The sequence below is a fragment of the Streptomyces niphimycinicus genome, from assembly GCF_018883605.1.
GTDB classification, from domain to species: domain Bacteria; phylum Actinomycetota; class Actinomycetes; order Streptomycetales; family Streptomycetaceae; genus Streptomyces; species Streptomyces niphimycinicus.
Map to the genome: position 1 here is coordinate 57,672 of NZ_JAHLEM010000015.1, position 42,252 is coordinate 99,923.

The window sequence follows — 42,252 nt, forward strand, 5'->3', positions numbered from 1 at the left end:
AAATGCCTTCGAGTAGTTGTGCGGCATCGACCTTGAGTGCACGCGCGAGGGCAATGATGTTGTCAAGGCTTACGTTGCGCTGACCTCGTTCCAGCGAAGAGACGTAGGTGCGGTGGATCCCCGCAGCTTCCGCGAGCTCTTCTTGCGAGAGGCCTGCCGAGAGACGGTGCTCCCGTACACGGTGGCCGAACGCCCCGCGCTGCCGCTGGAGGCGGAGCTTGTCGGAGGCATGCGTCATGATGTGTGGACGTTAGGACGGTGCAGACGATGGGTCTACAGACTATGAGTAACGTTGGGGGTACGGCTGAGGAGATCGTGGTGGGTCGTGGTGACCCTGCCTATCTCGCGCACGCCTACCTGACGAAGGTCCCTGTGCCCGCTATTACGCCGTTCGTCGAGGCTTACTGTCCGCCCAACGGCGTCGTGGCTGATCCGTTCGCCGGGTCTGGGATGACGGGGGTCGCGGCGCGGATCACCGGGCGCCAGGCACGCCTGTCGGACATCTCTGTGCTGGGGCGACATATTGGCTCCAACTACCTAAGCATGGTCGAAGGGTACGAGTTCACCAGGGCCGCGCAGGCCGTCATCAAGCGGGCCCGGGACGCTGTCGGCAAGATCTACGAGGTCCCCTGCCGTGGGTGCGGTGGAACCGGTCAGCTTGCGAAGACTGTCTGGAGCGTCCTGGTGAGGTGCGCGGGCTGTGAGAAGCCCGTGAGCTACTACCACTCGCTCGAGGCCGCGGAGTGGTCGAAGCCGAAGATGGTCTGTCCCCATTGTTCGGCCCACATTTCGAGCAAGCTCGAGCGCGTGGGTGAGCAGCCCGTGGTCGACTACGTCAACTGCGCGTGCTCCCCGAAGCAGCGTGAGCAGCCGGCGGTCGCCGCGCCGAGCATCGACGTCGACGGCCTGGACTTCCCCCGCGTTGAGATTACGCCTGACCGGGAGATGTACCGGGCGTCTGCGCTGGGCAAGAGCGGCTACACGACCGTGGCTTCGTTCTATTCGCCGCGTAACCTGCGCACTCTGGTGGCCCTGCGCGATGAGATCCACGGGATTGAGGACCGCGCTCTGAGTCAAAAGCTGCTGTTCGCGTTCACCGCGACGTTGACTCGGGCAAGCAAGCGGTATCAGTGGTCGCACAAACGCCCGCTGAACGCCGCGAACCAGAACTACTACATCGCGCCGGTCTTCTACGAGTGGAACGTCTTCGAGCTCTTCGAGCGTAAGACGACCGCCGTGCTGAAGGCTGATGACTGGATCCGGACGCAAGCGTTCACGCGCAATGTGGACGCGGACACGGTGCCCGCGGAGTACGTCACGGAGAGCGCTGCGGAGCTGTCCCTGCCGGACGCGAGCGTGGACTACGTGTTCACGGACCCCCCGTTCGGTTCGAACCTCTTTTACGCGGATATGGCTCTGTTCCAGGAGGGCTGGCTGGACGGCTTCACGGACGCCAGCAAGGAAGCGGTGATCGATCGCTCCACCGGCACGAAGCGCACGGCGGACCGCTACGAGACGCTGCTGACGGAGTCACTCAAGCACTGCTGCCGCATCTTGAAGCCTGGCGGGCGCATCTCGATGGTCTTCGGCAACTCCTCGGGCAAGATCTGGGCAGTAGTCCAGCGAGCAGTCGCAGCAGCCGGCCTGCGCATCGAGCCGGAGAAGATCGCCATCCTGAACAAGGGGCAGCGCTCCGTGAAGGGGCTGGCCTCGGGTTTTGAGCACGTCGCTACGCTCGACCTTGTCCTGACGATGGTTCCGCAGGACGGCGCCGAGGCTTCGTTCAAGCAGCCGACGGCTGAGGCCGTTGCTGCGGCGACGCGCGAGCTGGTTGGTGCTGCCGCCTCTGCGTCTCCTAGCCATCTGTATCTGGAGCTGCTCCGCCGCGCGCTTTGGGAGGGATGGAGCGTCGCGGACCTCAACTTGCAGACGGCGACGACAACGCTGCTGCACGACGGGTGGAGCATCGACCCGAAGACGGGTCTACTGGCCGAGCCCGAGTAGGCGCTTCGAGTAGCTAGAAGGGCGGCCGCCGCTTCAACAATGGATGGCCGCCCTGGTGCTGGAGTGGGGACTCGCCGTCGCTTCCGACAGGCCGGTGTGGGTGTCGGAGACGACGACTTGGACGCCGGACAGGCCGAAGGTGCGCGCTCGAACGCCGGATGCTCACGTTCCGCACTCATCCTGTTACTCATAGTCTGTAGACGTTGATCTAGGTGCGAGCGACTGTTCCTATGTGACTGATGATCAACTCATCCCGAGTCAGGGAGACCCGGAAGGTCAGGGCGCTCCACTTCACCCGCAAGGTGACATCCGCAAGATCGTTGAACTGGGTCATCAGCTTCAGAGGTACGCCTCGGAGCGGCGTATACATAACGTGTTCGACGATGGGGGCTACAAGGAACTATTGCTACTTGAACTTTTCAATCTCACTAAGGGGGGAGGGCGAGTCGGCAACGATGCAACAGATGCGCTGGGAGGTGAGTATGAAATCAAAACTGTCGCAAGAATGAATTTCAAGGGTGAGCGCAAGAAGAGTCTTAGCGTTACTACGGAACATACGCTCACTCTCGACAACATTGATCGCTACAGGTCGGTTCATCTCTGGATCGTTGCGGTTTTCGACCAATCGACTCCCGAAGCAATCTACGAGATCCATCCGAGAAAGCTGGAGCCGTATTTTTCCCAGTGGGAAGCAACGCTCCAGGAGCAGATCGAGATCGATTCTCGTCGAGGCGGAGGTGCGCGGCCCCACCTCAACAACCCCAAAATCCCCCTGAACTTCGTTGCGCAGCATGGTGTAAGGGTTTGGCCCCCAGGTGGTCCCGCTCAGGCCATGCTTCCGAACTACGTTCAAGAAGGACTCGAGGAAGCCCAAGGATTCACTGAGTGAGTCATTGGGCAGCCTCCCTTTCGGCTCCCGGTTCCAGCAACGCGGACAGCCAGAGGCTACGGACACGCTGCGCCACCACCCGCCGAGCCTGCCAGACACCTCCGTACCGCTCAATTTTGAAGACCCAATTTTCGTGGTGGCCCTGCTGCAAGAGCACTGATCGCCTCTGGCTGTACGGCACCACCAGGGGGTGCACTGAGGGGCCCTGCGTTTTCCGGACAGCAATCAAGCTGTCCGGAAAACGCAGGGCCCCTCACCGCTCGAGGCCTATCAGGGCACGGTCTCCGCCGAGAGCGTCGCCGAGTGGTACGAGGCGCACGGCACCGGCTTGTTCGAGCAGCAGCGGTACTCGCCGTCCGGGCTGGTGTCGAAGATGTGGGCGGATGCCGAATGGGATGAGCGGCCGGTGGCCAACCAGGGGACGGCTCGCTGGTTCCTTGCGGATGGCCCGAGCCTGTGGGGTTTGGCTCAGCGCATCCACAGCGAAGAGGGCGAGGGCGAGGCCTGACGGCACTGGCGGGACGTCAGGAGGGGCCCGGCCCCTCCGGGCGGCGCAGCCGGGCGAGGAGGTCGGCGATCTCGAGGGTCTCCTCGTGGTCCTCGCCGAGGACGACGCACATGTCCTCGTGGAGGGTGTCGAGGACGCCCTCGGCCTCGGTGCGGCGGCCCTCGGACAAGAGTAGGAGGCCGATGCTGCGGCGCAGGTCGAGAGCGGTCTCCGAGGCATCTGCACCCGTGTCGGACACGATCTCCAGGACTTCCTGGAACTCCCGCAGGGCGGCGGTGGCCTGGCCCAGGTTGGCCCGGCAGTGGGCGGCGTGCCGACGGCACTCCAGCGCGTCGTAGCCGGCCGGTCCCGCCGTACGGGCGTAGACGGCGGCCAGCGCGTCGAACTCCGGCAAGGCGCGCCGGAAGTCCTCACCGGCCATGAGGGCCGCCGCGCGCTGCCGCCGCAGGCCGAGCACCCGGGAGTTGTGTGCGCCGAGGGCGGTGGTCGCCGTGGCGATCGCCGCCTTGGGGGCGTCCGCGGCCTAGGCGAACCGCCCGGCTCTCCGCGAGGTCCGCGGACCGGGCGTAGGCGTCCCGGATCGCGTCCCGCAGCGTGGTGTCCACGCGCCGGGACCGGCCCTGGGGCCGGTGGCTCGGGCGAGGGCGCGGGTGGCCTGCCCCGCCGCAGTGGTGCGTTCGGCTGCCGGTAGACCACCGTCGGGTCGGGCACCGGGGGAGGGGAGCCGCCGTCGGTGAAGATCACGGGGTCGGCCGCTGAACCCGGTTGCGGCAGCTGCGGCGACAGGCGCTCGTACACCGCGTACGCGTCGGCCGGACGCTGCGCGTACGCGTCGGCCGGACGCTGCTCGGGCGCCTTGGCCAGCAGGTCGAGGGTCAGTGCCTCCAGGTCCTCCGGCACCTCGGGTCGCAGGGTGCGCAACGGCGTCGGCGGCACGTCCATGTGCTGGTGCATGAGCTGGTAGTCGTTGTCGCCGCTGAAGACCGGCTCACCGGCGATGAGTTCGTGCAGCACGCAGCCGAGCGCGTAGAGGTCGCTCAGCGGTGTGATCTGCGCGCCATCGATCTGCTCGGGCGGCATGTAGCGGCTGGTACCTATCAGGTTGCCGGTGGCCGTGAGCCGGGTGACGTCCGTGCGTAGCAGCTTCGCGATGCCGAAGTCCAGCAGGTTGACTGTGCCGTTGGCGGCGATCAGGACGTTGTCCGGCTTCAGGTCGCGGTGCACTACCGGGATCGCGTGGGCGTACGACAGGACCGTGCAGATCTGCGCGGCGATCGACGCGGCCCAGCTCACCGGGAGCAGCACTGCCGCTCCGTCCTCAGCGCCCGTGAGCACCCTGCGCAGGGAGACCCCGCGCACATACTCCATCACCAGGTACAGCCGGTCGTACGACGCCTCGTCCAAAACCGCGTCGAACACCTGCGGCACCCCGTGATGCCCGATCCGTGCGGTGACGCGCGCCTCGCGCTCGAAGCGGCGGGCGAACTCCTGCGCCTGCGCGGGCGTCGCGACGACATCGGGCCGAATGAGCTTGACCGCGATCTCCCGGTCCAGGACGGTGTCGTAGCCGCGCCAGACCGTGCCCATGCCGCCGGACTCGATCTCCTCGATCAGCTCATAACGGCCCTGCTCGCCGATTCGCCTTGCCTGCGCCACGCGTTGCGCCCCCGTCGCCGCCCTGATGCCACGTCAGTCGATCGCTGTACACGGTACCCACTGACGTCGGCGCGCGCTGCGGGGCCCTACAGCAGGTGGTCGGCTTTGCCGGCCTTGATGTCGGTGATGAGGGTGCGCAGGGCTTCGAGGGAGTCGGTGAGGTAGTGGTCCTCTCGGCCGGACACGGCTATGTAGCCGTTGCCGTCGGGGTCCGTACCGAGGCGGAAGCAGGAGCTGCCCTCGGCGCAGAAGGGGTTTTCCCAGGTGATGTCGGGCATTGCTGCTCCTCATAGTCGGCGTGCGATGTCACGGATGAAGTCTCGGGACTGCTCTGGCGGCAGAGCCAGGCTTTCCAACAGATCGAACTGCGCCCGGTATTTCGCCAACTGACCCTCGGCGTGGAGGAAGGTGGGTCCGTGGGAGCTGTCCACCTGCACCGTATCGAGCTGCGGTACGGGGCCCTCGATGTGGACGACCGTCTGCCCGGCCCCAGGGAAGGCGCCGTGGGCGAAGGGGATGACGAGCACGGTGACGTTGTCCCGCACAGAGGCTTCCAGCAGGTGCTCCAACTGGGCACGGGCCACGTCGGTACCGCCGAACTGCATCCGTAGTGCGGCCTCGTGGATGACAGCGACGTACGGGATCGCCGTGTCGCCGGTGATCACCTGCTGGCGTTCCGAGCGCAGCGCAAGTCGCAGGGCAACCTCGTGCTCGGGCAGGGCGGGGACTGCGGCTCGGAAGATGGCCATCGCCTGTTCCGATGTCTGGAGCATGCCCGGCACATGCACGGTGTTGGCGCCGCGCATGCGTACAGCGTTGCTTTCCGTTTCTGCGATGTCCAGCAGGCCTTGGGGCAGGATGCCTCGATAGCGCTCCCACCAGCCTGTACCCAGCTCGGCCATCTCGACGAGCGCCTCGACGTATGCCTCATCGGTCACATCGCAGTTGCAGGCCAGTGTGCGTAGGCGGTCGGCGCTGATGCCCCGGACTCCTGACTCGATGTTGGAGATCTTGCCTCGGTCCACACCCAGTAGGCCCGCCGCGGACTCTGCAGACATGCCTGCCGCAGTACGGATATGCCGAAGCTCACTCCCCAGTCGCTTCTGCCGTTCCGTAGGGGTCGTTCTCGGGGGCATGGGGTTCCTTCCATCCGGAGGGGCCGCTCGGTCGCACACGGAGGCCGTCGCACCCCCTCCGTGGTGAATTTCTCTTGATGCTGTGGAAAATTTACCACCACCTGCTCTACTGTCGGTATCGCGCACGCTACACACCGCAATGCCGGAAGCGCACCGCGTGAGTATGCCCGCCTGCCCTGGACGGGTGCGCTCGCGGCCAGGGCGGCAGGCCACCGGCGACCTCGAATCCCCCACTACAGCAATGGAGTTCGCCATGCCCGAGATCCCCCTCGTACCCGCCCACTGGCGCTTCCCCGCCCGCCCCACCTCCGTGCGGCGGGCCCGCCACGCCGTCGCCGAGTCGCTGCCGCAGGTCCTTCGTCCTCACCTCGGCGACGACCTCGGCCTGTTGGCCTCCGAACTGGTCACCAATGCGGTCTGTCACGGCGCCTGCTGGGCGGACGAGCACTGCATCGAACTCGTCCTGTGGCCCGCCGACGGACACTACTGGCTCGCCGTCTCCGACCCCGGCGCAGGCAAGCCCGCACTGGCCCACCCAGACTCGACGCCGAGAACGGCCGGGGTCTGATCCTTGTCGACAGCCTCGCCACCGCTTGGACCGTCCGGCCCCGCCCCACGCGCGGAACATCCGTGATCGCGGGCCTCCCTTTCCGCCAGGGCGGTTGACGGGGCGAAGCTGGCCGCTGGGAGGGGGCGGAGGCCGGGCGTGGGTGTCAAGCCGCTTCGTCGTCGATGTTCTCCTCCCGGCGGATCATCCGCCAAGCAGCCCGGCGCGCAGTCTGGTTGAGCGACTGCTTGAAGCTGTCGTCGTGGCTGAAGTACTGCCGTCCCATGTCGGCGATGGTGTCGATGTGCTCGGCCATCTTGTCCTCGAATACCTCATCGAAGACGAGCCCGAAGTTCTCCTCGTCGTTGACGGCGGCGGCGCGGACCTTCGGGTCGGCCTTCGCCTCCGAGAACGGCGTGATCACATCCTGATCGGTGAAGTCGGTGCCGAACTTGTCGTTGAACTTCTCGATCAGCTCCGACAGCAGCGACTTCTCCTGCTCCTTGGCGCCGCCCGAGCCCTCGCCGAAGCCGCGCAGCTCCGCCGCTCCCTCGGCGGTCAGGGCGAGGTCGTGCTGCGAGCACGTTGCGCTGAGTCGATGGAATCCGTCCGCCGTGGGATGTTCACCGAACTTTTTTCGATCACGGACGCCGAGATGCGTGAGCGATACCGAATATTGGTGCGCCTTGTCTACGACGCGGGGTGGCGTGGGGCCGGAGGCCAGAATCGTGAACGGTTGATCAGAGACGTGTGCAACTATTTGGGCTACGTGCAGGTGTCTCTCGGGTGCGTCATTGATGGCGAGCCTGTGCCTGGCAGAGAGGAGCCTCCAGTCCTGGAGCGAGAGTCCCCTGCTGTCTGGTCGACGTCCAACCCTTCGGCGATCTGGAGCGACCCTGCCGACGGTAGCTGAAGAAGGCGGCGCCGTAGACACCCCGCTTGAACCGCATGTGACGTGCGCATTGAGTCTTCAAGATATCCCGCGGGCATTGCGTGATCACATGAGACTGCCATTGGCGGCTCCGGTTGCGTGCATGCAAAAACCCCGCGCTCAGCGTCTCGGCTGATGGCGGGGTCTGCTGGCACCTTCTGCGAGGTGCCCCCGGCAGGATTCGAACCTGCGCACACGGCTCCGGAGGCCGTTGCTCTATCCCCTGAGCTACGGGGGCCTGTCGCTGCTGTCTCGCGGCGACAGGTAGAACACTATCAGCTCGCAGAGGGTGGTCATGAACGGTTATCGGGAGGTGGTGGGCGGGGGAGCGGAGGGGCGTATACCGCATGTGGAGGTGGGGGTGCAGGGGTCTTGGGGAAAGGTCCCTCGCACGGGGCGGAAGTGGGGAAAACCCGGACGCGGTCGTGGCTGCGCGCCTACTCTTCAGGGTGTGCCTGGCTTGTCCGGCCGGGTCCTTGTCGTCGACGACAACAAGGTCATCCGGCAGTTGATCAGGGTCAACCTCGAGCTGGAGGGCTTCGAGGTCGTGACCGCGGCCGATGGTGCCGAGTGCCTGGAGATCGTTCACCAGGTGCGGCCCGATGTGATCACTCTCGATGTCGTGATGCCCAGACTCGATGGGCTGCATACGGCGTCGAGGCTGCGTGCTGATGCTCGTACGTGTCATGTGCCCGTCGCGATCATCAGTGCGTGTACGCAGTACGAGATGGACAGCGGGAAGGCGCTGGGTGTCGATGCCTTCCTCGCGAAACCGTTCGAGCCCGTCGATCTTGTCGAGCTCGTGCGGAGGCTGATGCGGCAGGGGGCGGCCGGTGCGGCGGCTCCTGGTGATGCCGAGCCGGTTGTGGGGCCCACCGGGTAGTGGTGGGCCCCAGGGCCGACCCGTCGCCTGTGGGCTGGGGTCTCGGCTTTGGCTCGTGCCGGTGCGTCTCGTGCGCTCGTCCGAAGGGCGAAACCGGTTCGCGTTCGCACCCCCCTCCTCCCATACGCTGGTCCCGTGACTCCCGCCCAGCTCTCCCGCACTGTGCTGCACACCGTGCGTCGTGCCGTTGAGGACGACGAGCTGTGCGTTGCCGTGCCGGAGCGGGTGAAGGTGCGGACTCCTCCTCGGCCCGGGTGTGGGGATTACGCCACCAATGTCGCCCTGCTGCTGGCCAAGGGGGCCAGGGGGAGCAAGCGTGAGGGGGATGCGCTCGTTATCGCCGAGGTTTTGCGGCGGCGGCTTGTTCGCGCTCCTGGGATCGCTCGCGTTGATGTCGCCGCTCCTGGGTTTCTCAACATCACCCTTGAGGGCACCTCCCATGCTCAGCTCGTGCGGGACGTGCTGTCCCAGGGGCTCCGTTATGGGTACGGGGACTCGCTCGGCGGGGTGTCGGTTCCGCTCGGGGCCGGTGATGAGGTCCGGGCCGCGCTCGTCGGTCATGTGGTGCGGGGGCTTGTCGATGCCACCGGGGGAGTCGTTGTTCCTGGTGAGGGGCCCGTCGTACGGGGCGTTCCGGTCTCCGGGCGCGATCTGCTCACCCGCCTCGGGCCCGACGCCGCCCGCTGGGCGCTGCTCCGGCCCGCCGGGCATGATCTGCCCGATCTCGACCCTGACCATCTTCTGTCCCAGCGGGAGGACAACGCCCTCTTCCGGGTTCGGTACGCCCATGCCCGCACCCGGGCCCTCATCAGGAACGCTGGCCAGTTGGGCATCACGCCCCGGCCCGGCGCCTACGCCCACCCCGCCGAGGCCGCCCTTCTCGCGCTCCTCGCCGATCACCCCCGTACCCTCGAGGCCGCCGCCCGGCACCGTGCGCCCGATCGGCTCGCGCGGCAGCTCGTCGCCCTCGCCGATGGCTTCTTCCAGTTCCACGACGCCTGCCCGGCCCTCCCCGCAGGCGAGCTCAAACCCTCGGCCGTCCACCGTTCCCGGCTGGCCCTCGCCGATGCCACCGGAGCGGTGCTCGCCGGCGGCCTGCATCTGCTCGGCATCAGCGCACCCGAACATCTGTAAGACCTTGTGTAAGACCTTGAGAGAGACAGCGAAGACAGCATGAGCCGTTCCGCCCACCCCGCCGGGCCCCGCCACGCCGATGTCCTTCCCGAGGGGCACTACGCCGCGCCGCCCGCCGATCTCAATCAGCTCGACCCCCGCGTGTGGTCCCGCACCGTCGGCCGGAACGCCGACGGTGTCGCGACCGTCGGCGGGATCGACGTCAAGACGCTCGCGGAGGAGTTCGGGACCCCCGGCTACTTCCTCGACGAGGACGACTTCCGGGCCCGCTGCCGGGCCTGGCGGGAGGCGTTCAAGGGGGAGAAGGGGGAGAAGGGGGAGAAGGGAGAAGGGGAGGACGCCGACGTGTTCTACGCGGGGAAGGCGTTCCTCTCCCGCGCCGTCGTGCGCTGGCTGACCGAGGAGGGGCTCAACCTCGACGTGTGTTCCGCCGGGGAGCTGGCCACCGCGCTCGCCGCCGGGATGCCCGCCGAGCGGATCGCGCTGCACGGGAACAACAAGTCCACCGGTGAGATCGAGCGGGCCGTCGAGGCGGGTGTCGGGCGGATCGTGCTCGACTCGTTCCAGGAGATCGCGCGGGTCGCGCATATCGCCCAGCGGCTCGGCAGGCACCAGCGGGTGCAGATCCGGATCACCGTGGGTGTGGAGGCGCATACCCACGAGTTCATCGCGACCGCCCACGAGGACCAGAAGTTCGGCATTCCGCTCGCGGGCGGGCTGGCCGCCGAGGCCGTACGGCGGGCGCTCAAGCTGGACGGGCTGGAGCTGATCGGGATCCACTCGCACATCGGGTCGCAGATCTTCGACACGTCCGGGTTCGAGGTGGCCGCCCACCGCGTCGTCGGGCTGCTCAAGGAAATCCGGGACGAGCACGGCGTCGAGCTGCCCGAGATCGACCTCGGCGGCGGCCTCGGCATCGCGTACACCTCGGAGGACGACCCCCGCGAGCCGCATGAGATCGCCAAGGCGCTGCGCGACATCGTCCACCGGGAGTGCGACGCGGCCGGGCTCGCGGTGCCGCGGCTGTCGGTCGAGCCGGGGCGGGCGATCGTCGGGCCGACCGCCTTCACGCTGTACGAGGTGGGTACGGTCAAGGAGCTGCCGGGGCTGCGGACGTACGTCAGCGTCGACGGCGGGATGTCCGACAACATCCGTACCGCGCTCTACGACGCGGAGTACTCCGTGGCGCTGGTCTCCCGCTCCTCCACCGCCGAGCCGATGCTCTCCCGCGTCGTCGGCAAGCACTGCGAGTCCGGCGACATCGTCGTACGGGACGCCTTCCTGCCCGCCGATCTGGCGCCCGGCGACCTGATCGCCGTCCCCGCCACCGGCGCGTACTGCCGCTCGATGGCGAGCAACTACAACCACGCGCTCCGGCCGCCCGTCGTCGCCGTACGGGATGGTCGGGCGCGCGAGATCGTCCGGCGCGAGACGGAGGAAGATCTCCTGCGGCTCGATGTCGGCTAGCGAGAAAAGGATCTCGGATACTGGACCTGGGACAGGAAATCCCGTCCAGTGCCTGAGACTGGTGCACTAACGCGCTGATGCCTAACGCGATGGATGAGAAACGAGGTCGGATGATGCGTACGCGTCCGCTGAAAGTGGCGCTGCTGGGCTGTGGTGTGGTCGGCTCAGAGGTGGCGCGCATCATGACGACGCACGCGGACGATCTCGCGGCGCGCATCGGGGCCCCGGTCGAGCTGGCCGGGATCGCCGTGCGGCGCCCCGGCCGGGTCCGGGAAGGGGTGCCCGCGGAGCTGGTGACCACCGATGCCACGGCCCTGGTCAAGCGCGGGGACATCGATGTGGTGGTCGAGGTCATCGGCGGGATCGAGCCCGCCCGCACCCTCATCACCACCGCCTTCGACCACGGCGCGAGCGTGGTGTCCGCCAACAAGGCGCTGGTCGCCCAGGACGGCGCGGCGCTGCACGCCGCGGCCGAGCAGCGCCGTGCGGACCTCTACTACGAGGCCGCGGTCGCGGGGGCGATCCCGCTGGTGCGGCCGCTGCGCGAGTCGCTCGCGGGCGACAAGGTCAACCGGGTCCTCGGCATCGTCAACGGCACCACCAACTTCATCCTGGACCGGATGGACGGCAGCGGCGCCGGCTACAGCGAGGCGCTGGACGAGGCCACGGCCCTGGGCTACGCCGAGGCCGACCCGACGGCCGACGTCGAGGGCTTCGACGCCGCCGCCAAGGCCGCGATCCTCGCCGGGATCGCCTTCCACACCCGGGTCACCCTCGACGATGTGCACCGCGAGGGCATCACCGAGGTGACCGCCGCCGATATCGCCTCCGCCAAGCGCATGGGCTGCACCGTCAAGCTGCTCGCGATCTGCGAGCGGGCCGCCGACGGCCGCTCGGTCACCGCGCGGGTGCATCCGGCGATGATTCCGCTGAGCCACCCCCTCGCCTCCGTCCGCGAGGCGTACAACGCGGTCTTCGTGGAGGCCGACGCCGCGGGGCAGCTCATGTTCTACGGACCGGGCGCGGGCGGTTCGCCGACCGCCTCGGCCGTCCTCGGCGACCTCGTCGCCGCCTGCCGCAACAAGCTGGCGGAGGCCACCGGACCCGGGGAGTCCGCCTACAGCAGGCTCCCGGTGAGCCCGATGGGCGATGTGATCACTCGCTATCACATCAGCCTGGACGTCGCCGACAAACCGGGAGTTCTCGCACAGGTCGCCACAGTCTTCGCCGAGCATGGCGTGTCCATCGATACGGTCCGCCAGCAGGGGAAGGACGGCGAGGCGTCCCTCGTCGTCGTGACCCACCGCGCGAGCGACGCCGCGCTGTCGTCGACCGTGGAGGCGCTGCGCCGGCTCGACACCGTCCGCGATGTCGCGAGCATCATGCGGGTCGAGGGCGAGTAGAGGCCGGGTAGCGGCCGCTCTGAGGCCGAACAGAGGGTGAGCGGAGAGTAAGGGAAATCATGAACGCAATCGCCGACGCCGGGCCCCGAATGTCCGGCACCCGCCAGTGGCACGGCTGGCGGGGCATCATCGAGGAGTACCGCGACCGTCTCCCGGTGAGCGAGACGACGCCCGTCGTCACCCTGCGCGAGGGCGGTACGCCGCTGGTTCCCGCGCAGGTGCTCTCCGAGCGCACCGGCTGCGATGTGCACCTCAAGGTCGAGGGCGCCAACCCCACCGGGTCGTTCAAGGACCGTGGGATGACGATGGCCATCAGCGAGGCCAAGGAGGCCGGCGCCAAGGCCGTCATCTGCGCCTCCACCGGCAACACCTCGGCCTCCGCGGCGGCGTATGCCGTACGGGCCGGGATGGTCTGCGCGGTGCTGGTCCCGCAGGGCAAGATCGCGCTGGGCAAGATGGGCCAGGCGCTCGTCCACGGCGCGAAGATCCTCCAGGTCGACGGCAACTTCGACGACTGTCTGACGCTGGCGCGCGGGCTGTCGGAGAAGTACCCGGTGGCGCTGGTCAATTCGGTCAACCCGGCCCGGATCCAGGGGCAGAAGACCGCCGCCTTCGAGATCGTGGACATGCTCGGGGACGCCCCCGACGTCCATGTGCTGCCGGTGGGCAACGCGGGCAACATCACGGCCTACTGGAAGGGCTACCAGGAGTACGCGGCGCCGTTCGCCGACAGCGAGGCCCGCGCCTCCCGTACGCCCCGGATGTGGGGGTTCCAGGCGTCCGGCTCGGCGCCGATCGTGCGCGGTGAGCCGGTCAAGGAGCCGAGCACCATCGCCACCGCCATCCGCATCGGCAACCCGGCCTCCTGGACCTACGCCGAGCAGGCACGCGACGAGTCCGGCGGCTTCATCGACGAGGTGACCGACCGTCAGATCCTCGCCGCCTACCGGCTGCTCGCCGCTCAGGAGGGCGTCTTCGTGGAGCCGGCCTCCGCGGCGAGCGTGGCGGGTCTGCTGAAGGCGGCCGAGCAGGGGCTGGTCGACCCCGGCCAGCGGATCGTCTGCACGGTGACCGGAAACGGGCTCAAGGACCCGGACTGGGCGGTGGCGGGTGCGCCGCAGCCGGTCGTGGTCCCGGTGGACGCGGACGCCGCGGCCGTACGGCTCGGGCTGGCCTGATCCGGCCCCGCGAGGGACTCGGCACGGTATGTCCCGGCCCGGCTCCGCAGAGGGTCGTGACCTGGGGTGATGAGGGTTTCGGCGGGCCGCCGCTCGGCGGCTCGCCGGGCCCCCTCCGGGCCGTACCCTAAAGATCCACTCAAGTGGTGGCAGAGTAGCGCGAGGGCGCGCGGAGCGACCCAGTAGAGTGGTCGCGGATGGTTGCAGGGAGCGCGACACGCATCGTGCGCCTCCCGTGCGCCCTATGTCGCCACAGAACCTTCCTTCGATAGGCTGTACTGAATCCGCCCCGACGCAGAGCGCTCGCCTCTGCGCGGCGTCGCCGTACGTGTCGCGGCCCCCGCGGTGTTCCGTACCTCTTCGAGCAATCGCACGTAACCACAAGGAGAGTCATCGAGCGATGGCCGGTCCAGCGTTCCGCGCCGCCGCCGTCCGAGTGCGCGTCCCCGCATCGAGCGCCAATCTCGGTCCCGGCTTCGACGCCCTCGGCCTGGCCCTGGGCCTCTACGACGACGTGGTGGTCCGGGTGGCCGACTCCGGTCTGCACGTCGACATCGCGGGCGAGGGCGCCGAGACGCTGCCGCGCGACGAGAGTCATCTGCTCGTGCGCTCCTTGCGCACCACCTTCGACCTGCTGGGCGGGCAGCCCCGCGGCCTCGAAGTGGTCTGCGCCAACCGCATCCCGCACGGCCGGGGCCTGGGCTCCTCCTCCGCCGCCATCTGCGCCGGGATCGTCGCCGCGCGCGCGGTGACCATAGGCGGCGCCGAGCGGCTCGACAACGAGGCGGTGCTGGAGCTGGCCACCGAGATCGAGGGCCACCCCGACAATGTCGCCGCCTGTCTGCTCGGCGGCTTCACCCTCGCCTGGACGGACGCGGGATCCGCCCGCGCGATCAGGATGGACCCTGCGGATTCCATCGTTCCGGTGGTCTTCGTCCCTGGCCGGCCGGTGCTCACCGAGACCGCCCGCGGGCTGCTGCCGCGCACCGTCCCGCATGTGGACGCGGCGGTGAACGCGGGCCGGGCCGCACTGCTCGTCGAGGCCCTGACCAGGCGTCCCGAGCTGCTGCTCGCGGCGACGGAGGACCGGCTGCACCAGGAATACCGTGCTCCGGCGATGCCCGAGAGCGTGAGCCTGGTGAACCGACTGCGGACGGACGGCGTCCCCGCGGTCATCTCCGGTGCGGGCCCCACGGTGCTCGCGCTGGTCGAGGACGGTGCGGCCGACAAGGTCGCACGACTGGCGGGCGAGGGGTGGGCGGCCAACCGGCTGGCTCTCGACGCCGGGGGGGCGAGCGTCCTGCCGCTCACCTGACACCGGGGTCCGGGGCATCCCGGACCCGGGAAAACTCGATAGCCGGTCTTGGAAAGGGGGAATGTTTGTTGGATCCGGTAGTGTTAACCTCAAGTCAGCACTTGATGCCTCTTGGATCTCTTCGGAGGCGAGGTGCTCAGTGTCCCCATCCGGGACCACCCTTCTTCCGGGAGCCTCCCCCACTGCCTGAGCAGCCTGCCTGAGCAGTAGCGAGCACGCTCCGGAATCGGCGTGGCGGATCCCAGTGAACCCTCCACCGCGTCGGAACCATGAATTGATCTCTCCGCCGTACCCCGGCGGACCACCGCCCCGGCCCGGTCCATTACGGAAGGACCACAGCCGGACAGCACAACCGGTCGCCGAGCCAGACAGGCCGACGCCCGCTCCAGGGAAGGACCCTTCGTGAGCGACACCACCGATCTGATGGGCGTGAACGCCTCCGGCACCTCCGACAGCGGTGTCGGCAACAACGCGCCCGCCACGGACGCTTCCGCGCCCGCCACCGGTGCTGCCACTGGCGCTGCCCCGCGGCGACGCCGCTCGGGCACCGGCCTTGATGCCATGGTCCTGGCCGAGCTCCAGCAGCTCGCCTCGAGCCTTGGCATCAAGGGCACCGCACGGATGCGCAAAGGCCAGCTGATCGAGGTCATCAAGGAGAAGCAGGCCGGGGGCTCCGGCTCCGCCGAGGGCTCCGAGAGCAGCCCGTCCGCCGCGGAAGGCGCGACCAAGCCGAAGCGCCGCGCCACCTCGCGGACGCGTACGGGCGATGACGCCGAGGAGAAGGCCGGCAGCGCCAAGTCCTCGAAGTCCGCCGGGAAGGCGGAGAAGGCCGACAAGGCCGAAGCCGAGGAGAAGGCCGTCTCCCAGCAGCAGATCGAGATCCCGGGCCAGCCCGGTGAGCCCGCGGGCGATGAGCAGCCGGCCGGTGAGCGCCGCCGTCGCCGCGCCACCGCGCCCGCCACCACCCCCGACGCCGGGGGCACGGCCACCGCTGTCGAGACCAAGACGGAGACTCGTACGGACGCCTCCGCCAAGACCGAGACCAGGACCGAGCCCAAGGGCGACGGTAAGGCCGAGGCCGCCGTCGACACCGCCGAGGGCAAGGGCGCGCGGGGCGGTGACCGCCAGGAGCGCGGCCAGAAGGGCGACCGCCGGGAGCGTCAGCGCGACCGCGGGGACCGCGGTGAGCGCGGCGAGCGCGGTGACCGCCGGGGCAAGGGCGACGACGGCCAGCAGAGCGGCGGCCGTCAGCAGCGCGACGGGCGCGGCCAGGCCCAGCAGCGCCCCGACGAGAGCGACGACGACTTCGACGGTGGCCGCCGTGGCCGCCGCGGTCGCTACCGGGACCGCCGTGGCCGCCGTGGCCGCGACGACTTCGGCAACGAGCCGCAGGTGTCCGAGGACGATGTCCTGATCCCGGTCGCGGGCATCCTCGACATCCTCGACAACTACGCGTTCATCCGGACCTCCGGCTACCTCCCGGGCCCGAACGACGTCTATGTCTCGCTCGCCCAGGTCCGTAAGAACGGTCTGCGCAAGGGCGACCACGTCACCGGCGCGGTCCGGCAGCCGCGCGAGGGCGAGCGCCGCGAGAAGTTCAACGCGCTGGTGCGGCTGGACTCGGTCAACGGCATGGCGCCCGAAACCGGGCGCGGGCGGCCGGAGTTCGGCAAGCTGACGCCGCTTTACCCGCAGGACCGGCTGCGTCTGGAGACCGAGGCAGGCGGGCTGACGACCCGGATCATCGATCTGGTCGCGCCGATCGGCAAGGGGCAGCGCGGTCTGATCGTGGCCCCGCCGAAGACCGGTAAGACCATGATCATGCAGGCGATCGCCAACGCGATCACCCGCAACAGTCCCGAGTGCCATCTGATGGTCGTCCTCGTCGACGAGCGGCCGGAAGAGGTCACCGATATGCAGCGGTCGGTCAAGGGCGAGGTCATCTCCTCGACCTTCGACCGCCCGGCCGAGGACCACACCACCGTCGCGGAGCTGGCGATCGAGCGGGCCAAGCGCCTGGTCGAGCTGGGCCATGACGTGGTCGTCCTGCTGGACTCGATCACCCGCCTGGGCCGCGCCTACAACCTGGCGGCGCCCGCCTCCGGCCGCATCCTGTCCGGTGGTGTCGACTCGACCGCGCTCTACCCGCCGAAGAAGTTCTTCGGCGCCGCGCGCAACATCGAGGACGGCGGCTCGCTGACCATCCTGGCCACCGCGCTGGTCGAGACCGGCTCGCGGATGGACGAGGTGATCTTCGAGGAGTTCAAGGGCACCGGCAACATGGAGCTCAAGCTCGACCGGAAGCTCGCCGACAAGCGCATCTTCCCGGCGGTGGACGTCGACCCGTCCAGCACCCGTAAGGAAGAGATCCTGCTGGCGCCGGAGGAGCTGAACATCGTCTGGAAGCTGCGCCGGGTGCTGCACGCGCTCGACTCCCAGCAGGCGATCGAGCTGCTGCTGGACAAGATGAAGCAGACGAAGTCCAACGCCGAGTTCCTGATGCAGATCGCCAAGACCACGCCCACTCCGGGCAACAACGGCGACTGATCGGATACCCGCCGGAACGCTCCGTAGCCGAGGCCCCCCGCACCGCGGGGGGCCTCGCTGCGTTCGATGAGAGGTGAGCCACAGCGGCAAGCCGGGCCACGGACCGGTCCTGATCATGTTATCGCCCGCGAAAGTGCAGGTCAGAGCGGTAAGGCGGACGAAGGGGACGAACGGAACGCTCGGCGGCCCGGACGAAAACCGGCCATCGCGCATATGCAACCCTGGCGCACGGCCTTCCATCTGTCAGGTCGGAATACGGGGCCGGAACACAGGCAGACACCACTTGCGGAAACCGCGAAACCGCGACGCCACGCCTGACCGTGACGGCAGGGGGTACTCGGGCAGCACATAGAGGACTGAGGAGCACATGGCCGAGGACAGCAGCAACGCACCGGTGACGCCGGGCCGCCACCGCGCCCGCGGCGTGACATCGGGCCGCCGCCGCAAGCGGACCAGCACGCGCCGCAGGGCCGTGCTCTACACGGTGTGGACGCTGGCCGCCGTGCTGGTGCTGGGCGGTGCCGGACTGGGCTACCTCTATTACAAGCTGAACGGCAACCTCACCGGCGTCGACGTCAACGCCGCCCTCGGTGCCAACCGCCCCAAGAACGTCGACAACGGCTCGATGGACATCCTCGTCCTCGGCTCCGACTCCCGGGCCGGCAAGAACGCGAAGTACGGCACGGACGAGGGCACCTCGCGCTCCGACACGGCGATGATCGTCCACGTCTACAAGGGCCACAAGAAGGCCAGCGTCATCAGCATTCCGCGCGACACCCTCGTACAGCGGCCGTCCTGCACCACCAAGGGCGGGCAGCAGACGCCCGCCGTGCAGTCGGCGATGTTCAACAGCGCGTACGAGACCGGCGGCCCGGCCTGCACCATCAAGACCATCGAGTCCATGACGGGCATACGCATGGACCACTTCCTCGAAGTCGACTTCTCCGGCTTCAAGGACCTCATAAACGACCTCGGCGGCGTCAACCTCACCACCACCGCCCCGATTCACGACGCGAAGAGCCACCTCGACCTGGAGCCCGGCCCGCACACGCTGAACGGCGAGCAGTCCCTGGGCCTGGTGCGCACCCGGCACGGCGTGGGCGACGGCAGCGACCTCGGCCGGATCAAGCTCCAGCAGGCGTTCGTCAAGGCGCTGCTGGACCAGATCAAGCACGTCGATGTGTTCGGCAACCCGAAGAAGCTCTACGACCTCGCCGACACCTCCACCAAGGCGCTCACCACCGACTCCGAGCTGGCCTCGGTGAGCAAGCTGAAGGGCTTCGCCGAATCCCTCAAGGGCATCGGCTCGGGCGATATGAAGATGACCACGCTGCCCGTCGAGTACGACCCGCAGAACCCGGACCGGGTGCTGCCCATGGAGCGCAAGGCCAAGCTCATATGGACGGCGCTCCGCAACGACCAGCCCGTCCCCGCCTCGGCCACCAAGGGCTCCGCGGGCGACGCCACCGACGCGGGCAAGGTCGTCAAGTAGCGCCCCCGGGAGTCGGACGGCGCCCCCGGGAGGGGCCGGGAATACCCCGGCCCCGCCCCCGGTTTTGGGAGATGCGGCCAGTACTGGCAAACTGGATCGTCGGTCCCGGTTCACGACAGGCATCCCGCCCGTCGACCCGGTGCCCTCCCGAACCTAGGAGATTCCCTTGAAGCGCGAGATCCACCCGGAGTACGTCGAGACGCAGGTGAGCTGCACCTGTGGCGCGTCCTTCACCACCCGTAGCACCGTGAGCGGCGGCACCATCCGTGCCGACATCTGCTCCGAGTGCCACCCGTTCTACACGGGCAAGCAGAAGATCCTCGACACCGGTGGCCGCGTGGCGCGGTTCGAGGCCCGCTTCGGCAAGAATGCCGGGTCCGCCAAGAAGTAGCGACCCGCACGGCGCCGGTCTTCGGTCGCCCCTTCCCTGGGGCGACCGGACCGGCGTTTTGTCGTCACGGCCCTTCCGGCACCTCATCTCCGCACCACCACCACGCAGACCACCCAGGGAGCCCCCCGATGTTCGAGGCGGTCGAGGAACTGATCGGCGAACACGCCGACCTCGAAAAGCGGCTCGCCGACCCCGCGGTCCACGCAGACCAGCGGGAGGCGCGTCGGCTCAACAAGCGCTACGCCGAGCTGACCCCGGTGATCGCCGCCTACCGCGCCTGGAAGCAGGCCGGGGAGGACATCGAGACCGCCCGGGAGCTGGCCCAGGACGACCCCGACTTCGTGGATGAGGTCAAGGAGCTGGAGCAGTCCCGCGAGGGGCTGACCGACCGGCTGCGGCTGTTGCTCGTCCCCCGCGACCCGAGCGACGACAAGGACGTCATCCTGGAGGTCAAGGCCGGGGAGGGCGGCGAGGAGTCCGCGCTGTTCGCCGGCGATCTGCTGCGGATGTATCTGCGGTACGCCGAGCGCGTCGGCTGGAAGACCGAGATCCTCGACGCCAACGAGTCCGACCTCGGCGGCTACAAGGACGTCCAGGTCGCGGTGAAGACCAAGGGCGGGAACGGCGCCACCGAGCCCGGCCAGGGCGTCTGGGCCCGGCTGAAGTACGAGGGCGGGGTGCACCGGGTGCAGCGGGTGCCCGCCACCGAGTCCCAGGGCCGTATCCACACCTCCGCGGCCGGTGTGCTGGTCACGCCCGAGGCCGAGGAGGTCGAGGTCGAGATCGGCCCGAACGACCTGCGGATCGACGTCTACCGCTCCTCGGGACCCGGTGGCCAGTCGGTCAACACCACCGACTCCGCGGTGCGCATCACCCACCTGCCCACCGGCATCGTCGTCTCCTGCCAGAACGAGAAGAGCCAGCTCCAGAACAAGGAGCAGGCACTGCGCATCCTGCGCTCGCGGCTGCTGGCCGCGGCCCAGGAGGAGGCCGAGCGGGAGGCGTCGGACGCGCGCCGCAGCCAGGTGCGCACCGTCGACCGCTCCGAGCGCATTCGTACGTACAACTTTCCGGAAAACCGGATCTCGGACCATCGAGTCGGTTTCAAGGCGTACAACTTGGACCAGGTGCTCGACGGTGAACTCGAACCGGTCATCCAGGCGTGCGTCGACGCCGACGCGGCCGCCAAGCTGGCGGCCGCGGGCTGAGCCACCCACCGTCGTAGGCTTCGTGCTCTTGTCCGGACCGGCTGGAGGAATTCAGTGAACGTGCTGCTCGCCGAGGTGGCGCAGGCCACTCAGCGGCTGGCCGACGCGGGCGTGCCCTCACCGCGCTTCGACGCGGAGGAGCTCGCCGCCTTTGTGCACAGCGTCAAGCGGGGAGAGCTGCACGGCGTGCCCGACGCCGATTTCGACGCCCGCTACTGGGAGGCGGTCGCCCGGCGCGAGGCCCGCGAACCCCTTCAGCACATCACCGGCCGCGCTTTCTTCCGCTACCTGGAACTCCAGGTGGGACCCGGGGTCTTCGTGCCCCGGCCGGAGACCGAGTCGGTGGTCGGCTGGGCGATAGACGCGGTCCGCGCGATGGACGTCGTCGAACCGCTCATCGTCGATCTGTGCGCCGGTTCCGGCGCCATCGCGCTCGCGCTCGCCCAGGAGGTGCCGCGCTCCCGGGTGCACGCCGTGGAGCTGGACGAGGGCGCGCTGCGCTGGGCCCGCAAGAACGTCGAGGGGTCCCGCGTCGTTCTCCATCACGCGGACGCGTTGACGGCCCTGCCCGAGCTCGACGGACAGGTGGACCTCGTCATCAGCAACCCGCCGTACATCCCGCTGACCGAGTGGGAGTACGTGGCGCCGGAGGCCCGCGACCACGACCCCCAGCTCGCGCTCTTCTCCGGAGAGGACGGCCTCGATGTGATCCGTGGCCTGGAGCGCACCGCCCACCGGCTGCTGCGCCCCGGGGGCGTGGTGGTCATCGAGCACGCAGACACCCAGGGCGGCCAGGTGCCGTGGATCTTCACGGAGGAGCGTGGCTGGGCGGACGCCGCCGACCACCCCGACCTGAACAACCGGCCCCGGTTCGCCACCGCGCGGAAGGCCATGCCGTGACGGCGGCACCGCACCACACATTGGCCACGTACGAGGAGGTCCGTTAAAGATGGCACGGCGATACGACTGCGGGGACGCCACCGACCGCAAGACCGGCCTGCGCGAGGCCGCCTCCGCCGTCCGCCGCGGCGAACTGGTCGTGCTGCCCACCGACACCGTCTACGGGATCGGCGCGGACGCCTTCAACGCCGAGGCGGTCGGCGATCTGCTCGAGGCCAAGGGCCGCGGCCGCAATATGCCCACCCCGGTGCTGGTCGGCTCCCCGAACACCCTGCACGGGCTGGTCACCGACTTCTCCGAGATGGCCTGGGAGCTGGTCGACGCCTTCTGGCCCGGTGCGCTCACCCTCGTCGCCCGGCACCAGCCGTCCCTCACCTGGGACCTGGGGGAGACCCGGGGCACCGTCGCGGTGCGGATGCCGCTGCACCCGGTCGCGATCGAGCTGCTGACGGACTTCGGCCCGATGGCGGTCTCCAGCGCCAATCTCACCGGACACCCCTCACCGCAGGACTGCGACGCCGCCCAGGACATGCTGGGGGACTCCGTCTCGGTGTACCTCGACGGCGGGCCCACCCCGGCCGCCGTGCCCTCCTCGATCGTCGACGTCACCGGCAAGGTGCCGGTGCTGCTCCGGGCGGGCGCGCTCACCGCCGAGCAGCTCCGCGAGGTCGTACCCGACCTCGAGGTGGCGAATTGACAGCCCCTGAGGGGCGTGGCATAGCGGAACACCGTGAGAAGAAGCCCGAGGCCACCTTCCGCATCCTCCACGTCAGCACCGGCAATGTATGCCGCTCGCCGATCACCGAGCGGCTGACCCGGCATGCCCTCACGCACCGCCTCGGCACCGTCCGCACCCGCGGTCTGATCGTGGAGAGCGCCGGCACCTGGGGCCATGAGGGCGCGCCCATGGAGGCGCACGCCGCGACGGTCCTGACCGACTTCGGCGCCGACCCGGCGGGCTTCCTCGGCCGTGAGCTGCTGGACGAGCACGTCATCCGCGCCGATCTGGTCCTGACCGCCACCCGCGACCACCGGGCGCAGGTCATCTCGATGGGGCATTCGGCGGGGCTTCGCACCTTCACGCTCAAGGAGTTCACCCGGCTGGTGCGGGCCATAGACCCCGCGACGCTGCCCGATCCGGCGGAGGCGGGCGGCGTGGTCGAGCGCGCCCGCGCCCTGGTGCAGGCGGCGGCCGCGCTGCGCGGCTGGCTGCTGGCGCCCACCGAGGACGCGGACGAGGTGCACGATCCGTACGGGGCGCCGATCACCTTCTTCCGCTCCATCGGGGACGAGATCAACCAGGCCCTGGACCCGGTCGTCACGGCCCTGACGGGGGTCCCCGCCCCCGCGTAGCCCCCCTGGCGGGGCCCAGGGGCGCGCGGGCGGGGGTTTCCCGGGGCTCACGGCGCGCCACGAGGGCGTGTGGGGCCTACATTGGGGGTGACCACCTTCGACGACCCGCCGTCCCCTCCGAAGGCTGTGAGCACGCCATGGCCGTCACCCCCCGGGGCCCCGATTTCGGAGCGCTCGCCCGCCAGGACCCGGAGCTGGCGGGGATCATCCTGAGCGAGATCGACCGCGTCTCCTGCGGCCTCCAGCTCATCGCGGCCGAGAACTTCACCTCGCCGGCCGTGCTGGCGGCGCTCGCCTCGCCGCTGGCCAACAAGTACGCCGAGGGCTATCCCGGCGCCCGCCACCACGGCGGCTGCGAGATCGTGGACATCGCCGAGCGGGTCGCCCAGGACCGGGCGAAGGCCCTGTTCGGCGCCGAGCACGCCAATGTGCAGCCGCATTCGGGCTCCTCGGCGGTGCTGGCCGCCTACGCCGCGCTGCTGCGGCCCGGGGACACGGTGCTGGCGATGGCGCTGCCGCACGGCGGCCATCTCACCCATGGCTCACCCGCCAATTTCTCCGGCCGCTGGTTCGACTTCATCGGCTACGGCGTCGATCCGGCGACCGGCCTGATCGACTACGAGCAGCTCCGCGCGCTGGCCCACGCCCACCGGCCGAAGGCGATCGTCTGCGGTTCCATCTCCTATCCGCGCCATCTGGACTACGCCGCCTTCCGTGCCATCGCCGACGAGGTGGGCGCCTATCTCATCGCCGACGCCGCCCATGCGATCGGTCTGGTCGCGGGAAAGGTGGCGCCGTCCCCGGTGCCGTACGCGGATGTGGTGTGCGCAACGACACACAAGGTGCTGCGCGGGCCGCGCGGCGGAATGCTGCTGTGCGGTGCGGAGCTGGCCGAGCGGGTCGACCGGGCGGTGTTCCCGTTCACCCAGGGCGGCGCCCAGATGCACACCGTCGCGGCCAAGGCGGTGGCTTTCGGCGAGGCCGCGGCGCCCGCCTTCACCGCCTATGCGCGGCGGGTGGTGGCCAATGCCCGGGTGCTCGCGGACGCCCTGGTCGCGGAGGGTCTCGCGGTGGCCACGGGCGGCACCGACACCCATATGATCACCGCCGATACGGCCCCGCTGGGCCTGGACGGACGGACCGCGAAGGCCCGCTGCGCGGCCGCCGGGATCGTCCTGGACACCTGCGCGCTGGCATCCGCCACCGAGCCCCGGGGATGCGTCAAGGGGATCCGGCTGGGCACCGCCGCGGTGACCACCCAGGGAATGGGAGCGCCGGAAATGGAGCGGATAGCGGCCCTGATGGGAACCGTCCTGCGGGACGAAGGCGTGGTACGGGAAAAGGTGGCGGAACTGGCCGGGAGATTTCCGCCCTATCCGGACGAGGCCCGAATCATGCAACCATCCGAAGGTGTAGGACGTCTGTAAGTACGTTCACCGCAAGGCGTCCGACACGCATAAGGTGTGAGGCTGTGATGGCCAGCGATACCTCTGGGGCAGCCTGTGCGTGAATACCTGCTGACTCTGTGCATCACGGCCGCGGTCACCTATCTGCTGACCGGGCCGGTGCGGAAATTCGCCATCGCGGCCGGTGCGATGCCGGAGATCCGCGCCCGTGATGTGCATCGCGAGCCCACTCCGCGGCTCGGTGGCATCGCCATGTTCGGCGGGCTGTGCGCGGGGCTGCTGGTCGCCGCCCATCTGACCAATCTCAAGGACGTCTTCGAGGTCTCCAACGAGCCACGGGCGCTGCTGTCCGGCGCCGGGCTGATCTGGCTGCTGGGCGTGCTGGACGACAAGTGGGGCGTGGACGCGCTGATCAAGCTCGGCGGCCAGATGATCGCCGCCGGTGTGATGGTGCTCCAGGGTCTGACCATCCTGTGGCTTCCGGTGCCCGGTGTGGGACCGGTCTCGCTGACGCCCTGGCAGGGCACACTGCTGACCGTCGCCCTGGTCGTCATCACCATCAACGCCGTCAACTTCGTTGACGGGCTTGATGGGTTGGCGTCCGGGATGGTGTGCATCGCCGCCGCCGCGTTCTTCATGTACGCCTATCGCATCTGGTACGGCTACGGCCTGGAGGCGGCCGCGCCCGCCACCCTGTTCGCCGCCGTCCTCATGGGGATGTGCCTGGGCTTCCTGCCGCATAACGCGCACCCCGCGCGGATCTTCATGGGCGACTCGGGCTCGATGCTGATCGGGCTGGTGCTGGCGGCGGGTGCCATCTCCATCACCGGCCAGGTCGACCCGGACGCGATGAAGCTGTTCGAGGGGTCCGAGCAGGCCGCGGTGCACGCCACCGTCCCGGTCTACATCCCGTTGCTGCTGCCGCTGACCGTCATCGCGGTGCCCTTCGCCGACCTGGTGCTGGCCATCGTCCGGCGCACCTGGCGGGGCCAGTCGCCGTTCGCCGCGGACCGCGGCCATCTGCACCACCGGCTGCTGGAGATCGGCCATTCGCACAGCCGGGCCGTCCTGATCATGTACTTCTGGTCGGCGCTGATCGCCTTCGGCGCCGTGGCCTACTCGGTGAACTCGGCCGGTGTGTGGTTCGTCCTCGCGATCGTCGCGCTGAGCGGGGTCGGGCTGGTGCTGTTGCTGCTGCCGCGGTTCACCCCGCGCGTGCCGGGCTGGGCCGAGGCGTTCGTTCCGCCGCGCTACCGCCGCGCCAACCGGATCGCACGGGCCGAACAGGGCGCCGAGGCGCCCGCGGAGCCGGTGGCGGCCGTGGCCGGCGGCGGGTCCGCGCCATCGGATCCGCAGACGGCCGCGCCCGAGCCGGTGGGCTCCGGGCTGAACGGCGGGGCGAACAGCGGGCTGAACGGCGGCGCGAGCGGCGGGACGAACAGTGGGGTGAACGGCGCCACCGCGATCGGCGACCGGTCCCGCTTCACCCACCGCCGCAGGATCGGAACACCTCAGTAGCCGCCCTGGTGATTCCCCCAGTAAATGCGGCGGGGGAACGGCCGGTGAGAGCACCGAAGATCACAGGACGGCGTCAGCACGGTACACAGTCGATAACTCTCCCGTGTGACGTGCAGCACATCCGAAGGGTAAAGACCTCATCAAATAGTTTGTGATACCGTTCACTAAACCCGGTGCTTAGACCCGAGGGGCCGTAGGGCGACGGCTCTTCGTCGTGAGGTCTCCTCTGTTCCCGGGGATACGCTCGTCCACGACGAATCGTTGCTTCCGACACTTGCCGGAGAAACCCTTCATGCAGTCCAACGACGCCAGAACGCTCCTGAGTTGCGCCGTGCCCACCGCCGTCGTCGGCGTGGTCGCCGTCGCTGTCGGTGCCGCGTTCGCAGGCGGCAAGGGAGCGATCGGCGCGGGCTTCGGCACATTCGTCGCCATGGTGGTGATGGGTTCGGGGCTGATCGTGCTGGAGCGCACCGCGAAGCATCTCCCGCATCTGTTCCAGGCCATGGGCATGGTGCTTTTCATGACCGAGTTCCTGCTGGTGGCGGTCGTGCTCGCGGTGTTCCAGGACACCACGATGTTCAACGTCAAGGCTTTCGCCCTCGCGCTGCTCGCGGCGACCCTGGTGTGGGTCGGCGCACAGGCCCGTGCGCATATGAAGGCGAAGATCCTCTATGTGGAGCCCGAAGCCGAGGACGAACGTAAGCCCGAGGGGGCGAAGAAGTCCGCTCCCGCCGGGTCCACGCCGTGAGAAGTAGGCCCGGGATAAGAGCATGTGCGCTCACCTGCTATCGTCCGGTGCCATCTGAGGCACAGCGGGCGCAGGTAGCTGAACCCCCGGATTCCACGGGACGGAATCGGCGGCCCATGCAGCTGATGCCCGACATACCACTCGGCCACGTGCCGATCAGCCGCCCCCACATCCGCAAGACCAGTCCAGTGCCGTTCCGTGGCCGCGTGCCGCGCCGACACAACGAGGTTGCCGTACCCATGCGCCACGCTGAAGGAGCTCGCGGTGAGTCCTGACCAGACGCTCGCCTTCGAGACGAACTGCCACATCTTCGACGGGTGCGGCTTCCCGGCACCCGGACTCCATTCCTTCAAGTTCGAGCCGCTCTTCTCCGTCGGCGGCTTTGACTTCAACAAGCCGATGCTGCTGGCCCTGCTGGGTACGGTCGCCATCGTCTGGTTCTTCTGGGCCGCTTTCGCGCGCGCCAAGGTCGTGCCGGGCAAGCTTCAGATGATCGGCGAGGCGGGCTACGACTTCGTGCGCCGCGGCCTGGTCTATGAGGCCCTCGGCAAGAAGGAGGGCGAGAAGTACGTCCCTCTCATGGTCTCGATCTTCTTCTTCGTCTGGATCATGAACCTCTGGTCGATCATTCCGGTCGCCCAGTTCCCGGTGACGTCGATCATCGCCTTCCCGGCCGGTCTGGCCGCGATCGTCTACATCCTCTGGATGTACCTGACCTTCAAGAAGCACGGCTTCGTCGGCGGCTGGAAGAACATCACCGGCTACGACAAGGAGCTCGGCGCGATCCTGCCGATGATCGTCGTGATCGAGTTCTTCTCGAACGTCATCATCCGGCCCTTCACCCACGCGGTCCGGCTGTTCGCCAACATGTTCGCGGGCCATCTGCTGCTGCTGATGTTCACCATCGGCACCTGGTACCTGCTGAACGGCATCGGCATCGTCTACGCGGGCGCGTCCTTCGTGATGACGATTCTGCTGACCGCCTTCGAGCTCTTCATCCAGGCTGTCCAGGCGTACGTCTTCGTGCTCTTGGCCTGCAACTACGTCCAGGGCGCGCTCGCCGAGCACCACTGAGCGGACCTGGCTCCCAGACCATCAGACGTCCGGTGGCCAACCCCCACCGGCCCATGAAACGCAAAGGAAGAACCGGCATGTCCGCTCTCCAGACCCTCGCCGCCGACGGCGTCACCGGCAACCTCGGCTCGATCGGTTACGGTCTCGCCGCGATCGGCCCCGGCGTCGGCGTCGGCATCATCTTCGGTAACGGCACCCAGGCCCTGGCCCGCCAGCCCGAGGCCGCCGGCCTGATCCGCGCCAACCAGATCATGGGCTTCGCCTTCTGTGAGGCGCTCGCGCTGATCGGTATCGTCATGGGCTTCCTTTTCAAGTCCTGAACGGACCGCTTTAACCACGACAGACGGAAGGCACTGATGTGAACGCCCTGGTACAGGTGGCGGCTGAGGAGAGTGAGAACCCCCTCATCCCGCCGATCCCGGAGCTGGTCATCGGCCTGATCGCCTTTGCCATCGTCTTCATCTTCCTCGCCAAGAAGCTCCTCCCGAACATCAACCGGGTTCTGGAGGAGCGCCGCGAGGCGATCGAAGGCGGCATGGAGAAGGCCGAGGCCACTCAGGCCGAAGCCCAGCAGGTCCTGGAGGACTACCGAGCCCAGCTCGCGGACGCCCGCCACGAGGCCGCGCGACTGCGCCAGGAGGCGCAGGAGCAGGGCGCCGCGCTCATCGCCGAGATGCGCGCGGAGGGCCAGCGGCAGCGTGAAGAGGTCATCGCGGCCGGACACGCTCAGATCGAGGCCGATCGGAAGCAGGCCGCCCAGACCCTGCGCCAGGACGTGGGCAGGCTCGCCACCGACCTGGCCGGCCGGATCGTCGGCGAGTCGCTCGAGGATGTGGCCCGGCAGAGCCGCACCATCGACCGGTTCCTCGACGAACTCGATGACAAGGCTTCCAAGTCGAACGACGGCTCGAAGGCAGAGGCCGGCCGATGAACGGAGCGAGCCGGGAGGCACTGGCAGCCGCGCGCGAGCGCTTCGACGCCCTGACGGACAACACCGCCGTCGACGCGTCGAAGCTCGCCGAGGAGCTGGCCGCCGTCACCGCGCTGCTCGACCGCGAGGTCTCGCTGCGCCGGGTCCTCACCGACCCGGCGCAGCCCGGCGAGGCCAAGGCCGAGCTGGCCGCGCGAGTGCTGGGCGGACAGGTCGGCGGCGAGTCCATCGACCTGGTCTCCGGCCTGGTCCGGTCCCGCTGGTCGCGCTCGCGCGACCTGGTGGACTCGCTGGAGCAGTTGGCCAGCGCCGCCGACCTGGTGGCGGCCGAGCGGACGGGTGCCCTCGACAACGTCGAGGACGAGCTGTTCCGGTTCGGCCGGATCGTCTCCTCCTCGTCCGAGCTGCGGGGCGCGCTCACCGACCGGCGGGCGACCGTCGCGGCCAAGGCCGGGCTGGTCCGCGAGCTGCTCGGCGGCCGGGCCGACCAGGTGACCGAGCGACTGGTGATCCGTCTGGTGACCCACCCGCGGGGTCGTAGCCTGGAGACGGGTCTCGACGAGCTGTCCAGGCTGGCGGCGGAGCGCCGGGACCGTACGGTCGCGGTCGTCACCTCAGCGGTGCCGCTCAGCGACCGGCAGAAGCAGCGGCTCGGCGAGGCACTGGGGAAGCTGTACGGACGGAAGATGCACCTCAACCTCGACGTGGACCCGGAGGTCCTCGGCGGGATCTCGGTGCGCATCGGCGACGAGATCATCAACGGGACCATCGCGGACCGCCTCGACGAGGCGACCCGTCGGATGGCCGGCTGACACAGCCACCAACTCAACAAGCATGCAAGCGGCCCGAGTTGGGCCGTGGTCAGACACTTCGGGCCCAACAAGGAGAGCAGGGAACCCAGATGGCGGAGCTCACGATCCGGCCGGAGGAGATCCGGGACGCGCTGGAGAACTTTGTCCAGGCGTACAAGCCGGACGCGGCCTCGCGCGAGGAGGTCGGGACGGTCAGCGTTGCCGGCGACGGCATCGCGAAGGTCGAGGGTCTTCCCTCGACCATGGCGAACGAACTGCTGAAGTTCGAAGACGGCACCCTCGGCCTCGCCCTCAACCTCGAGGAGCGCGAGATCGGTGCGGTCGTCCTCGGTGAGTTCAGTGGCATCGAGGAGGGTCAGCAGGTGCACCGCACCGGCGAGGTCCTCTCGGTCGCCGTCGGCGAGGGCTACCTCGGCCGCGTGGTCGACCCGCTGGGTGCCCCGATCGACGGCCTCGGCGAGATCGAGACCGAGGGCCGCCGCGCCCTCGAGTTGCAGGCCCCCACGGTCATGCAGCGCAAGTCGGTGCACGAGCCGATGGAGACGGGCTACAAGGCCGTCGACGCCATGACCCCGATCGGCCGCGGCCAGCGCCAGTTGATCATCGGCGACCGGCAGACCGGCAAGACCGCGCTGTGCGTCGACACGATCATCAACCAGCGCGACAACTGGCGCTCCGGCGACCCGAAGAAGCAGGTTCGCTGCATCTACGTGGCCATCGGCCAGAAGGGCTCCACCATCGCGTCCGTGCGCGGCGCGCTGGAGGAGGCCGGCGCCCTGGAGTACACGACGATCGTCGCCGCCCCGGCGTCCGACCCGGCGGGCTTCAAGTACCTGGCCCCCTACACCGGCTCGGCCATCGGCCAGCACTGGATGTACCAGGGCAAGCACGTCCTGATCGTCTTCGACGACCTGTCCAAGCAGGCCGACGCCTACCGCGCCGTGTCCCTGCTGCTGCGCCGCCCGCCGGGCCGTGAGGCTTACCCGGGCGACGTCTTCTACCTGCACTCCCGGCTGCTGGAGCGCTGCGCCAAGCTCTCCGACGACATGGGTGCCGGTTCCATGACCGGTCTGCCGATCGTCGAGACCAAGGCGAACGACGTGTCGGCGTTCATCCCGACCAACGTCATCTCCATCACCGACGGTCAGTGCTTCCTCGAGTCCGACCTGTTCAACGCCAACCAGCGGCCGGCCCTCAACGTCGGTATCTCGGTCTCCCGAGTCGGTGGTTCGGCTCAGCACCGGGCCATGCGTCAGGTGTCCGGCCGGCTCCGGGTGGACCTCGCCCAGTACCGTGAGCTGGAGGCGTTCGCCGCCTTCGGCTCGGACCTGGACGCGGCCTCCAAGGCGTCGCTGGAGCGCGGTGCGCGCATGGTCGAGCTGCTGAAGCAGGGCCAGTACGCCCCGTACTCCACCGAGGACGAGATCGTCTCCATCTGGTCCGGCACCAACGGCAAGATGGACGACGTCCCGGTCCAGGACGTCCGCCGCTTCGAGCGTGAGCTGCTGGACTACCTGCACCGTGAGCACAAGGGGCTGCTGACCGGCATCGTCGAGGGCGGCAAGATGTCCGACGACACGATCGCGGCGCTGGGCGAGGCCGTCGACAGCTTCAAGAAGCAGTTCGAGACCTCGGACGGCAAGCTGCTGGGCGAGGGCTGAGTATGGGTGCCCAGGCCAAGGTCTACAAGAGGCGGATCAAGTCCGTCTCCGCGACCAAGAAGATCACCAAGGCGATGGAGATGATCGCCGCCTCGCGCGTCGTCAAGGCGCAGCGCCGCGTGGCCGCGTCGACTCCGTACGCCACCGAGCTCACCCGGGCGGTGGGCGCGGTCGCCAAGGGCTCCACCACCCAGCACGCGCTGACCACGGAGAGCGAGAACCCGACCCGCGCCGCGGTGCTGCTCATCACGAGCGACCGGGGTCTGGCGGGCGGTTACTCGTCCAACGTGATCAAGGCGGCCGAGGAGCTCACCGAGCGGCTCATCCGTGAGGGCAAGGAGGTCGACGCGTACATCGTCGGCCGCAAGGGCGTGGCGTACTACTCCTTCCGTGAGCGCAAGGTCACGGAGTCGTGGGGCGGCTTCACCGACAGCCCCACCTACGCGGACGCCAAGAAGGTCGCGGGCCCGCTGATCGAGGCCGTCCTCAAGGACACGGCCGAGGGCGGCGTGGACGAGCTGCACATCGTCTTCACCGAGTTCGTCTCGATGCTGACGCAGACCCCGGTCCAGGACCGGCTGCTGCCGCTCAGCCTCCAGGGGACGGCGGAGCAGCAGGAGAAGAAGGGCGAGATCCTCCCGCTCTTCGACTTCGAGCCGTCGGCCGAGGACGTCCTGGACGCCCTGCTGCCCCGGTATGTCGAGGCCCGTATCTACAACGCCCTGCTCCAGGCCGCCGCCTCCAAGCACGCGGCCACCCGGCGGGCGATGAAGTCGGCGACCGACAATGCCGATGAACTCATCAAGTCGCTCACGCGGCTTGCCAACGCGGCCCGCCAGGCCGACATCACCCAGGAAATCAGCGAGATCGTCGGTGGCGCGAGCGCTCTGGCCGACGCCTCCGCGGGGAGTGACTGACACTATGACCACCACTGTTGAGCCAACCGCTGTGGCCGCGGGCCGCGTCGCGCGGGTCATCGGCCCGGTCGTCGACGTGGAGTTCCCCGTCGACGCGATGCCGGACATCTACAACGCGCTGACCGTCGAGGTCGCCGACCCGGCCCAGGACGGGGCGAAGAAGACCCTGACCCTCGAGGTCGCGCAGCACCTCGGCGAGGGCCTGGTGCGCTCCATCTCCATGCAGCCCACCGACGGCCTGGTCCGCCAGGCCGCCGTGACCGACACCGGCGCCGGCATCACCGTGCCCGTCGGGGACGTCACCAAGGGCCGGGTGTTCAACACCCTCGGCCAGATCCTCAACGAGCCCGAGGCCGAGTCCGAGGTCACCGAGCGCTGGTCCATCCACCGCAAGGCCCCGGCCTTCGACCAGCTCGAGTCCAAGACCGAGATGTTCGAGACCGGTCTGAAGGTCGTCGACCTGCTGACCCCGTACGTCAAGGGCGGCAAGATCGGCCTGTTCGGCGGCGCGGGCGTCGGCAAGACCGTCCTCATCCAGGAAATGATCATGCGTGTGGCCAAGCTGCACGAGGGCGTTTCCGTGTTCGCCGGTGTCGGCGAGCGCACCCGTGAGGGCAACGACCTGATCGAGGAGATGGCCGAGTCCGGCGTGCTCCCGCAGACGGCGCTGGTCTTCGGCCAGATGGACGAGCCCCCGGGCACCCGGCTGCGCGTCGCCCTGGCCGGTCTGACCATGGCGGAGTACTTCCGCGATGTGCAGAAGCAGGACGTGCTGTTCTTCGTCGACAACATCTTCCGCTTCACCCAGGCCGGTTCCGAGGTCTCGACCCTGCTCGGCCGGATGCCCTCCGCGGTGGGCTACCAGCCGAACCTGGCCGACGAGATGGGCCTTCTCCAGGAGCGCATCACCTCGACCCGTGGTCACTCGATCACCTCGATGCAGGCGATCTACGTCCCCGCGGACGACCTGACCGACCCGGCCCCGGCGAACGTCTTCGCGCACCTCGACGCGACGACGACGCTCTCCCGGCCGATCTCGGAGAAGGGCATCTACCCGGCGGTGGACCCGCTGGACTCGACGTCCCGGATCCTGGACCCGCGCTACATCTCGCAGGATCACTACGACTGCGCCTCGCGCGTGAAGTCGATCCTCCAGAAGTACAAGGACCTCCAGGACATCATCAACATCCTGGGCATCGACGAGCTCGGCGAGGAGGACAAGCTCACCGTCTTCCGCGCCCGCCGTATCGAGCGCTTCCTGTCGCAGAACACCCACGCGGCGAAGCAGTTCACCGGCCTCGACGGATCGGATGTGCCGCTGGACGAGTCCATCGCCGCGTTCAACGCGATCGCCGATGGTGAGTTCGACCACTTCCCCGAGCAGGCGTTCTTCATGTGCGGTGGCCTGGACGACCTCAAGGCCAAGGCCAAGGAGCTGGGCGTCTCCTGAGCCCCGTAGCTCCGCGGGAGGGGTGGGCCCGGTCCCACCCCTCTCCGTACGCCCGTTATTCTTTGACGAAAGCCCTGCCCGACCCGGCGGGGAGAGACCCGAGGAGCCACGTTGGCTGCTGAGCTACAGGTCGAGATGGTCGCTGCGGACCGCAGTGTGTGGTCCGGTGCCGCCACCTTGGTCATCGCGCGCACCACATCGGGTGACATCGGCGTCATGCCCGGCCACCAGCCGCTGCTCGGTGTGCTGGAGTCCGGCCCGGTGACCATCCGTTCGGTCGACGGCGGGACGGTCCTGGCCGCGGTGCACGGTGGGTTCATCTCGTTCGCGGACGACAAGCTCTCACTGCTGGCCGAGGTCGCGGAGCTGTCCGACGAGATCGATGTCAAGCGCGCGGAGCGGGCGCTGGAGCGTGCCAAGGCGGCGGCGGACGCCGCCGCCGAGCGGCGCGCCGACGTCCGGCTGCGTGCGGTGGCGGGAGCGCACTGAGCCTGTCACGTACGGTCGGAAAACCTCAGCCGCGGACCTCGCTGGAGCCCTTTCAGCGGTCCGCGGCTGAGGCGATGCAGGTGCGGTTTTTCCGGATGACGCGAGGAGGTCGGTGAAGATGGTCCTCGCTCTGCTTGTGGGCGGCGTGGTCGTCGCGCTGGTGGTGGTGGGACTCTTCGTCTTCGGTCTCCGGCGGCGGCTGATCCAGCGGTCCGGCGGAACCTTCGACTGTTCCCTGCGCTGGGACCCACCCGCAAGCGAATCCGAGACCAGCGGCAAGGGCTGGGTGTACGGGGTCGCCCGCTACAACGGTGACCGCATCGAGTGGTTCCGCGTCTTCTCCTACGCGCCCAGGCCCCGGCGGATGCTGGAGCGCGCCTCGATCGAGGTGCTGGAGCGGCGCACCCCCAAGGGCGAGGAGGAGCTGGCGCTGCTCTCCGACGCGGTGGTGCTGGCCTGCCGGCACGGCGGCACCCAACTGGAGCTGGCCATGAGCGAGGACGCCCTGACCGGCTTCCTGGCCTGGCTGGAGGCCGCGCCCCCGGGCCAGCGCGTCAACGTCGCCTAGCCACCTCGTCACCCGCCGCACCCACGGCAGCCCTTGCGCTATCGCACGCCCAGTTCCTGGGCCAGTACCGCGGCCTGGACCCGGCTGCGCAGCTCCAGCTTGTTCAGCAGCCTGCTGACATGCGTCTTCACCGTCGCCTCCGCCATGGTCAGCCGCGCCGCGATCTGCGCGTTCGACAGCCCCTGACCGAGACAGGCCAGCACCTCCCGCTCCCGCGGGGTGAGCGAGGCGAGCGCCGCGGGGCTGGGCGCGGTGGGGGAGGGGGCGGCCTGGGGCCGGGCGAACTCCGCGATCAGGCGCCGGGTCACCGCCGTGGCGATCATCCCCTCGCCGCGCCCCACCGTACGGACCGCCTCGATCAGATCGGCCGCCTCGCTGTCCTTGAGCAGGAATCCGGAGGCGCCCGCGCGCAGCGCCCCGAAGACGTACTCGTCGAGGTCGAAGGTGGTGAGCACCAGCACATCGGCCAACTGTTCCGCGACCACCTGGCGGGTGGCCGACACCCCGTCCAGCCGTGGCATCTGGACGTCCATCAGCACCACATCGGGGCGCAGCGCCCGGGCCATCTCCACCGCCTGGAGGCCGTCGACCGCCTCGCCGACCACCTCGACATCGGGGGCGGACCGCAGGATCAGCACCAGCCCGGAACGCACGGCGCTCTGGTCCTCGGCGACCAGAACCCGGATCGGCTCGGACGCGGTACCTGCGGGCGGGGCGGGCGGGGTCACAGTGGCTCCTGGTCGTCGAAGGGTCGTCGAAGGGTCATGGCACACTCTGAGCGCTCTCGTCGCCCCGGGGGAGCGCCGCCCGCACCTGCCACACCATGCCGCGGGGTCCGGTGACGGGTCCGGCGTCGAGGGTGCCGCCGAGCAGGTTGACCCGCTCGCGCATCCCGATCAGCCCGGTGCCGGAGCCGGGCGCCCGGGGGCCCGAGCGGTCGCCGTAGGGGCTGATGACGCTGACTTCGAGCGGGCCGTCCGCGCGGTGCGCCAGGGTCACGTCCACCCGGCCGGGTGCGGCGTGCTTGAGGGCGTTGGTGAGCGACTCCTGGACGATGCGGTACGCGGCGAGCTCGACCGGGGCGGGCAGCGGGTCGCCGCCGGCCGGCCGCTCATCGCACAGGACGATGTCCTGCCCGCCGGGGCGGGCGTTGGCGCGGGCCTGCTCCAGCAGGGTGTCGAGCGCGTCGAGGGTGGAGATGGCGGCCGGTTCCGCCGTGTCCCCCGGGTCCCGCAGCAGTCCGATCAGCCGGCGCATCTCGGCCAGGCCCCGCACGCTGTTCTCCCTGATGACGCCGAGCGCCTCGTCGGTCGCGGCGGGGTCCTTGAGGGAGAGCGCGGCGCTGGAGTGGATGGCGATGGCCGACAGATGGTTCGCCACCATGTCGTGGAGTTCGCGCGCCATCCGGGAGCGCTCGGAGGCGACCGCCTCCCGCCGGTCCAACTCGGCCAGCAGGGCGACGCGTTCCGCCTCCAGACGGGCCGCCGCGGCCTCCTCACGGTGGTTGCGGACCACCGTCCCGGTCCACGCCGGGGTGAGGGTGAGCAGTGCGACGAAGGGGCCGATCAGCAGCGTCACCGGGTCGCCGAAGATGGCCAGCGGCACCACGGTCGCCAGCCCCGTGAGGAGCCCGCAGAACTGGGGGATGCGCCGGGCGGCGAGCGGGCCGGAGTACATGACGGCCGCGTACACCAGGTCGGTGTAGATCAGGAACGTCACGGACAGCCCGCCGCTGAGGATGTCGACGCCGAGCGCGGCGGTCCCCACCCCCAGGGCGATGAGGGGCCTGGAGCGGCGCAGCAGCACGACCGCCGAGATCACCAGCAGCGCGATCAGCGCCAGCGATCGGGGCGTGTGGAAGAACGGAGGGTTGTTGCTCACCCCCAGCGCCCACATCAGGGCCCCGCCGAGCAGTCCGCTGAGGGCGATCAGGACGTCATGCCGGTGCGGGCGCGGCAGGTGGGGACGGGACGGCATGGCACCCATCACACCATGTGGCGCGCCGGGTGGGCCTCCCCCCTGGGTCCGGGCCCAGGGCCCGGCGGCGTACATCGAAGGATGCAGCCGGGTTTCATCGCCGACGACGACGCGGGCGCCCTGATCGCCGGGAGAGGGTGGGGCCAAGGGCAGAGGGAGAGAGGAAACATCGTGGTTGTCGCGTTGATCATCGCCTGTGAAGTCGGCTTCTGGGTGCTGCTGGCCATCGGGCTCCTGCTGCGGTATGTGGCGAACATGCCGAAGGCCAGCACCGCCGTGCTGCTGTGTGAGCCGCTGCTGGAGCTGGTGCTGTTCGTGACGACCGTGATCGACCTGCGGAACGGCGCCGAACCGGACTGGAAGCACGGCCTCGCCGCGGTCTACATCGGATACTCGGCCGCCCTCGGCCATTCGACGATCAAATGGGTCGACGCCCGGGTGGCCCACCGCTTCTTCGGCGGCCCGCCGCCGGTCAAGCCGGCCAAGTACGGCGCCGCGAAGACGCTGCACGAGTGGAAGACGGCCGGTCGCTGGGTGCTGGCGGCGGTCATCGCCATCGCTCTGCTCCAGGGCGCGATCTGGTACGTCGGCGACGACGGCGAGATCGGCTCGCTGCGCGACTGGCAGACCAAGATGCTCTTCCTGATCGGCATCAATGTGCTCATCGCGCTCAGCTACACGCTCTTTCCCAAGCGGGAGCGCTCCGCGTCGTCTGCTCGCTAACCCCCGTAACGGGCAGACGACGACGAGCCCCGCCCCGCCCCGTCGGCCCCGGCAACGCGCTGCCACGCGCGGCCGGGCCGGCGGGGCCCGTGGTTTTCAGCGGTTCTCGCCCGGGACCCACAGGACGTCGCCGACCTCCTTGTTGGCCGCCCGGGCCAGGATGAACAGCAGGTCCGAGAGCCGGTTGAGATAGGTGGCGGTGAGCGCGTTCATCGACTCCCCGTGCTCGGCGAGCGCCGCCCAGGTGGAGCGCTCGGCGCGGCGCGCCACCGTGCACGCCTGGTGCAGCAGCGCGGCCCCCGGGGTGCCGCCCGGGAGGATGAAGCTGCGCAGCTTCTCCAGACCCTCCAGGAATCCGTCGCAGTCCGCCTCCAGCTTGTCGATATAGCTCTGCTCGACGCGGAGCGGAGGGTGCTCCGGGTTCTCCACCACGGGGGTGCACAGATCCGCGCCCACGTCGAACAGGTCGTTCTGGACGCGGACCAGCACCGTGACGATCTCGGCGGGCAACCGGCCCATGGCGATGGCCACTCCGATCGCGGCGTTCGCCTCGTTCGCGTCGGCGTACGCGGAGATCCGGGTATCGGTCTTGGCGGTGCGGCTCATATCGCCGAGGGCGGTGGTGCCCGTGTCCCCGGTACGCGTATAGATGCGGGTGAGATTGACCATGGGGCCGAGCCTACGCGGCGGTCCTACGCCCCGGCCTGCTGGAAGAGCCGTGCGCCCAGGGTGACGGCGACGACCGCGAGCGCGGAGGCCACCAGCGAGGCCAGCGCGATCTTCCCGTCCCCGTACTCGCCCGCGAAGGCGGCCCGCACCCCGTCCACGAGATAGCGGAACGGCACGAAGTGCGAGGCGATGTCGAGCCAGCGGGGCCCGAGCGACATCGGCAGCAGAATCCCGGACAGCAGCATCGCGGGCATGGTGATGGAGTTGATGACCGGCGCGAATCCCTGCGGGGACGCCACCCGCATCGCCAGCGCGTAGGAGAGCGAGGCGAGCGAGACGGTCAGCACCCCGACGAAGACGAAGCCGATCGCCACGCCCAGCACCGGGGCGCGCAGCCCGAGCACCACGGCGACGCACACCAGCAGCAGGGACTGCACCAGCAGCAGGGCGACGTCCTTGAGCACCCGGCCCATGAGCAGCGCCAGCCGGCTGACCGGGGTGACCCGCATCCGCTCGATGACCCCCGTACGCCGTTCGAGGATCAGCCCGATCCCGGTGAACGAGGCGCTGAACAGGCCGAGTTGGACGAGGATGCCGGGGACGATGGTCTGCCAGGAGCCGGCCCGGCCGCCGAGCGGCAGATCGGTGAGCAGCGGGCCGAAGAAGACGAGGAAGAGCAGCGGCTGGACCATCCCGAAGATCAGGGCTGGTGTGGAGCGCAGCGTCTGGCGGGCGTAGCGGCCGAATATCAGGGCCGTGTCGGCGATGAGCGGGGGCATGGGGCCTTCCTCCGTGGGGCGCTTGGGGCGCATCCGGTGACTGCGTGTCAGACGGCGAGCGGGGCGGGGTTCCGCGGGGCGGTGCCGCGCCCGGTGATGGCGATGAAGGCGTCCTGGAGGGTGGCGTCCGGTGAGCCGCCGTGCTCGGTCTTGAGTCGCCGCGCCGTCCCCTCGGCGGCCACCAGGCCCTGGTCGACGATGACCAGACGGTCGGCCAGCGCCTCCGCCTCGTCCAGGTAGTGGGTGGTCAGGAAGACCGTCATGCCGTGCTCGGAGCGCAGCCCGCGGATCAGTTGCCACAGATCGGCGCGGCTGCCGGGGTCGAGGCCGGTGGTCGGCTCGTCCAGGAAGAGGATCTCGGGCCGGTGGACCAGGCCGAGGGCGATGTCCAGCCGCCGCCGCTGCCCGCCGGAGAGCGCGGCACAGGGGCGGTCCAGCAGCTCGGTCAGGCCCAGATCCCGGGCCAGTTGCCCGGCGCGGGCGGTCGCCTCGGCCTTGGCCATCCGGTAGAGGCGCCCCTGGGTGATCAGTTCCTCCCGTACGGAGACGGTCGGATCGACCCCGCCGGCCTGCGCCACATATCCGATCCGCCGGCGCACCCCGGCCGGATCGCGGGCGAGGTCGTGCCCGGCGACGGTGGCGCTGCCGCCGGTGGGCGGGAGCAGCGTGGTGAGCATGCGCAGCGTGGTGGTCTTGCCCGCTCCGTTGGGCCCGAGGAAGCCGAGGATCTCACCGCGCTCGACGGTCAGGTCGATACCGCGCACGGCGGTCACCGGGCCGCGCTTGGTCCGGAAGGTGTGGGTGAGGCCGTTCGTCGTGATGACTGCCATGCGGCTCATAAAAACAGGGTCTCCCTAATTTTGCAATGACCCCAAAAATCAAGCAGCCCCAGCGAAGCTAGGATGGGGCCATGGCGGAAGGACTCAGGGAGCGGAAGAAGCGGCAGACCAGGCAGCACATCTCGGACGTCGCGACCGGGCTGTTCATGGAGCGCGGCTTCGACGCGGTCACGATCGCGGAGATCGCCGAGGCGGCCGAGGTCTCCGTCAACACGGTCTACAACTACTTCCCGGCCAAGGAGGACCTCTTCGTCGACCGCGAGGAGGAGGTCGTCGACCGGCCCTCCCGGCTCGTCCGCGAGCGCCCGGCCGGACGGTCGGCGGCGCGGGCGCTGATGGACCAACTGCGCCAGGACATCCGCGAACGGCACCCCTACGTCGGGCTGACCGAGGGCTATGAGCAGTTCCGTCAGGTCATCGTGAAGTCCCCGACGCTGATGGCCAGACTCTTCGCCATCCAGGGCCGGACCGTCCACCAGCTCGGTGCCACGCTGCGCGAGGAGGCCGCCGCCGACCCGCGGGACCCGACGCCCGAGTTCATCGCGCACCAGCTCATCGGGTTGCAGAACGCCGTCCTGCGCTCCATCATCCGCGGGCTCGCGGAGGGCGGCGGCGTGGACTCGGTCGCCGAGGACGCCCTCCGCGATATCGATGTCATGGAGTCGCTCCTTGGCGACACGGTGCTCAACTATGCGGTGAAGAACACACCGTGACGCGCGTTACGAGGGGCTGCCCGCGGGGGTGAACGGGCGTTAAGGTCCGGCACATCGGACTGTTGACCAGATCAGACGGAACAGAGGGGTGTGTGTCGTGGCCAAGAAGCTCGCGGTCATCGGAGCCGGACTCATGGGGTCCGGTATCGCGCAGGTCTCGGCCCAGGCCGGCTGGGACGTGGTGCTGCGCGATGTGACCGATGAGGCGCTGCGCCGCGGCACCGACGGCATCAGGGCCTCGTACGAGAAGTTCGTCGCCAAGGGCAAGCTGGCGGCGGAGGAGGCCGAGCGGGCGCTGGGCCGGATCACCACCACCACCGACCTCGAGGCCGCCGCCGACGCGGATGTCGTGGTGGAGGCCGTCTTCGAGAAGATCGAGGTCAAGCGGGAGATCTTCGGCACCCTCGACCAACTGGTCAAGGACGATACGATCCTGGCCTCGAACACCTCCGCCATCCCGATCACCAAGATCGCCGCGGCCACCCGGAACCCGGAGCGGGTCGTCGGCACCCACTTCTTCTCGCCCGTCCCGATGATGGGTTTGTGCGAGCTGGTCCGCGGTCACAAGACCAGTGATGAAACCCTCGCCGCCGCACGGGAGTTCGCGGAGGGTGTCGGCAAGACCTGTATCGTCGTCAACCGCGATGTGGCGGGCTTTGTCACCACCCGGCTGATCTCCGCACTCGTCGTGGAGGCGGCGAAGCTGTACGAATCGGGGGTCGCCACGGCCGAGGACATCGACACGGCCTGCAAGCTGGGCTTCGGCCATGCGATGGGGCCCCTCGCCACGGCCGACCTGACCGGCGTGGACATTCTGCTGCACGCCACCGACAACATCTACACCGAGTCGCAGGACGAGAAGTTCGCACCGCCGGAGATCATGCGCCGGATGGTCGACGCGGGGGACATCGGCCGTAAGAGCGGCGAGGGCTTCTACCGCTACTGAGGGCCCTGGTGCGGCGCCAGGCCCGGAACTCACCCTCCTGGGTGAATTCGGTATCGGTTCGCTTACAGACGGCAACTTCCGCGTGTGAGAGGCAGTCAGTTCTGTAGACAGAAATGGCGCATTGACGACACGACGCACCGTATAGGGGAGCGCATATGCACATCAGGGGCGACCACGCCGAGCTGGTCGTCGGGGGCCGACTGGACGTCCGGAGCGCGGCGGACGCCCGTACGGCCCTGCACACCGCTGTGGACGCCGGGGGCGGGGATCTCGTTCTCGACCTGACCGAACTGGACTCCTGGGACGCCACCGGGCTCGGAGTGATCATGGGCGCGCACCGCCGCGCGGGCCGGGTGGGCAGACGGCTGGTGCTGCGCGGGGTGCCGCTCCAGATGCAGCGGCTGCTGGTGGCCACCCGGCTGCACCGCATCCTGGCGATCGAGGGCGGGCTGGAGGCGGAGTCACTGCCGCGAGTGTGAGCCGCGCGGGCCGGATATCCGGGGGTGCCGGGTTACCCGGGGTGGCGTGGGCCCCCTCCCGCGCGGTGGATACTGTGAGCAGGTCCAGGCCGTGTGATACCGGCCCGGGGTTCGGTGGATGCCGGACACATTCCCTACGGCGGCACCGGACCAGAAGCGAAGGCAGGCCGGGGAGCCTTACAGCACGCCACGCATCTGGGGGGCAAGGACATGGACCCGAAGAACCGCGGATCGCAGGAGCACGGCCGGGACGAGTCCGGGCCGGGTGCGGCGTCCGGTGCGCCGCATGCCGCGGACGCTCCCGGCGCCGGCTCGCCAGCGCGCCCGCCCACGCCGCCGGGACTGCCGGGGGACGTACCGACGCCGCCGCTGGGCAGCCAGGCGTCCGGCTCCTCGGCCTCTTCCGCCTCCTCGGCCTCCTCGGCTTCTTCCGTGTCCTCGGTTTCGTCCGATCCTGCCGGGCCTCCCGCCCGCACCGCGCGCATCGTCACCGGTGACTACCTGCTCACCGTCAACCCCGTCGACGGCAGCGAGATAGAACCCTGCCCGCCCGGAGCGCGCCCCGCCCGGCCCGAGCGCCACGGCCCCGACGAGCGCGCCGAGCTGCGCCA

General features: G+C 69.2%; 42 protein-coding genes, 1 tRNA gene and 3 pseudogenes (1 of these 46 cut by a window edge). 34 read left to right on the top strand and 12 right to left on the bottom strand.

Going from position 1 to position 42,252, the window contains the following annotated elements; all coding sequences use genetic code 11:
- Positions 1 to 238, bottom strand: the 5' portion of a protein-coding gene (locus KN815_RS01940) for a helix-turn-helix domain-containing protein (protein ID WP_216339537.1). The gene continues 2 nt to the left of window position 1, outside the view; the window shows 238 of its 240 coding nt (coding positions 1-238); it begins with the start codon at positions 236 to 238; its stop codon straddles the left edge of the window (only 1 of its three bases is visible, at position 1).
- An 80-nt stretch (positions 239 to 318) separates the two neighbouring features.
- Between KN815_RS01940 and KN815_RS01945 the strand changes: the two genes are divergently transcribed.
- The 3 genes from KN815_RS01945 (at position 319) to KN815_RS01955 (ending at position 3,401) form a co-directional block, all read left to right on the top strand.
- A complete protein-coding gene (locus KN815_RS01945; protein WP_253208690.1) occupies positions 319 to 2,004 on the top strand; it encodes a DNA methyltransferase in 1,686 nt (561 codons plus the stop codon).
- Positions 2,005 to 2,236: 232 nt separating this feature from the next.
- Entirely contained in the window at positions 2,237 to 2,893 is a 657-nt protein-coding gene (locus KN815_RS01950) for a PDDEXK family nuclease (protein ID WP_216339542.1), read from the top strand.
- A 328-nt stretch (positions 2,894 to 3,221) separates the two neighbouring features.
- A complete protein-coding gene (locus KN815_RS01955) occupies positions 3,222 to 3,401 on the top strand; it encodes a hypothetical protein (protein WP_216339544.1) in 180 nt (59 codons plus the stop codon).
- Between the two features lie 16 nt (positions 3,402 to 3,417).
- Here the strand turns inward: KN815_RS01955 and KN815_RS51820 are convergent, their stop codons facing one another.
- The 4 genes and pseudogenes from KN815_RS51820 to KN815_RS01970 all read right to left on the bottom strand — a co-directional run bounded on the left by KN815_RS51820 (position 3,418) and on the right by KN815_RS01970 (position 6,193).
- Complete coding sequence (locus KN815_RS51820) at positions 3,418 to 3,858, bottom strand: hypothetical protein (RefSeq protein ID WP_308403627.1); 441 nt, start codon at positions 3,856 to 3,858, stop codon at positions 3,418 to 3,420.
- 437 nt (positions 3,859 to 4,295) lie between these two features.
- A pseudogene (locus tag KN815_RS51825) lies at positions 4,296 to 4,988 on the bottom strand (serine/threonine-protein kinase); the annotation flags it as partial.
- Positions 4,989 to 5,143: 155 nt separating this feature from the next.
- A complete protein-coding gene (locus tag KN815_RS01965; protein WP_216339545.1) occupies positions 5,144 to 5,335 on the bottom strand; it encodes a hypothetical protein in 192 nt (63 codons plus the stop codon).
- A 9-nt stretch (positions 5,336 to 5,344) separates the two neighbouring features.
- Positions 5,345 to 6,193 carry a helix-turn-helix domain-containing protein gene (locus KN815_RS01970; RefSeq protein WP_216339547.1) on the bottom strand — a complete coding sequence of 283 codons (849 nt, stop codon included), beginning with the start codon at positions 6,191 to 6,193 and terminating at the stop codon, positions 5,345 to 5,347.
- A 253-nt stretch (positions 6,194 to 6,446) separates the two neighbouring features.
- On the opposite strand from KN815_RS01970, the gene KN815_RS01975 reads away from it, so the two are divergent.
- Complete coding sequence (locus tag KN815_RS01975; protein ID WP_308403626.1) at positions 6,447 to 6,761, top strand: ATP-binding protein; 315 nt, start codon at positions 6,447 to 6,449, stop codon at positions 6,759 to 6,761.
- A 145-nt stretch (positions 6,762 to 6,906) separates the two neighbouring features.
- Here KN815_RS01975 and KN815_RS01980 read toward each other — a convergent pair.
- Both KN815_RS01980 and KN815_RS01985 read right to left on the bottom strand, forming a co-directional pair.
- Positions 6,907 to 7,317, bottom strand: a pseudogene (locus KN815_RS01980) (type I restriction endonuclease subunit R); the annotation flags it as partial.
- Positions 7,318 to 7,837: 520 nt separating this feature from the next.
- Positions 7,838 to 7,909 (bottom strand) — tRNA-Arg (locus KN815_RS01985).
- A gap of 213 nt (positions 7,910 to 8,122) precedes the next feature.
- Here KN815_RS01985 and KN815_RS01990 point away from each other — a divergent pair.
- From KN815_RS01990 to KN815_RS02110, 25 genes are all read left to right on the top strand, one after another.
- A complete protein-coding gene (locus tag KN815_RS01990) occupies positions 8,123 to 8,554 on the top strand; it encodes a response regulator (RefSeq protein ID WP_232546197.1) in 432 nt (143 codons plus the stop codon).
- Between the two features lie 135 nt (positions 8,555 to 8,689).
- Positions 8,690 to 9,688 (top strand): ArgS-related anticodon-binding protein NrtL, encoded by a 999-nt coding sequence (gene nrtL / locus KN815_RS01995; RefSeq protein WP_216339549.1) that lies wholly within the window; start codon positions 8,690 to 8,692, stop codon positions 9,686 to 9,688.
- A gap of 39 nt (positions 9,689 to 9,727) precedes the next feature.
- The gene (lysA, locus tag KN815_RS02000) at positions 9,728 to 11,155 is read left to right on the top strand and encodes a diaminopimelate decarboxylase (protein ID WP_216339551.1); all 1,428 of its coding nucleotides are present in this window, start codon (positions 9,728 to 9,730) and stop codon (positions 11,153 to 11,155) included.
- A 110-nt stretch (positions 11,156 to 11,265) separates the two neighbouring features.
- On the top strand, positions 11,266 to 12,558 hold the full coding sequence (locus tag KN815_RS02005; protein ID WP_216339553.1) for a homoserine dehydrogenase: 1,293 nt from the start codon (positions 11,266 to 11,268) through the stop codon (positions 12,556 to 12,558).
- Between the two features lie 59 nt (positions 12,559 to 12,617).
- Positions 12,618 to 13,736: a threonine synthase gene (gene thrC / locus KN815_RS02010; RefSeq protein ID WP_253208691.1), complete on the top strand. Its 1,119-nt coding sequence runs from the start codon at positions 12,618 to 12,620 to the stop codon at positions 13,734 to 13,736.
- A 400-nt stretch (positions 13,737 to 14,136) separates the two neighbouring features.
- Positions 14,137 to 15,051: a homoserine kinase gene (thrB, locus tag KN815_RS02015; protein WP_014054912.1), complete on the top strand. Its 915-nt coding sequence runs from the start codon at positions 14,137 to 14,139 to the stop codon at positions 15,049 to 15,051.
- A gap of 402 nt (positions 15,052 to 15,453) precedes the next feature.
- A complete protein-coding gene (rho, locus tag KN815_RS02020) occupies positions 15,454 to 17,598 on the top strand; it encodes a transcription termination factor Rho (RefSeq protein WP_216339555.1) in 2,145 nt (714 codons plus the stop codon).
- A 367-nt stretch (positions 17,599 to 17,965) separates the two neighbouring features.
- Positions 17,966 to 19,090 carry an LCP family protein gene (locus KN815_RS02025; RefSeq protein WP_216339557.1) on the top strand — a complete coding sequence of 375 codons (1,125 nt, stop codon included), beginning with the start codon at positions 17,966 to 17,968 and terminating at the stop codon, positions 19,088 to 19,090.
- 166 nt (positions 19,091 to 19,256) lie between these two features.
- A complete protein-coding gene (gene rpmE, locus KN815_RS02030) occupies positions 19,257 to 19,481 on the top strand; it encodes a 50S ribosomal protein L31 (protein ID WP_201851294.1) in 225 nt (74 codons plus the stop codon).
- A gap of 128 nt (positions 19,482 to 19,609) precedes the next feature.
- Entirely contained in the window at positions 19,610 to 20,689 is a 1,080-nt protein-coding gene (gene prfA, locus KN815_RS02035; protein ID WP_216339559.1) for a peptide chain release factor 1, read from the top strand.
- 54 nt (positions 20,690 to 20,743) lie between these two features.
- A complete protein-coding gene (gene prmC / locus KN815_RS02040) occupies positions 20,744 to 21,589 on the top strand; it encodes a peptide chain release factor N(5)-glutamine methyltransferase (RefSeq protein WP_059147679.1) in 846 nt (281 codons plus the stop codon).
- Positions 21,590 to 21,638: 49 nt separating this feature from the next.
- A complete protein-coding gene (locus KN815_RS02045) occupies positions 21,639 to 22,286 on the top strand; it encodes an L-threonylcarbamoyladenylate synthase (RefSeq protein ID WP_014054918.1) in 648 nt (215 codons plus the stop codon).
- A complete protein-coding gene (locus KN815_RS02050; protein WP_078643655.1) occupies positions 22,283 to 22,942 on the top strand; it encodes an arsenate reductase/protein-tyrosine-phosphatase family protein in 660 nt (219 codons plus the stop codon). The genes KN815_RS02045 and KN815_RS02050 overlap by 4 nt, the downstream gene beginning before the upstream one ends.
- A 137-nt stretch (positions 22,943 to 23,079) precedes the next feature.
- Positions 23,080 to 24,369 (top strand): serine hydroxymethyltransferase, encoded by a 1,290-nt coding sequence (gene glyA, locus KN815_RS02055; protein WP_216339561.1) that lies wholly within the window; start codon positions 23,080 to 23,082, stop codon positions 24,367 to 24,369.
- A 75-nt stretch (positions 24,370 to 24,444) separates the two neighbouring features.
- Positions 24,445 to 25,866, top strand: coding sequence for an MraY family glycosyltransferase (locus KN815_RS02060; RefSeq protein ID WP_253208692.1), 1,422 nt, complete (start codon positions 24,445 to 24,447; stop codon positions 25,864 to 25,866).
- 292 nt (positions 25,867 to 26,158) lie between these two features.
- The gene (locus tag KN815_RS02065; protein WP_216339563.1) at positions 26,159 to 26,614 is read left to right on the top strand and encodes a Cg1360 family ATP-synthase-associated protein; all 456 of its coding nucleotides are present in this window, start codon (positions 26,159 to 26,161) and stop codon (positions 26,612 to 26,614) included.
- A gap of 264 nt (positions 26,615 to 26,878) precedes the next feature.
- Positions 26,879 to 27,688: a F0F1 ATP synthase subunit A gene (gene atpB / locus KN815_RS02070; protein ID WP_216339565.1), complete on the top strand. Its 810-nt coding sequence runs from the start codon at positions 26,879 to 26,881 to the stop codon at positions 27,686 to 27,688.
- Between the two features lie 77 nt (positions 27,689 to 27,765).
- Positions 27,766 to 28,008, top strand: coding sequence for an ATP synthase F0 subunit C (gene atpE, locus KN815_RS02075; RefSeq protein ID WP_020868408.1), 243 nt, complete (start codon positions 27,766 to 27,768; stop codon positions 28,006 to 28,008).
- A 38-nt stretch (positions 28,009 to 28,046) separates the two neighbouring features.
- Positions 28,047 to 28,619, top strand: coding sequence for a F0F1 ATP synthase subunit B (locus KN815_RS02080; RefSeq protein WP_216339567.1), 573 nt, complete (start codon positions 28,047 to 28,049; stop codon positions 28,617 to 28,619).
- The gene (locus KN815_RS02085) at positions 28,616 to 29,431 is read left to right on the top strand and encodes a F0F1 ATP synthase subunit delta (protein ID WP_216339569.1); all 816 of its coding nucleotides are present in this window, start codon (positions 28,616 to 28,618) and stop codon (positions 29,429 to 29,431) included. Before KN815_RS02080 ends, KN815_RS02085 begins: the two co-directional genes overlap by 4 nt.
- A gap of 89 nt (positions 29,432 to 29,520) precedes the next feature.
- A complete protein-coding gene (gene atpA / locus KN815_RS02090; protein ID WP_216339570.1) occupies positions 29,521 to 31,092 on the top strand; it encodes a F0F1 ATP synthase subunit alpha in 1,572 nt (523 codons plus the stop codon).
- A gap of 2 nt (positions 31,093 to 31,094) precedes the next feature.
- Entirely contained in the window at positions 31,095 to 32,009 is a 915-nt protein-coding gene (locus tag KN815_RS02095) for a F0F1 ATP synthase subunit gamma (RefSeq protein WP_216339572.1), read from the top strand.
- 4 nt (positions 32,010 to 32,013) lie between these two features.
- Complete coding sequence (atpD, locus tag KN815_RS02100; RefSeq protein WP_121824841.1) at positions 32,014 to 33,459, top strand: F0F1 ATP synthase subunit beta; 1,446 nt, start codon at positions 32,014 to 32,016, stop codon at positions 33,457 to 33,459.
- A 111-nt stretch (positions 33,460 to 33,570) separates the two neighbouring features.
- Positions 33,571 to 33,948, top strand: a complete 378-nt coding sequence (locus KN815_RS02105; protein ID WP_216339574.1) for a F0F1 ATP synthase subunit epsilon — start codon at positions 33,571 to 33,573, stop codon at positions 33,946 to 33,948.
- Between the two features lie 118 nt (positions 33,949 to 34,066).
- Positions 34,067 to 34,516 carry a DUF2550 domain-containing protein gene (locus KN815_RS02110; RefSeq protein WP_216339576.1) on the top strand — a complete coding sequence of 150 codons (450 nt, stop codon included), beginning with the start codon at positions 34,067 to 34,069 and terminating at the stop codon, positions 34,514 to 34,516.
- A 38-nt stretch (positions 34,517 to 34,554) separates the two neighbouring features.
- Here KN815_RS02110 and KN815_RS02115 read toward each other — a convergent pair whose 3' ends face one another.
- Positions 34,555 to 35,244 (bottom strand): response regulator, encoded by a 690-nt coding sequence (locus KN815_RS02115; protein ID WP_216339579.1) that lies wholly within the window; start codon positions 35,242 to 35,244, stop codon positions 34,555 to 34,557.
- 34 nt (positions 35,245 to 35,278) lie between these two features.
- Positions 35,279 to 36,493 (bottom strand): sensor histidine kinase, encoded by a 1,215-nt coding sequence (locus tag KN815_RS02120; protein WP_216339581.1) that lies wholly within the window; start codon positions 36,491 to 36,493, stop codon positions 35,279 to 35,281.
- A 171-nt stretch (positions 36,494 to 36,664) separates the two neighbouring features.
- On the opposite strand from KN815_RS02120, the gene KN815_RS02125 reads away from it, so the two are divergent.
- Positions 36,665 to 37,216: a hypothetical protein gene (locus tag KN815_RS02125; RefSeq protein WP_216339583.1), complete on the top strand. Its 552-nt coding sequence runs from the start codon at positions 36,665 to 36,667 to the stop codon at positions 37,214 to 37,216.
- Positions 37,217 to 37,312: 96 nt separating this feature from the next.
- On the opposite strand, the gene KN815_RS02130 is transcribed toward KN815_RS02125, so the two are convergent.
- The 3 genes from KN815_RS02130 to KN815_RS02140 are packed head-to-tail and all read right to left on the bottom strand — an operon-like array spanning position 37,313 to position 39,494.
- Positions 37,313 to 37,885: a cob(I)yrinic acid a,c-diamide adenosyltransferase gene (locus KN815_RS02130; protein WP_216339585.1), complete on the bottom strand. Its 573-nt coding sequence runs from the start codon at positions 37,883 to 37,885 to the stop codon at positions 37,313 to 37,315.
- Between the two features lie 23 nt (positions 37,886 to 37,908).
- Positions 37,909 to 38,664 carry an ABC transporter permease gene (locus KN815_RS02135; protein ID WP_216339587.1) on the bottom strand — a complete coding sequence of 252 codons (756 nt, stop codon included), beginning with the start codon at positions 38,662 to 38,664 and terminating at the stop codon, positions 37,909 to 37,911.
- A 47-nt stretch (positions 38,665 to 38,711) separates the two neighbouring features.
- On the bottom strand, positions 38,712 to 39,494 hold the full coding sequence (locus tag KN815_RS02140) for an ABC transporter ATP-binding protein (RefSeq protein ID WP_216339602.1): 783 nt from the start codon (positions 39,492 to 39,494) through the stop codon (positions 38,712 to 38,714).
- Between the two features lie 80 nt (positions 39,495 to 39,574).
- On the opposite strand from KN815_RS02140, the gene KN815_RS02145 reads away from it, so the two are divergent.
- The 4 genes and pseudogenes from KN815_RS02145 to KN815_RS02160 form a co-directional block, all read left to right on the top strand.
- On the top strand, positions 39,575 to 40,216 hold the full coding sequence (locus KN815_RS02145) for a TetR/AcrR family transcriptional regulator (RefSeq protein WP_216339589.1): 642 nt from the start codon (positions 39,575 to 39,577) through the stop codon (positions 40,214 to 40,216).
- 97 nt (positions 40,217 to 40,313) lie between these two features.
- The gene (locus KN815_RS02150; protein ID WP_216339590.1) at positions 40,314 to 41,162 is read left to right on the top strand and encodes a 3-hydroxyacyl-CoA dehydrogenase family protein; all 849 of its coding nucleotides are present in this window, start codon (positions 40,314 to 40,316) and stop codon (positions 41,160 to 41,162) included.
- A gap of 155 nt (positions 41,163 to 41,317) precedes the next feature.
- Positions 41,318 to 41,641, top strand: a complete 324-nt coding sequence (locus KN815_RS02155; RefSeq protein WP_216339591.1) for an STAS domain-containing protein — start codon at positions 41,318 to 41,320, stop codon at positions 41,639 to 41,641.
- 210 nt (positions 41,642 to 41,851) lie between these two features.
- Positions 41,852 to 42,252, top strand: a pseudogene (locus tag KN815_RS02160) (ATP-binding protein); the annotation flags it as partial.

What these genes read in the sequence shown, in the direction of transcription:
- lysA (WP_216339551.1), top strand. Translation starts at nt 9,728, where the DNA reads ATGAGCCGTTCCGCCCACCCCGCCGGGCCCCGCCACGCCGATGTCCTT.
- KN815_RS02120 (WP_216339581.1), bottom strand. Translation starts at nt 36,493, where the DNA reads ATGCCGTCCCGTCCCCACCTGCCGCGCCCGCACCGGCATGACGTCCTG.
- glyA (WP_216339561.1), top strand. Translation starts at nt 23,080, where the DNA reads ATGGCCGTCACCCCCCGGGGCCCCGATTTCGGAGCGCTCGCCCGCCAG.
- atpD (WP_121824841.1), top strand. Translation starts at nt 32,014, where the DNA reads ATGACCACCACTGTTGAGCCAACCGCTGTGGCCGCGGGCCGCGTCGCG.
- KN815_RS01975 (WP_308403626.1), top strand. Translation starts at nt 6,447, where the DNA reads ATGCCCGAGATCCCCCTCGTACCCGCCCACTGGCGCTTCCCCGCCCGC.
- thrC (WP_253208691.1), top strand. Translation starts at nt 12,618, where the DNA reads ATGAACGCAATCGCCGACGCCGGGCCCCGAATGTCCGGCACCCGCCAG.
- KN815_RS02140 (WP_216339602.1), bottom strand. Translation starts at nt 39,494, where the DNA reads ATGGCAGTCATCACGACGAACGGCCTCACCCACACCTTCCGGACCAAG.
- KN815_RS02095 (WP_216339572.1), top strand. Translation starts at nt 31,095, where the DNA reads ATGGGTGCCCAGGCCAAGGTCTACAAGAGGCGGATCAAGTCCGTCTCC.
- KN815_RS02135 (WP_216339587.1), bottom strand. Translation starts at nt 38,664, where the DNA reads ATGCCCCCGCTCATCGCCGACACGGCCCTGATATTCGGCCGCTACGCC.
- atpA (WP_216339570.1), top strand. Translation starts at nt 29,521, where the DNA reads ATGGCGGAGCTCACGATCCGGCCGGAGGAGATCCGGGACGCGCTGGAG.
- KN815_RS01965 (WP_216339545.1), bottom strand. Translation starts at nt 5,335, where the DNA reads ATGCCCGACATCACCTGGGAAAACCCCTTCTGCGCCGAGGGCAGCTCC.
- KN815_RS02110 (WP_216339576.1), top strand. Translation starts at nt 34,067, where the DNA reads ATGGTCCTCGCTCTGCTTGTGGGCGGCGTGGTCGTCGCGCTGGTGGTG.
- KN815_RS02065 (WP_216339563.1), top strand. Translation starts at nt 26,159, where the DNA reads ATGCAGTCCAACGACGCCAGAACGCTCCTGAGTTGCGCCGTGCCCACC.
- KN815_RS02155 (WP_216339591.1), top strand. Translation starts at nt 41,318, where the DNA reads ATGCACATCAGGGGCGACCACGCCGAGCTGGTCGTCGGGGGCCGACTG.
- prfA (WP_216339559.1), top strand. Translation starts at nt 19,610, where the DNA reads ATGTTCGAGGCGGTCGAGGAACTGATCGGCGAACACGCCGACCTCGAA.
- KN815_RS02130 (WP_216339585.1), bottom strand. Translation starts at nt 37,885, where the DNA reads ATGGTCAATCTCACCCGCATCTATACGCGTACCGGGGACACGGGCACC.
- KN815_RS02045 (WP_014054918.1), top strand. Translation starts at nt 21,639, where the DNA reads ATGGCACGGCGATACGACTGCGGGGACGCCACCGACCGCAAGACCGGC.
- KN815_RS01970 (WP_216339547.1), bottom strand. Translation starts at nt 6,193, where the DNA reads ATGCCCCCGAGAACGACCCCTACGGAACGGCAGAAGCGACTGGGGAGT.
- KN815_RS02145 (WP_216339589.1), top strand. Translation starts at nt 39,575, where the DNA reads ATGGCGGAAGGACTCAGGGAGCGGAAGAAGCGGCAGACCAGGCAGCAC.
- KN815_RS02005 (WP_216339553.1), top strand. Translation starts at nt 11,266, where the DNA reads ATGATGCGTACGCGTCCGCTGAAAGTGGCGCTGCTGGGCTGTGGTGTG.
- KN815_RS02025 (WP_216339557.1), top strand. Translation starts at nt 17,966, where the DNA reads ATGGCCGAGGACAGCAGCAACGCACCGGTGACGCCGGGCCGCCACCGC.
- atpE (WP_020868408.1), top strand. Translation starts at nt 27,766, where the DNA reads ATGTCCGCTCTCCAGACCCTCGCCGCCGACGGCGTCACCGGCAACCTC.
- KN815_RS02085 (WP_216339569.1), top strand. Translation starts at nt 28,616, where the DNA reads ATGAACGGAGCGAGCCGGGAGGCACTGGCAGCCGCGCGCGAGCGCTTC.
- thrB (WP_014054912.1), top strand. Translation starts at nt 14,137, where the DNA reads ATGGCCGGTCCAGCGTTCCGCGCCGCCGCCGTCCGAGTGCGCGTCCCC.